Raw genomic sequence first — 55,505 nt, forward strand, 5'->3', positions numbered from 1 at the left:
TCCAGTTTGATCCTGTAAACCTAACGTGTATCTGCCCCACCGGTGAAAAGCTGTCCTATCGTGGGCAACGAGAAACAGACAATGGCAAGATCCGTGTACACTTTGAAGGGCGTTTACTGCAATGTCGGCACTGCCCAAAGAAATACCGATGCATGCAGAACCCGAGCTCTGCCGACCATCGCAACGGCGCAGGGCGACAAGTGTCTTTTATTATCGAGAACAACCGCTTACCCAATTACACGGACTGGATGAAGCACCGAGTTGATAGCCCGAAGGGCAAAGAAATTTACAGCCATCGCATGTCAGTCGTAGAGCCGGTGTTCGGCAATATTGGCACAACGAAAAGACTGAACCGCTTCAGCCTTCGGGGTAAGAAAAAGGTGCAAGGTCAGTGGCAGCTTTACTGCTTGGTGCACAATATTGAGAAGTTAGCGAATTATGGTCATTTGGCCGCGTCATGAAGGGCTATGAGCGAGATAAGTCGCTACATAAGAGCCAAGTAGTTCTCTTAACTGGCGTTAGGCGCGCACTTTAGTGTCTGAATGCCGATATTAATATTATCCAGCCAGATGACTGGCTGGGTAACTAAATTAGGATCACAGGCGGTAGAGATGGCTAAAAATCGGGTTTTTCTACAGCCTCGTTGGGCGTCAAGTGTGCCTAGTGGTATACCCTAAGCATGCTTAAAGTAACTATAGCCTAGCGCTGACGTGCCTATTTATATATTTGTTGTAAGACAGAGGGAAGTTATGAAATTTATTACAATTATAATGGTGTTTTTGGCCTTGGCGGGTATCAACGAGACGGCTGCCGACGCTTCAGTCAAGATTCGGCAATTGGAACAAGGGTGGATTGGCCTAGCAAGGCAGACTGATCCGTTTGATAGCTCAAAATCAGAAGTTTTTCAGATCACCAAGAGTGGATTCACCTTCCGCTGTGGTGAACTAAATATGGAGGTTAACTCATATGGGTTCGAGAGTCTGAGCTTCGGGGCCGATTTAAAGTACATGGTTGACGATCAGGCGCCGGTGGAAAAGAGAGGAAAGTTCTCAACGTACCTAGGTGGCTCGGATATGGTTACAGACAGCAGATACTTTTCATTTAACCTAAGTGGAACGGATGTTGATGCAATGAAAGCTGGGGATGCGATTAAAGTTGCGGGGAAGTATTCGAGCACTGGGTGGCAAACAAAAACTCTAAGCCTCATGGGTTTTACTTCCGCATACAATCTGATGTGCAATTAATCAGTGCTGGCTCTAAATTGTTATTGAATCTCGGGTGAGATTCCGAAACGTGAATTTACCCTCGGTGCGTTGCCGCCCAACAAATGCATCCAGGTGACGCCAAAAGCGGCGCACCTGATACGAAGCGTTGGGCCTCATTGAGTCACACCATCATCCCATCACACTCGCTGCGCTAGGGGGAACATTGAGTCAATATCGACTTCACTACTTTCCAGAGTCAGGCAACAGCTACAAGTTGGCACTGATGCTCACACTATGCGATCAGACATTCGAGCCGATATGGACAGACTTTGCATCAAGGGTCACCTGGACAGCCGAGTGGCGCGCCAACGTCAACCCCATGGGTGAGATACCTGTTCTTGAGGAAGACGGCGTTAAGCTCACGCAGACAGGATCATTGCTTATCAGGCTATCGAAACAATTCGGCCGTTTTGGCTCCCTGAATGAAAGCGAGGAGTATGAAATCCTGCGTTGGCTGTTCTGGGACAACCAGAAACTCTCAGGCTTTATGGCGACATATCGCTTTCTCCGGACATTTACCGAGCGGCCCAACAAGGACGTGCTTGCTTTTCTACGCAGGCGTATCGATGACTTCCTCGGTGTCCTGGAGAAGCAAGTGTCATCTCAGCCGTTTGTAACCGGAGAACGCGCGACCATCGTGGACATTTCGATGTGCGCTTACTTGTCGTACCCAAGCGATGAAACTGGCTATGACCTTGCCGCGAGCCATCCCAAAGTTCACGAGTGGCTAGGACGAATCTCGAAACTTCCCAATTGGAAGTCGCAATATGATCTTTTGCCTGGCAAACGCTTGCATCGCTTCGTCTAGTATACGGCGTGTGGCGGACAAACTATTGCTTGCGATCGCAATTATGACGAGGTTGCAAATGGATAGCCCAACAATGCCATGCAGGGCGACGTGCTAGGGCGCACGCGCCTGATGGCAGACATTAAACGCTCAGGAGGAGTTGTGGAAGACATAGAAAAAATCCTCGGCTTTATTGTTGAGATTGAAAAGCTGAAAGACGTGCATCGAAAAACAAAGCCGGTGGGCCTTGATCGATTCGAAAACTCAGCAGAACACAGTTGGCATGTATGCCTTACTGCCTTGATGTTGAAAGACTTCGCTAATGAAAAGATAGATATCAATCGTGTTATTAAGATGCTTCTTATTCATGATCTCGGTGAGATTGATGTTGGCGATACCATTATTTACGCAAACGAGACGAGCGAAAATAAAGCCAAAGAAGCGGCAGGTATTGTTCGGCTTTTAAACATCTTGCCTGATGAAATGGCCGACGAATTCTTGGCGCTATGGCATGAGTTTGAGGCCGGGGAAACGGCGGACTCTTGCTTTGCTAAAGCCATAGATAGGGTGCCACCTTTGCTTCATAACATTCATGGTGGCGGTCATAGTTGGGAAGCACATGGGATCACAAAAGAAAAGGTGTTCTCAGTGAATCAGCGAATAGAGGCGGGCAGCAAAGAGCTTTGGTCTGTTATGCATAATAAGCTAGAGGACGCCGTTCATGCTGGCATACTTAAATAAAGCGTTTAACCAAGCATTGCAGCCGACAAACCGCTGAATGTGGCGTTATGTTTCCGAGTGCCCCATGAACAGTAGACAGCCATCAATTTATAAGGAAGGAAATCCATGTCACTAACGAAGCTACTCATTCCGACCTATACACAAATGCTTCGAGCGCTTTCAGGCTGGCTGAAGAAGGCACAGGCGCAAATACCGAAAGCAGATGCGGAAGCGCTGTTATCCGCGCGTCTAGCACCGGACATGTTTCCTCTGTCGACTCAGGTTCGGTTTGCTTGCGTGCAGGCTCAAGAGACAGTAGCCCTGCTTCAAGGAAAGCCGTTCCCAGAATCTATCGATGAACTGCTTGAAGAAGGGCGAAATGCAGGCGAACGGCCCGGCTCGCTCACCGATGCTCAAGCTCGGATTGATCAAACTATCGCATTACTAGACGGCCTCACCCCCGACGCGCTAGATGCAAAGGCAGATAAGCCACTTGTACACGAACTTCCGAACGGTATTATTCTCGATCTGACCGCCGAGCAATATGCACGCGATTGGACATTAGCCCAATTCTATTTCCACCTCATGACTGCCTATTCAATATTGCGCAGCGAGAAGATAGAACTTGGAAAAGCTGACTACGTAGCGCACATGTTTCCATATATACGTCCTGATACGATACCTAAGAGTTAACAGCTTGTTTACGGCACATATCAGTCCTTACCCCAGTGCAAGTTCCAAATGGGATCAGCATATAACAAGCGCAGGTTGTCGGACTGTTTTTCCGCTGTGCTGTAAACCAGCCGCAAATACGAGTGTCCGGCAGATCGGCCGTTTAACCATTCGAATGGAGCTTTCGGATGAGCCAAGCGTCTACCACCCCAGTGATTGAGAACATCCGTGCTCGCTACCGGATGTTTGCGGAACGTGAGGCTCACGGTGTTTCTCCTCTGTATGAGGAACTCGCCTTTCGTGTAGCCGAATCCGACGCACTGCTGCAATTCCTTTCAACTCTGCCACCCATAAAGCAACAGCCGAACCTGCTGTTCGGCGCGGTCAAGCTTCTAATGGGCACAGCGACAGACGCTAACGAGTTCGAACACTGGGTCAGAAGCCGTGCTGAATCCATTCGTGGCGAGATACTGGCTCGAAGTACGCAAACTAATGAGCCCGGCCGATGTGCCACGATTCTCCCCGTTCTTGCCGGCTTTTCCGGGCCTCTCGCGCTGCTTGAAGTGGGCGCAGCCGCTGGACTGTGTTTGTTGCCAGATCGATACGGTTACGACTATGGCCGAGTTCGCCTCCTCCCCAGGAGCGAGTGTTCCACCAAACCACCGGTTTTCCCATGTCGTGCGAACGAAGCGACTCCAGTTCCAACTGGCCTCCCGACAGTAGTGTGGCGCGCCGGGATTGATCTCAATCCGCTTAACCTCTCGGATCCGGGTGAGGTAGAGTGGCTGGAGTCGTTAGTGTGGCCCGGACAGAAGGGCAGGCTTGAGCGGTTAGCGGCGGCGATTCGTGTTGGCCAAAAGTCTCCACCGCTAGTGCGCGCGGGGGACTTACTCTATGACCTCCCGGCGCTCATCGAAACGGCACCAAGCGATGCTACCTTGGTGATTTTCCATTCGGCAGTGTTAGCCTATTTGCGTCCTGAAGACCGCGAGAAGTTCGCGCAGCTCGTCCAGGAATTGGACGCCGTGTGGATCAGTAACGAAGCCCCCGGCGTTTTTCCAAACATCGATGCACTGGCGGCTGCCAACAACCCTAAAGATCGCTTCATTCTCTCAGTCGACGGGGGACCGGTGGCGTTCACAGGCCCACATGGCCAGTCCATTGATTGGATTACACAATAAAACATCGGATCAAAGCCAAGACCTTGTGCCTTGAGCTCGAATCTCGCGGGCCGAACAATAGCTTGCAGGGGACCAGCGGAGCACCCCCCCCGTGCTACCGCAGCGTCGCGATCCCGTCCGCCGGGCCCTGAAGCCTGACGTTGAGGCTGTAGAAAAACCTCACTGACGGCTAAGCTTTAGTAGGATCGAGAAAACAGACGAGGGGTGGTCAGCATGCCCCGCTTCAAGACTTATAACTATGATCAGCACGCCATGTTGGTGATCCACTACCAAGATCACCTCCAACCGTGAGAAGCGCTGTTCGAACAAGTGCCACTGGTGTGTCATGAACAAGGCTTACTGGGCTACCAACACCGAGTCGATAGCCCCAAGGATAAAGAAATTTACAGTCATCGTATGTCTGTCGTGGAACCCCTCTTTGGCAACATTGGTACGATGAAAAGACTGAACCGCTCCACTCTTGGGGGCAAGAAGAAAGTACAGGGCCATTGCCAGCTATACTGTCTGGTGCATAATATGAGAAGTTAGCGAATTATGGTCATTTGGCCGCGTCATAAAGGGCTAGGAGCGGGATATGTCGCTTCATAAGAGCAAAATAGACCTCTTAACTAACGTTAGACGCGTACTTTAGTGGCTGAATGCCAATATTACTATTATCTAGCCAGATGACTGGCTGGGTTAGATAAATTAGGATGACAGGCGGTGGAGGTGGCTCGAAATTGGGTTTTTCTACAACCTCGTTATGCATACGGGAGGACGTTATGAAGGAAACGGGGAAAATAAACTATGTCGAGATTCCTTCAAGGGATCTTGAAGCAACTAAAGCGTTCTTTACCTCGGTCCTTGAGTGGTCATTCATCGACTATGGCCCAGAGTATGTGGCTATAGAGAATGCCGGATTAGATGGCGGCTTTTACAAGTCTGACAAAGTATCCTCACCTGAGAGCGGTAGCGTACTGGTGGTACTTTACAGTTCAGAACTTGAGGCAACGATAAAGAATGTCATATCGTCAGGTGGTAAAGTGGTTCAGGATATATTCGATTTCCTCGGTGGTCGGAGGTTTCACTTCACTGATCCGAATGGAAATGAATATGCTGTTTGGTCAGAGCCCGATGCATAACCAGGCCATTAAATACGCTCCCTTCGGTTGCCGAACCTCGCTTCACTCGGCCTTTTATGGCAGGTGTTTGCATTCGATTGTGCGTGAGGAGGGCCTGTGACAACAGGGCTGGTTATTTATTCACCGTCAATCAGTAGATTAGCCGAATTCTATTGTCAGGTCTATGGCTTCGAAGTCTCAGAAAATGAGGAATCGTACGCTTTACTAATGGCTGGTAGCTTTGAGCTTGTGTTGCTTGAAACAGATATTTCTAAAAAAAGCGTTTAGTGCAGATAAAGCCAGAGAAGATACGCCAATAAAGCCAACATTCTTTATTGATATTCCTCTTGAGCTAATTGGTGAGAAAATAAAAGAAAAAAATGGGGCTATATACCAACCCAAAAGTTGGAGACTTGAGGGTCGCCAAGTATGTGATGGCTGTGATTGTGAAGGCAATATTTTTCAGTTGAGAATTGGAGCAGATGCATAACAAACGGTTGTTGTCACCCTTGTGGGGCTGGAACGGCCTTTCCACCGCTGCGCCGTTCCAAGACCGCCCCAAAGCCGGGCGTTGAGACTTTAGAAAAAACCACTGACGGCTAAGTTTGGTAGGATCGAGAAAACATTCTCGGAGTGATCACTATGCCGCGCTTCAAGCTAAATAACCACGATCAAAACGTCATGGTGGTGATCAACTACAAGGGGTAGCTCCAACCAAGCACTTTTGAACATTCCGTGCACTATCTGATCAAGCACGAACTCGACTTGTCTTTTTTATCCTGGGCGATGTGCTTATAGCGGAATAATGTCACGGCAGACTTCGCATAATCATGCGCCATCTCCGGAACGGCTCACATAAATGTCCAGGCCAATATCCGCGTGATCTTATTTCCCTGATTCATCTCTATTTCCCGTACGTCAACGGCACCGAGCTTACGGATCAGCTTCTTGGCAGGCTTAACATTGTCGTTTTTTGAAACCAGGCTGCTAAACCAGCGGCATTGAGTTGCATACACTTGGCTTTCTCTGATTAGCTTTTTAAGAAACAGCTGTTCGCCTCCCTTGCACCAGAGTTCCGCGCCCATCCCGCCAAAATTCAGCGTGGGGGTTTTTGTTTTTTGTTCACCGCGACTACGCGCAAGGTTATTGAGTTTACGCTGGTTACCTTTAAGTGCTTCATCGAGCGAGGCATGGAAGGGGGGATTGCATACACTGACGTCAAAGAACTCCCCTGGTTGAATGATCCCTTCAAAAACATGGTTTTTATCGTGTTGCGTGCGCAGCGTGAAGCGATCTTCGAGTGTGGGGTTGTGGGAGATAATCGTGGCGACGTTTTCAAGCGACAGAGGGTTAATGTCACTACCGACACACTGCCAGCCGTAAATTTGGCAGGCCAGTAGTGGGTAGATGCCATTGGCCCCCGTCCCTATATCGAGCAGCTTGATGCTGGGCTGTTCATTTCCAAGCCTAAACTCCAATAAATCTGCCATGTGATGAATATAGTCGGCTCTGCCTGGGATGGGAGGGCAAAGCGCGCCCTCTGGAATATCCCAATCGACGATGTTGTAGTATCGGTTTAATAACGCGGCGTTGAGCGTTTTTACTGCCAGTGGGTTTGCGAAATCGATGGAAAGGTCGCCATGAGCGTTCGGCTTCACATAGAGAGCTAGCGCTGGGTGGCTCTTTACGAGCGCTGGAAAGTCATAGTCTTGGTTGTGTAGATTCTTCGGGTGCAGGCCTTTGCGAACAGGCTTGGTTCGGCTTTTTTCACTTTGAGGGTGCTTGTTCACAGTATTAGGCCTGAGGCTTGGCATTCAATTGTCGAGTGGGTTTGGCTTAGTCCGTGATTATAACCTTAATGGTTGTGTTGAGCTTGCTCAGCAGTTCGAGGGTGGCGAGAGGAACTCCCTGAAATATGGTAAACCCAGAGATACCAGATGAAGCAACGCAGGCACAGTCAATCATTGAAGATGTGCTTGGCGATTCAATCGTCGGCATTTATCTTTTCGGCTCTGCCGTTGTTGGTGGTTTAAAGCCTAGCAGCGACGTAGATATCTTGGTTGCAACCTCTAATCCGCCTACTTTTATGCAAAGGAAGACCTTGGTTGCTCAATTGATGGGCGTATCTGGCGCGATTGGGAATTCATAAGTCTAATAGTATGCCGACGATGTCAGCCAGACATCTTTTGTATGAGGCTTCGCCTCCATTACAAGGGCGCTAAACTCTTAGCATTATACGTATCAATTGGAACGGAGGCATACATGAAGTCCATTACGACCTCGCTAATGTTTGTCGGCGAGCAAGCCGGGAAGGCCGAAGAGGCAATCAGGTTCTATACCTCACTCTTTCCTGGTTCAGAGATCCTCGAAATTCAGCGCTACCAAGCGGGTGAGAACGAACCAGAGGGTTCCACCAAGATGGCTCGCTTTACGATAAACGGTACTGAGTTTCTGGCGCTAGATAGCCACCTTGATCACCAATTTACTTTCACGCCATCGATGTCGTTGTATGTTGAGTGTGAATCAACGAGCGAAATTGAAAAGGCTTTTCATGCCCTAGTTGAGGGTGGCGCTGAACTAATGCCTTTGGATAACTACGGTTTCAGTGAACAGTTTGGGTGGTTAAAGGATAGGTATGGCGTTTCCTGGCAGCTCAATCTTTCGAACTAGGGCCGCGATGCATCAATACTTCACCAAGCGCATCGTCATTAATTGCGGCGGTGTTGTCGATTTTGATCAGTGGCGAACGACTACTCTATGCAAAACGCATTATTCCGGTGCTGCAAGCCGGAGCAACGCTGAATTTACGCGAGGTAGTCCGTCATGAGTCAGATTGAATCACCGAGAGTTGTATCCAAAGAGGAGTGGCTTCAGGCACGCAAAGCCCACCTAAAGAACGAGAAGGCGCTCACGCGTATGCGCGACCTGGTCGCCCGTGAGCGGCGCGATCTGCCATGGGTCAAGATAGAGAAGGAATACGTCTTCGACACGCTGGAAGGGAAGAAGACGCTTGCCGAGCTATTTGGCACAAACAGTCAGTTGGTCATTCACCATTTCATGTTCGGGCCTGATTGGAATGCGGGCTGCCCGAGCTGCTCGCTGGAGGCGGATCATGCTGAGGGGGCCATCGTTCACCTCGCCAATCATGATGTCAGTTACGTTCGTGTATCCCGCGCGCCGCTGGAAAAGCTGGAAGCCTACCGGAGGCGCATGGGCTGGACAGCCACTTGGGTATCCTCCCAGGGCAGCGATTTCAATTTTGACTTTCAGGTCTCTTTCGCTAGGGAGGATCTTGAGGCTGGTCGGCTCTACTACAACTACCAAGCTATCGAGGATCCAAAATACTTCAGCGAAGAACTGCCCGGCCTTAGCGTTTTCTACAGGGATGAGAGCGGGTCTGTGTTCCACACCTACTCCAGCTACGCTCGTGGCAATGAAGAGGTTATTGGCGCCTTCGTTTATCTCGACATCACGCCGAAAGGCCGCAACGAGAAGGAAATCATGGACTGGGTTCGGCGCCACGATGAGTATGACGCGAGCCCCGCAAACGTGAGTTGTCGCTCTTATTGATGATGCAGCCAATTCTGACGACAAGCAGATTAGTCATGACGCCAAGGTCGGCTGAGGATCTGGAAGCATGCTTGGCGATGGATCGCGACCCACAAGTAACCCGATACGTATCCGGTCCATGGCACGATCCGGATCAACACAGGGCTTTTGTTCTGGATAGGATGCGGCAGCGATATCCAGCGGGCCTTGGCTACTGGTCTGTGCGCAAACATGATGCCAACGACTTTTTAGGTTGGATACTCTTGATTCCCTATGAGGCAGTACGCAACGAAGTCGAAATTGGATGGCGCTTTACTCGTGCAAGTTGGGGGCCGGGATTCGCTACCGAAGCGGCAGCCGCCGTTCTGGAACACGCCTTTGACAGTGTTTACTTAACGGAGGTCGTCGCAGACATAAATCCCATGAATTTTCCCTCAATTCGAGTAGCAGAGAAAGTTGGCATGCGATGCGCAGGCAATAGAGTCTTGCATGGCACTTCGTTTCGATCGTACCGGCTTAAAAGTTGCGAACGAAGTTCGACTTAACCATTCTTTATACTGAAAATAGTGGCGCATGCCGTCGTCTGGGTCTTCGCTTCATTATGCACCAGCCGTCGTTCTGAACCACTGTTCCGATCACTCACACGTTAGAGGCCAAGGGAGATCGAACACTTGATCACTGGAAGCTGTCACTGCAAATCGATTTGTTTCACCATTGATCGGCCCCGGCTTTCTGTGAGGCGATGCTATTGCGAGACCTGCCGTAAGCTCTCGGGCTCAGACTATTCGTCCGTAGCCCGAGTTGCGCGTGACAAGTTCACCATTACATCAGGAGCAAAGCAATTGTTGTCCTATGAGTCACGCCCTGGAAAGCAGCGCTTCTACTGTTCCAATTGCTTCAGTCCGATTTACGTCACTACCAATAATGAAACAGAGTTTCTCCGCGTTAGAACCGGGCTGCTGGATGGAGATCCTCAAGTTGAGGTAACGGGTCATATGTGGGTCTGTGAGAAGCCTTCATGGGTAGTAATTGAGGATGATAAACCAATTTACATAGAAAACTATATTGGTCCGTCCGACCCGCTCTAACAGTCGCCAGCACGGCGACCATCATCAAGTGTTGCTACGTTGCGGTGTGTGTGATGGGCATTCGCTTCATACTAGGGGGTGATAGGAGGAAGGTGGATGGGCATTGAGCTTATTGGCTTCGTCGCAGTCGTATTGCTGGCATACCTTATTCCCGGCCCGGATTTTCTGCTAGTCAGCCGATATGCGGTACAGCATCGTCGACTCGGTTTAGCTGCTGCGCTGGGTGCTCAGAGCGGACTCTGTATACATATGCTGATGGCCGCTCTGGGCCTTTCGACCATTGCGGCCCGCTCCGCTGAGCTGTTTATGCTGATTCGGTGGGCAGGTGCGGCTTATTTAATCTGGATGGGACTAGCAGTTCTGTATAGCAGTCGTAGCCAGCACCGTAGTGCACAGACACACGTGCCAGAAAACATTGATGCCACTAGCCGTAGCCGTGCTTTTGCCAATGGTTTTTTGTGCAATTTGCTCAACCCCAAGGCGATCATCTTCTTCCTTAGTGTCTTACCCCAGTTTATCGATCCCACGGTTAGTGCAGCTCGGCAAATTTTGATACTCGGTGTGCTTGATGTACTGATTGGTGTCGCTTGGTGGTGGGGCGTTGTCATACTTATGGAGCGCGTAGCACAGGCATTACGCAGGCCGTGCATTCGGCAGTGGTGGGATTGGGTTACTGGCAGTTTGATGATCGGTGCTGGTGTTCTCTTGGTGCGCAATAGTCCGAATTAGTATTGCTATATCAGATCATTGGTGTGCTAGAAGGCACATATTACTCTACCTAGAATGTAAGCTTTATACGGAGCTAGATGATGGTCGTTGCTTTGTTCTCACGCCTGGTTCGAGCTATCAAGTTGCCGACAATGCCGAACTTCATCGTTCTTCGACGGAGCAGGGAGCTAAGTTGTTCGTCGTCGACTAGCATCACATAATCACTGTTATACATAGGGAGTAAACGCATGGTCTTCGACTTACCTGCTCCAGAACAGCAAGGCTCCAAGTCATTGGTTGGTAGTATTGCGGCTCGGCGCAGCGTGAGGGAGTACACGAATGCACTGCTCCCTATAGGTGTTTTGTCTCAATTGCTTTGGTCGGCCCAGGGCGTAACAGGGCCGGATACAAAAAGAGCAACGCCATCGGCAGGTGGATTATACCCGCTACACCTAAAAATCTTGGTGCAGCGGGTATCGGAACTTGAGCCCGGTATCTATGAGTATCAGGCTGATAATCATTCGTTAAAGTTAATTGGGAACCGTGTTCCGGAAGGGGCAGTGCAAGCGCTAGGGATTGGCGATCAACCATGGTTGAAAGAAGCGGCTCTCGTCATTGGAGTTGCCGCGAAACTTGGAGAGGCAGTTCGGCACTTTGAAGCTCAGCCACCCCAGGGAGAGCGCGGCGCTCGCTATGTCTATATGGAAACGGGGGCTCTAGCACAAAATGTTCATCTTCAGAGTACAGCGCTCGGAGTTGGTTGTGTTTTAGTGGCAGGTTTCGATGATCCAGGGGTGAAGGAAGTATTGAGACTGCCTTCAGACTTGGAGCCTACTGCGTTGCTGTGCATTGGGCAGCGTCGTGCCCCATAGAGGAGTCGTCATTTATGTTCTCTACTGAGTTCTTGCTTACCTCGTTGGTTGTCGTAATGATCCCAGGCACAGGTGTTATCTTCACCGTTTCCATTGGCTTAATGCATGGGCGTCTGGCAAGTCTCTATGCTGCTATCGGTTGCACACTTGGTATTGTGCCGCACCTGGTGGCCACTGTTCTGGGCCTGGCGGCTATCATGCATACGAGCGCGATAGCATTTCAGGTGCTCAAGTATGCGGGGGTTGTATACCTTCTGTACTTGGCCGTCGTTACTTGGCGTGATCGAAGCGCTTTCTCTGTTCACGAGGTGAGGCGAAAGGGCGATGCCGTTTCGCTGATGGGTAAGGCGTTTCTGCTGAATATCCTCAACCCCAAGCTGACCATTTTCTTCTTAGCCTTCTTGCCGCATTTCATTGCAACAGACGTCCAGTCATCTTTAGGGAATTTGCTCGGACTGAGCGCTATTTTCATGGCGATGACCTTTGTTGTCTTCGTCATCTACGGGCAGCTTGCCCATGCATTTAGAGCAGCCGTTATTGATTCACCTAAGATTCAGGGTTGGTTGCGAAGGAGCTTCGCGGCAGCGTTCGCGGGTCTAGGCGTACAGCTCGCGCTGACTGAGCGGTAAGGCCTAAGCAATCATTTAAACCCATACCGCAAAGCGGGTTAACTCAGCGCTAGGTATAAAGAGAGAAGGGATGAGCGCGACACGAATAATGATCATCGGAGGTCCTGGCTCAGGTTGTAGTGGTCAACTAATCCCGGACAGTAATTTAAGATTTTCCTCAGCCACAACGGGAGGCATGCCACCGTTAAACGAATGAGGGCGCTGCTGGTTGTAGTAACCCATCAGATATCCACTAACGTCTTTCTTGGCCTCAGGTAGATTTCGATATCCCAAAGCCGGTATCCACTCCGATTTCAGGCTCCGGAACAGCCTTTCCATCGGCGAGTTGTCCCAGCAGTTGCCACGTCGGCTCATGCTTTGTTTAATTCGATAGCGCCAAAGTCTTTGGCGGAACTTGCGGCTTGCATACTGACTACCCTGATCGGAATGGAACATGACGCTCTTTGGCTGACCACGTTGCTCCCAAGCGTGATCCAGCGCTTTCACAACAAGATCTGCATCTGGGCTGGACGAAATGGCCCAGCCAACAACACGACGAGCATAAAGATCCAACACAACGGCAAGATAGCTCCAACGCTGGCCACTCCAGATATAAGTGATGTCACCACACCAGACCTGATTGGGCTGGTCTGGTATAAATTTGCGGTCAAGATGGTTCGCAATATCAGGTCGCTCAACGGTCGCCTGCTTGTAAGCATGAGGGCCCGGCTGCTTACAGATCAACCCCATTTCGCTCATCAAACGCCGAACCTTGAAACGACCAATGGTGACGCCTTCTTCGTTGAGCAAACCCTTGATCGAGCGGCTACCAGCTGAGCTGCGACTCTTTTTGAAAAGGCGGTTTACCTGAGCTTTTAAGGCCAGACGCTCAACATACACGCGGTGCCGCCGCTGGCGGTACTCGTAGTAACTGGAGCGGCTAATATCAAACGCGTTACAGACCATTTCAACAGGCATTTGCTCACTCAACTGGTCTATCAGCGCGTACGATTCATGTCGTCCGACATCAAGAGAGCAGTAGCCTTTTTTAGGATGGTTTTTTCCATCTCAAGGCGTTTGCAGCGAGCCTCAAGCTCCTGAATACGCTGCTGTTCTGGGGTTAACGCTTTGCCCTTAGGGGTTACTCCCTGACGCTCGTCCGCAAGCTGGTGAACCCAGCGTCGGAGGGCGCTTTCACCGACACCCAACGAGGTACAAGCTTGGGGATAGCTGTACCCTTGATCTAGTACTAGGCTGGCAGCTTCCTGCTTAAATTCAGGCGAAAAAGTACGTCGTTTCTTGGTCATCAGACACCTCGCTTATGGTGGCAATATTACCACCTACGTTGGTGTCCGGTTTTATTGAACCACTACAGGTAAATCTAGGTTGGCGCTTAGGCTTTCGAGGTTACTTGACATAGCTGTTTATTGTGTTGATGAGGCCGTTCATGATGAGGAGGGGGAGCTTCGGACAAACTCCGAAATTGATAGCACGGTAAGATCCTGGGAATCAAAACATCAATGGATCATTGAAGGAGGGAACTCTAGAACCTATTCGGATAGAGCGTCTAGAGCTACCGTTCTTGTCTTTATGAAGCCGCCACGTTGGTTAAGAGTCTATCGAGTGGCTATTCGAGATAAATTCAATTTCTCATTGCTTTACTGGTCTTTTAAGAATGATGAGATATATGGGGGGAGAGATGGCTTGGTTTTGGGCCTGAATTCATAGAATAACTGCATCACCTTTGCTGGCGCGTCAGTACTAGGAAGCTGCGTTACCTCAGAATACAAAGTAAACTATGTTCGGCCTGCAACCGGAGATCGGCTGGTTGCTAGATCTGCACTTTTATACACTGGTAAGCGTCAGTCTACTTGTGAGTGTAAAGTATACTCGCAAGGAAATGGCGAGGAGAAGTTGGTTGCGGTTTCTCTTGGAACCATAAGCAAGACCGGTGCGTTGTAATCTAACCACTCATTCTGGAGGCTAGCTTACAACAGGCACATTTTGTGTGCGGCCACTGCGCTCCTGGTTTTGCACAAAAATCTGTACATTGCAGGCTGCCCTTGCACTTAGCTTTAGCCCTTGGAAGGAGAAAATGAGATGTGCGAGTCTCTAGAGGAAAGCGTTTCGTTTCGTGTGGCCACCCACCAAGATCTGCAAGCTATCGTACAGATGCTAGCCGACGATAACCTTGGTCTAAAGCGTGAAGATCCTTCAACTCCTCTGTCTCATTCCTATCATACGGCCTTCGAAGCTATCGATGCTGATCCTAACAATGAGTTGGTAGTTGCAATTATAGGCCATCATATTGTGGGCGTGCTTCAAATTACCTTCATTCCATATCTAACCTACCAGGGGAAATGGCGAGCTCTGATAGAGGGTGTTCGCGTATCCAAGGAAATCCGATCATCTGGAATTGGTCGCGCTATGTTTGAGTGGGCCATAAATCGCGCTAAAGAAAGAGGGTGTGTTCTGGTTCAACTCACAACTGATAAGTTGAGGCCGGATGCATTACGCTTTTATGAGGACTTCGGCTTCGTAGCGTCTCATGAAGGAATGAAACTCAAACTGTAATCCTGCAAGCAGGCGAGGATTCTTTAAGGCCTCCCAATGTTTGGCCTCTTTGGCTAATAAAAACGTCAATGCGACCTGGCTGCTTTAAATCCAGCTGTTTACGCTCATCGTTAAGCTTCTCCCTTGACCGCCTACAGAAGATATTTGAGTACACATATGGCCTTTATCGAACCCGTCACCCTCTCTGCGCGCGGCGTAAAAATCGTGCCGCTTACACTCAACCACGAAGCCGGTCTGCGCGCTGCCGCAGCGGACGGGGAGCTATGGAACCTGCGCATTACATCGGTACCAGCGCCTGACGAGACGCACCGCTATATTGATACCGCTTTGAAAGCCCGAGAGGAAGGCCACCGCTTTGCCTTTACCGTCATTGAAGAGGCCAGTGGTACGGTGCTTGGCTCTACTAGTTACCATGATATTTTGCCTGACGTAAAAAGAGTGGAAATTGGCTACACGTGGTACGCCAAGCGAGCGCAGCACACGCATGTCAACACCACTTGCAAGCTGCTGCTATTGACACACGCTTTCGAGACGCTGGGATGTAATGTAATCGGCTGGCGTACTGACAACTTCAATTTTGCCAGCCAGCGTGCAATTGAGCGCCTAGGCGCGAAAAAGGACGGCGTGATCCGTGGCAATGTGCTGCGCCGAGACGGCACGATTCGCGATACGGTGATGTATAGCCTGCACAAGGGCGAATGGCCAGAGGTGCGTGCGCATCTCAACTATCTGTTGAGCCGACCCCGCACGTAGTGAGGAAAGCGTCGTGGCTTAGTCATGCTTAAACGCCATACAAGCATGATTGGATTCGTTTATTCTGGTGTTATGGCACGTGTTGAGGAGGTGGTATGTCGTTCGAAGAGTTACGGTCTGAAGTGCATAAAACTTACATGGAATACTATGTTGCTGGATTTAAGAGCAACGACGTAACGCTGATCGATAAAATGGTCAAGTATCCAATCGCATATATTAAAAATGGCTCGGTGACAATGTGTGATTCCTATCCGATAGATCCCAAAAGCCTTAAAAAGGAAAAGGGTTGGGATCATTCTGTCGACTGGAAGTTTGAGGTGACAGCTGTCAATGATAGTGAGGCTCATGCAGTTGCCTCTGCTGTCAGATGCAGAATAGATGGTTCAAAAATTGAGAGTGTTCATGGGTTCTATGCTTTTACCAAAACGGCCGATGGATGGAAAATGTACGCCGTTGCAGATACTACCTTTTGATTATTACAAAACGAAGCAGCACGTGGCTTGCAGCCTCCGAACGCTTCTAAACTCGCGCCGCAGTGCTTGGCATTATAAGTATCCATATGGGTAAAAGGAGTCGTAAGTGTTTGAGGTAAAAGCAACCCAACATGTGCTGGCGGTTAACGATCTTGAGAAGACCGAGAGTTACTTTCTCGACAAACTCGGATTTTCTGTCCGTTTCCGTGTAGATGGCTGGTCGTTCCTTAGCCTTGGTAGCTTTCACGTTATGTTGGGGTACTGCCCGGACGAACTTCCTGCCCGTGATACGCATGAGCACTCGTACTTCGCATATGTAAACTGTGAGGGTATAGACGAGATATATCGTGATTATCAGCAGAGTGGCGCTGAGATTTTCCAGACAATAGCTGATAAGCCTTGGGGGCTGCGTGAGTTTGGTGTGGCTACGCCAGAGGGGCACCGAATCATGTTCGGTCAAGATCGTCCGTTGGGTGGCTGATATCTGCAGCGCTATTATGGCAGTTAAGGGTGTTGAAACGCCGACAAGCTAAAAGGAGGTGAATTATGCGTAGTGCGGAAAAACTTTGCTCACAGAATGCGACGATACACCGTGTATGTGTAGAACGACTTCTGCGCCGGTAGGGCACTGGGCATCGAAGTGGACGATGCGGTGTTGTCATCGGCCATAACCTGCCCCCAGCCTGAAGAGAGTTTGTTTAATCCGCACGAAGCGGGCCGCTATCCCCTCCACCAAGCCCTGGCTCAACATTTAACCATCGATCCAACAAACTATCTGCCGCGCCCATACCTTAAATGGAGAGTCTAATTTTGAGCTATCTTGGTGGATGTTGTTAAGAAACCTCGTAGCTATTTTGGCTTTTGACGGTTAAACACGATCAGAACTGAAGGAGAGAAACATGGTAACCAACACAGAGCTTCATGGGGCTTGTCTTTGCGGGATTGTCAGCGTCACCGTTACCACCAAAAGCAACCATGTCGGCGTTTGTCACTGCTCGATGTGCAGAAAGTGGGGTGGGGGGCCGCTGTTTGCGGTGGAGTTTGCCGGTGATGTGGATTTTAACGGCTCGGAGCATATAACTACCTTCAGTTCCTCAGAATGGGCTGAGCGTGGTTTCTGCCAACAGTGTGGCACCCACCTCTTCTATCGCTTAAAGCAGGGTGGGCATTACGCGCTTCCCGTTGGCCTTCTTGATAGCGCGGATGATTGGAAAATAACCGAACAGATATTTATCGACCAAAAGCCCACTTACTATTCACTCGCAGAAAAAACCAAGCAGCTGACCGGGGAAGAAGTGTTTGCCCAATTTGGGGAGCAGTAGAAGCTCAGTTCATGGTGCGCCAATTCCGCTCTCTTACTAATGCTGACTTGAACTGGAGCTTGGGTTTGCCAAAATGAGGGTTATAACTGGCAGCACTTGGCAAGGAGAGCCTTCATCAGCGGCCGCTACGTAATGCCTGGTAATAGTCGGAGGAGCTTATGAGCGACAAGAGCAGAATCAGCGTGCAGTGCGTAGTGGGCGATATCGCTCAACAACCCGATGTAGATGCCGTGGTCAATGCCGCCAATGCACAATTGAGAACCGGTGGGGGCGTTGCCGGGGCGCTTCATCGCGCTGCTGGGCCCGGCCTGGCCGAAGAGGGACAGTCAATGGCGCCCATCAAGCCGGGCCAAGCGGTACTTACCGGCGGTCATAATCTGCCCAACCGCTGGGTGATTCACTGCCTGGGCCCGGTATACGGCGTCGACAAACCGGAGGATCAACTGCTGGCGGACTGTTACCGCAATGCGCTGAAACTGGCCGACGAGCACGGTATTGAACGGCTTGCTTTCCCGGCACTGTCTACCGGTGCTTTCGGCTACCCGGCGGAAGAAGCCGCTCAGGTGTGTGCGGCTACCCTCGAAGCCATACTGCCCAGCTTGCATAAAGTGCGCCTGATCCGCTTTGTGCTGTTCGACGAAGCAGCCCGGCATACCCTCCACCAAGCTCTGGCTCAACGCTTAACCATTGATCCAGTAGACTAGCTGTAGCGCCAATTGTTTAGCTGACGCATGCATGAGAGCTGAGTGGAGGTGCAGCTTCTGCTTAGGGGGCAGCTTTAGCACTGCTGCGCTGCCGCGGGTGCACTTGAGCCTATTTTATAGCACTTTCACGCCGCGTATTCTCCAGCTCCTCAATCATTCGGCGCGCTGCATTAGAAAGCGTTCGATTGGTATGCACCAAATAGCCCAGCGGTCGGTAAATAGGCGGGGTGTCTACCTTTAGCTCTACCAGTTCGCTGTCGATCATCTTTTCCGGCAGCAGGCTCCAGCCTAATCCTACGCTGCACATCATTTTTAGCGTTTCTAAATAGTTGGTCGCCATGCTTACAGGCAATTGAAGACCAGCTTCGTTAAAACGTTTCGCAATAAGTGACCCTGTAAAGGTCTTCGCCCCCGGCATTACGCAGTTGAATTCACACAGGTCGGCCAATGACCGGAGGCTTTGAGGTGCCGGGTCTTGGTTGGCAAGTGGGTGGTCAATCGCACAGGTAAAACAGAGCCGATCACGCCAAAGCTCTACGACCTGCAGTTGTTCATGAGGGTGGGGGGCGAGAGTCACCACCGCCATTTCCAGAGTGCCATCCAGCACCCCCTGGTAAGCCTGCTCAGAATCCAGAAAGTGCAGGTCGAGTTCGACTTCCGGATGGCGCTGAGTGTACTGCTTTAATAGTGGTGGTAAGCGGTGCAGGCCAATATGGTGGCTGGTGGCCAGGGTAAGCTTGCCGCCCACTTGGCCAGACAGGTTGGCTAGTGCCCGGCGGCTGTCCTCAACGGTAAACAGGATGCGCCTCGCTTGGGGCAGTAAGACATTACCGGCTTCGGTTAGCGCAATACGTCGACCAATGCGGTCAAACAGCCGTGCACCTACCTGAGACTCCAAGGTAGCGATGCGTTTGCTAACGGCGGGCTGGGTAAGATAAAGCTGCTCCGCCGCGCGAGAGAAACTTTGCGTATCGGCGACAGCCAGAAAGGCTTGTAGGCTTTGGGTATCCACTGACGTATCCCTGAATAAGTATTCCTGTTTGGAATCTAATCTATGAATAACATGAATTGCTTTTATGCGCGAGTCGCGTAACACTTGTGCTACCGACATATAAGCAGCACGAAGAGGCTGCGTTACCGAACTAGCAGGGCACCGCCCAGGAGAGCCACATGTCAGGTCAAACCCTTTACGACAAACTCTGGAATCAGCACTTGGTTAAACAGCGTGATGACGGCACCGCGTTGATCTATATCGACCGCCAGCTGCTTCACGAAGTGACCTCGCCTCAAGCGTTTGAAGGCCTGCGTTTAGCTAATCGTAAGCCGTGGCGTTTGGATGCCAACTTGGCTACGCCCGACCATAACGTGCCGACGACCATTAAAGAGCGCGCCGAGGGCAACAGCGGTATTAAAGACCCGGTGTCGCTGATTCAGGTGCAAACCCTGGACGATAACTGCCTTGAGTACGGCATCGAAGAGTTCAAAATCAACGATCCGCGTCAGGGCATCGTGCACGTGGTCGGCCCAGAGCAGGGCGCAACGCTGCCGGGTATGACCGTGGTATGCGGCGACTCCCATACCGCTACCCACGGTGCCTTTGGCGCCTTGGCCCACGGTATCGGTACCTCGGAAGTTGAGCACGTAATGGCGACCCAGTGTTTGCTGGCGCAAAAAATGAAGAATATGCAGGTGCGCGTGGAAGGTGAGCTGGGCCTGGGCGTGACTGCTAAAGACGTGGTGCTGGCGATTATCGGCAAGATCGGCACCGCTGGCGGCACCGGCTATGCCATTGAATTTGCCGGTAGCGCGATTGCTTCGCTCTCTATGGAAGGGCGCATGACCGTGTGCAACATGGCTATTGAAGCGGGTGCACGAGTAGGTTTGATTGCCGTTGACGATACCACCATTGATTACCTTGCCAAGCGTCCTTTCGCGCCCACGGCAGAGCAGTGGGAAGCCGCCGTGGCGGACTGGCGCAATCTGGTGTCTGACGACGATGCGCAGTTCGATAAAGTGGTTACTTTGCAGGCTGAAGAGATCGAGCCACAGGTGAGCTGGGGCACCAGCCCGGAAATGGTCACCGGTATTTCCGGCCAAGTGCCCGATCCCAGCGCTGCGCTGGATGAAACCGTGCAGCGTAGCCACACTCGTGCCTTAGAGTACATGGGCCTTCACGCCAATCAGAAAATTACTGATATCAAGTTGGATAAAATCTTTATCGGCTCCTGCACCAACTCGCGTATTGAAGATTTACGTGAAGCCGCCAAAGTCGCCAAGGGCAAAAAGGTAGCTGATTCCATCAAGCTGGCCATGGTGGTGCCGGGTTCTGGCTTGGTGAAGCGCCAAGCTGAAGCGGAAGGTTTGGATAAGATCTTTATTGAAGCAGGCTTTGAGTGGCGCGAGCCGGGCTGCTCCATGTGTTTGGCGATGAACGCGGATAAGCTGGGTGCCGGTGAACACTGCGCCTCTACTTCTAACCGCAACTTTGAAGGGCGTCAGGGCTACGGTGGCCGTACGCACTTGGTCAGCCCGGCCATGGCAGCGGCAGCGGCGATTGCCGGTCACTTTGTTGATGTTCGCAGCTTGCCCGCTAACGACGCCACTCACGCTCAGGAGGCCTAAACCATGAAAAAATTTGAACGTTTTGAAGGCGTGGTAGCGCCCCTGGATCGCGCCAACGTCGACACTGATTTGATTATCCCGAAGCAGTTTTTGAAGTCGATCAAGCGTACCGGCTTCGGCGTTAACCTGTTTGACGAACTGCGCTACTTGGATGAAGGCCAGCCGGGGCAAGACTGCTCACAGCGCCCGCTGAACCCTGATTTCGTCTTGAACCAGTCGCGTTTCAAAGGCGCGGAAGTGCTACTTGCTCGGCGCAACTTTGGTTGCGGCAGCTCTCGTGAGCACGCGCCTTGGGCGCTGGAAGATTTCGGTTTTAAGGTAGTGATTGCGCCTAGCTTTGCCGATATCTTCTACAACAACTCGTTCAAGAACGGCATCTTGCTGATCACCTTCCCAGAAGACGTGATCGATAGACTGTTTGCCGAGGTGGAAGCCAACGAAGGTTACCAGTTGGATGTGGATCTGGAGAACCAGCGCGTAGTAACGCCCAGCGGCGAGATTTTAGAGTTTGAAGTGGATGAGTTCCGCAAGCACTGCCTGCTGGAAGGGCTGGACGATATTGGCCTGACGCTAAAAGACGAAGACGCCATTCGTGCTTTTGAGCAGAAGCATAAAGCTGCGCGTCCCTGGTTATTCCGGCAGTCTGCGTAAGTATTTTTGAGATCTCCCAATGCGTGGGCAAGGGCAGGTCGACGTCACACAGGCCTGCCGTTGACCCTAAGTTATTTAGTTGTAAGTGCTAAGGATTCAGCATGACTCATAAGGTATTACTGCTGCCGGGTGACGGTATTGGCCCCGAGATTGCCGCCCAGGCGGCACGTTTGTTGAAGGCGTGCCAAGAAGCGGGCTTGGATATTGAAGTAGAAGAGGGCTTGGTGGGCGGCTCTGCCTATGATGTCCACGGCGAGCCTCTGCCCGCAGAAACCCTGGAAAAAGCTAAAGCAGCCAGTGCGATTTTGTTGGGCGCAGTGGGTGGCCCCAAGTGGGACAAAATTGAAGACCTCTCCAAGCGTCCTGAAAAAGGCCTGCTGGGGCTGCGTAAAAACCTTGGATTGTTCGGTAATCTGCGCCCGGCAATGCTCTACCCGCAGTTGGCCAGCGCCTCTAGCCTGAAGCCGGAACTGGTGGCCGGGCTGGATATTATGATCGTTCGCGAACTCACCGGCGGCATTTACTTCGGCCAGCCCCGTGGCATTGAAGTACGAAATGGCGAGCGGGTTGGTTTTAACACCTATATCTATTCTGAAAGCGAAATTGAGCGTATTGGCCGCGTCGCCTTTGAAATGGCCCAGAAGCGTGGCAAGAAACTTTGCTCAGTAGATAAAGCTAACGTGCTGGAAGTGACCATCTTGTGGCGTGAAGTGATGGAGCGTTTGGCGCCGGAATACCCGGACGTTGAGCTTTCCCATATGTACGTGGATAACGCCGCCATGCAGCTGGTGCGCGCGCCCAAGCAGTTTGACGTGGTGGTGACTGGCAATATGTTTGGCGACATTCTCTCTGACGCTGCCGCTATGCTTACCGGCTCCATCGGTATGCTGCCTTCTGCTTCGCTAAACGAAAGCGGGCAGGGCATGTACGAGCCATGCCACGGTAGCGCGCCGGATATCGCCGGTCAAAATGTAGCTAACCCACTGGCCATGATGCTTTCGGTAGCCATGATGCTGCGTTATTCGTTGGGTGAAAATACCATGGCGGAGCGTATTGAAGCCGCCGTCGGCAGCGTGCTGGATGACGGTCTGCGCACTGCGGATATCGCCTCTGAAGGTATGCAGACCATCGGCACTGATGCCATGGGCGATGCGGTGTTAGCGGCGTTTGCTAAGCAGTGAGTAAAGTCGTCGGGCTACCCCGGTGCCCTTATTTACTCAGCCATTATCATTGAGCCGTTGTTCAGTGCGGCTTCAAAATCACCGTAAAGAAGTGTGTATAATGTGAGTACTCATTCTTTGCAGGAGGACTTCATATGTTGAAAGTCGGTTTCGTGGGATGGCGTGGCATGGTGGGCTCAGTGCTGATGCAGCGCATGCAGGAAGATGGTGATTTCAACGGCATCGAGCCGGTGTTCTTCACCACCTCCCAGGTAGGCCAGCCCGGCCCCGACATCGGTGTCGACGTACCTCCGCTGAAAGATGCCTTTGATATTGAAGCGCTCAAAGCGTTGGATGTTGTTGTCACCTGCCAGGGCGGTGACTACACCAAGCCGGTCTATAAAGATCTTCGCAGCGCAGGTTGGAAGGGCTACTGGATTGACGCCGCCAGTACCCTGCGCATGGAAGATGAAGCGACGATCGTGCTGGATCCAGTCAACCGCAAGGTTATCGACGACCAGCTAGCCAAGGGCGCTAAAACCTTTGTGGGCGGCAACTGTACCGTGAGCCTAATGCTGATGGGCTTGGGCGGTCTGTTTGAAGCCGATATGGTCGAGTGGATGACCTCCATGACCTACCAGGCGGCTTCTGGTTCGGGCGCTAAGCACATGCGTGAGCTGCTCAACCAAATGGGCCAACTGCGCGACAGCGTCGGCGAAGAGCTAAAAGATCCGTCAAGCGCGATTCTGGATATCGACCGCAAAGTAACGGCTGCCATGCGCAGCGGTGACTTCCCGACCGATAACTTTGCCGCGCCGCTGGCAGGTAGCTTGCTGCCATGGATCGATACCAAGCTAGACAACGGCCAGAGCCGCGAAGAGTGGAAGGGCAGCGTTGAGACCAATAAGATTCTCGGGCTCGACAACAACCCGATCCCCATCGATGGCCTGTGTGTGCGTATCGGCGCGATGCGCTCGCACAGCCAGGCGTTCACTATCAAGCTGAAGCATGATGTGCCGTTGGATGAGATCGAAGATCGCATCGCCAAGCACAACGAGTGGGTCAAGCTGATTCCTAACGATAAAGACGCCACCATTGCTGGCCTAACGCCTGCGGCTGCCACTGGCACGCTGCAAGTGCCGGTTGGGCGCCTGCGTAAACTGCAAATGGGCGGCGAATACCTCTCGGCATTTAGCGTGGGTGACCAGTTGCTGTGGGGCGCCGCAGAGCCGCTGAAGCGTATGTTGAAGATTCTTCGCGAACAGTAATTGTTTATTGTTGTACGCCAGTCGAAAACGGGAAGCTGTTCGCAGCTTCCCGTTTTTTTTCGGCTAGTCATCTTGATAGTGGGAATAACGCCGTTATTTCGTTAAGTTATGACAAAAAAGACTTAGTAAAATTATCTGGCATCAGTCGTTAAAAGTAAGTAGGTGATCAGGGAACATTCATGAAAAAATCACTGGCATGGATTACATGGCTCTCGTTGAGTGCAGTAAGTCCGATTGCGCTGGCCGTTGGTTTTGGGCAGGCGAGTGTCAGCTCATATCTGGATGCGCCTTTAGATGCTTCGATCCCTCTGCTCGAAAGCAGTGATTACGCCCTCGACGAGATTCATATCAGCGTTGCCGAGCCACCAGCCTTTGCCTCAGCAGGCCTTGAATGGACGCCATTAGCGGCCAGTGTGCGCGTCCAGATTCAAGAGCAGCAGGGGCGCCGGCAGGTACGCTTAAGCTCTGATAAAACGATGCAGGAGCCCTGGCTTGATTTGCTGTTAACGGTGGAGTTGCCAGACGGGCAGCAGTTTCGTGACATAACACTACTGTTTGATCCCCAAGGCTATGCACAGAATCAAGCGCTTGCTCAGCCCAGTTCGACGTCGCCATCGAGTGCCTATGTGGGTAGCGGCGATACCCTATGGAGCGTTGCCGAGCGTATTAAACCTGACGAGGTGAGCGTACAGCAGATGATGGTGGCGCTGCTGGAGGCCAACTCTGAGGTCTTTCCATCGGGCAATATAAATGACATGCGTGCAGAGCAAACGCTTCGGGTGCCTAATACTGAACGCATTCGGGCGCGCTCTCACGGTGATGCCGATGCTGCTATCAAAGCGATGAATGAAGCCTGGCAGCAACGCCGCAATGGCTCATTGCAAACAGTGGCGCTACCGAAGGTTGAAGCCGCCACGTCTGTTTCTGCTACCTCCATAGCCGCCGACCAAGCTGGGGTTGAAGAGGAAGTCGACGAGCCTGAAGCATTATCTCGTTCGGAACTGACCGAGCAACTGCACCTAAGCCAAACGACATTACAGCAGGTTCTCGAAGAACGTGAGCTGATGCGCGCTGAGCTTGATGAGCTGCGTGGTGAGGTTGCCTCCCTAACGCAGGCGCTAAGCGATACGTTGGCTGCTCAAGAGCCACCTCCAGCGCCACTCATTGCTAGCATGGATGAGACGAAGAGCCCGGGTGTGGCTGGCTTAATTGAGCGCTACCAGTGGACGTTGGCTTTGGCCGCCATCACACTGTTGTTAGCGCTGTTGGTATGGTTACGTAATCGCCGAGAGGAGACCTGGGAAGACATTCCGCTGGCTGAATCCGTGGTTAAGCCAGCGGCTTCGCCTCGCGTAGAACCCAAGGCTGAGAACGATGCTCTTGCCACTAACCCCGCACCGACATTAGATACCGATCAGTGGCTGGTCGACGATCAAGGGCAGACGCCATCGCAAGACGACCCCCTTCGCTATGAAAAAAGTCAGGCATCGGGACTCGCTGAGCAGGGGCGTCAGCGGAGGCTGAAGCTATACGCTGTTTCCGCTGACCGTTCTCAAAACGTCTCTTTAGCACCGCCGCCGAGTTCTATGCCCATGAGCCAACTGCTGGCTTCTATCCGTGCCGGTATGCCTGCCTCTGGGCCTGCGGCTGCTAATGCTCATGTGCAGCAAACCGACAAGCCTTCTGAAACCGCTGAGGATCCAGGCCATCGCTTTATCGATTACCATCCGCCGATCTTAAACAGTACTTCTAGCAGCGCTTCAAATAGCACTTTAAACAGTCAGGGCGGCCTGCGTACCGAAACCCCCATGCAGCCCACGGTGGAGTTCTCCAGTGAGTCGCATGCCGAATCGGTGCCTCCCGCGAAACAGCCACGTAGGCCAGTTGAAGAGGAATGGGAAATTGAAGAGGTAGCATTCAAGCCTCGAGGCCTGGATAATAGCGATCCTTCAAAATCTTCAAAATGATGTGGCTTGATGACGCTGTTCTATCACTTCGATGAGAAAATTCCGCTTACCGGCCGCTTGGCAATGGGGATCGAGTACGACGGTACCCGCTACTGCGGTTTTCAGCGCTTAAACCACTCTGCATCGGTTCAGGCATCGTTAGAGGATGCGCTGTCCAAGGTGGCCAATGAGCCTATCCGGGTGAATGCCAGTGGGCGCACCGATTCGGGGGTGCATGCGACCCGTCAGATCATCCATTTTGACCCGCCGGTAGGGCGCTCCGAAAAAGCCTGGATCTTTGGTGCTAATACCCATTTGCCCCGCGACGTTGCTGTACGCTGGGTGAAGCCAGTGGGCGATGACTTTCATTCACGTCTATGCGCTCTGGGTCGCCGCTACCGCTACGTGCTGCTGAACCAGATCAGTCGCCCGGTATTGGAACGGGCCAATGTGACCTGGTGCCGTGACCCGTTAGACGCCGATGCCATGCACCGGGCCGCCCAGGCGCTGGTAGGCGAGCACGATTTTTCCAGCTTCCGTGCCGCTGGCTGTCAGTCCAAAACCCCCTGGCGACATATGCACTTTGTGGACGTAAAGCGCTACGGCCAGTTGGTGATGATCGATATTCAAGGCAACGCGTTCTTACACCACATGATTCGCAACATTGCCGGGGCCCTGGTGAGCGTCGGACGCGGTGCCCAAGATGAAGCTTATATTGGTGAACTTTTAGCGCTTAAAAACCGTCGCAAAGGGGATGTGACGGCACCCGCCTGCGGGCTGCATTTTGTCGATTCGGTCTACGATGAGCGCTTTGATCTGCCTAAAGAGCCGTTGGGGCCGCATCTGCTCTCATTTACTGGAGAGTGGACGGGAGAGCGCGAGCTTCCTGATACGCCACGGGTGGCCTATCGACGCAATCGCTCGTTGTGTAACCCGGCAGCTACCCCTAAACAGGAGGCGTCGTCATGAGTGCTGCTCCGCAAACCCGCACCCGAATCAAGTTCTGTGGTTTTACGCGTGGTGAGGATATTGACCTCGCCGTGGCGCTGGGCGTGGATGCCTTGGGTTTCGTTATGTGGCCAAAAAGTGCGCGCAGCGTGAATATCGAACAACTGGCGGCGCTCTCTGCCCGCGTGCCTGCCTTTGTGACCCGCGTGGGGCTGTTTGTCGACCAGCCTGCTGAGCTCATTGAGCAGTGCTTGCCCTATCTCGATATGCTTCAGTTTCATGGCAATGAAACGCCCGATGAGTGCCAGCGCTTTTCGCTACCCTGGATGAAAGCGCTGCGCATGCGCGATGAGATAGATCTTACCCATGAGGCCGAGCGCTATCATCACGCTCAGGCGCTGCTGCTAGACGCGTATCGGCCGGGGACACCGGGGGGCACGGGGGAGACCTTTGATTGGTCGAGAATCCCCGCAAATCTTGCAAAACCTGTTATCCTCGCCGGTGGGTTGAGTACTGATAACATTGCTGACGCTGTGCGTCAGGTAGCGCCTTATGCAGTGGATGTGTCCGGCGGTATTGAAGCCTCCCACGGCTGTAAGGATGCTGACAAGATGGCGTCTTTCGTGCGTCATGTGGCGTTAGCCGACACCTGCTAGCGTTCGCCGCATAAGTTTATGTAAGCCTAGTTTTTGTGTAATTTATGCGTATTGCTTATGGGTATTTTATCGAGCTACGTGTTTACGTCGATTCATTTATTGTTTGCCTGCTCTGGCGATCTTGTGAGGTATCCCTGTGACTGTTTCTGCGACGCCTACACCAAAAACCAAGTTCAGCGATCTGACCCGAATGCCGGATGCCCGTGGTCATTTTGGCCCTTACGGTGGTCGGTTTGTGTCAGAAACCCTGAGCTTTGCGTTGGAAGAGTTGGAGAAAACGTACTTAAGCCTGCGTGATGACCCCTATTTTCAGGCCGAATTTGACTACGATCTTGCCCACTATGTGGGGCGTCCATCGCCGCTCTACCACGCTAAGCGCTGGTCGGCGAGCCTTGGGGGCGCACAGATTTGGTTGAAGCGGGAAGATCTGAATCATACCGGCGCTCACAAGGTAAACAACACCATTGGTCAGGCTCTGCTGGCCAAAAAAGCGGGCAAACCACGCATTATCGCTGAAACCGGGGCGGGCCAGCATGGCGTCGCCTCGGCAACCGTTGCTGCTCGCCTAGGGCTTGAGTGCGACGTGTATATGGGGGCTGAAGACGTCCAGCGCCAAAAGCTGAACGTTTACCGTATGCGCCTACTGGGCGCTCGGGTCATTCCGGTAGAGTCCGGCACCCGCACTCTCAAAGACGCCATGAACGAAGCGCTGCGTGACTGGGTCACTAACGTTGACAACACTTTCTATATCATCGGTACCGTGGCGGGCCCGCACCCTTATCCGCTGCTGGTGCGCGATTTCAACGCGGTGGTGGGGCGTGAAGCGCGCCGCCAGTCGCTGGAGCAGATCGGCCGTCTTCCCGATGCGCTGATTGCCTGCGTGGGCGGTGGCTCTAACGCTTTGGGTCTGTTCTACCCCTTTGTGGAAGATGACGACGTGGCTATGTATGGCGTGGAGGCCGGTGGCGATGGCGTTGAAACCGGCCGCCACGCGGCGCCGCTGTCATCCAATGCGCCGCGCGGCGTGCTCCACGGTAATCGCACCTACTTAATGTCAGATGAAGCCGGGCAGGTGTCGGATACGCACTCCATTTCAGCTGGCCTGGATTATCCTGGCGTAGGCCCCGAGCACGCGCTGTGGAAAGACGTGGGTCGGGTCTCCTATGTGGCCGCTAACGATAAAGAAGTGCTCGAAGCGTTTCGCGAACTGACCCATATGGAAGGTATTATGCCCGCCCTTGAGTCGGCCCATGCGCTGGCCCATGCCAAGGTATTGGCGCCTACCATGCGTCCTGACCAGCATATCGTGGTTAACCTCTCCGGGCGTGGCGACAAAGACATCATGACCGTTGCTAAGATTGATGGCATCGAATTTTAAGGTCAGCTTTTTAAGGGCGAGCATGAACCGTATTGATCAGCGTTTCAGTGAACTTAAGCAGCAGGGCCGCAAGGCCCTGATTCCTTACATCACCGCAGGTGATCCAGCACCTCAATACACCGTTGGTTTTATGCATGCTTTGGTGGAAGCAGGCGCCGATGTGATTGAGCTAGGCGTGCCTTTTTCCGACCCCATGGCGGATGGCCCGGTCATTCAAAAAGCCTGTGAGCGTGCGTTAAAGCAGGGCACACGGCTGGTCGACCTTATGCAGATGGTCAAAGAGTTCCGCCAAACCGATACCACCACACCGGTTGTGTTAATGGGTTACTTGAATCCGATTGAACGAATTGGCTACGAAAACTTTGCCGATCAAGCTGCCAGCGTGGGCGTTGATGGTGTGCTGATTGTAGATATGCCGCCTGAAGAGGCCGAAGAGATTGGGCCACTGCTAAAATCGCGGGATTTAGCGGCGATTTTTTTGGTTGCGCCTACCACTTCTAACCAGCGTGCCGCTACAATATGCGCCCATGGCGAGGGCTACCTCTACTACGTTTCGCTGAAAGGCGTGACCGGTGCCGCCACCCTGAACGCAGACGATGTGGCCGAGCACTTGGCGCCGCTGCGGGGGATGACCGATTTACCGCTATGTGTTGGTTTCGGTATCCGCGATGGCGTGACGGCCGCTGAAGTAGCTAAAGTCGCCGATGGTGTGATTGTAGGTAGCGCTTTGGTTAACCGCATCGCTGAAAGTGTCGATGCGCCGGAAACCATTGCGGGCCAGTTGAAAAGTGTATTAGCAGAGATGCGTACGGCGATGGATGCCTAAAGCGAATTGCTTTATCGCCTATACTGAATAGATTCATGACACTCATCGAGCCTGGTTCTGCCAGGCGTTGACGTATAACGGAAGCCTTTTTGATATGAGCTGGTTAGACAAGATCGTACCCTCCATGGGTCGCATCCAGCGTAAAGACCGTCGTGCTAGCGTGCCCGACGGCCTCTGGCGTAAATGTCCCAAGTGCGAAGCGGTTCTCTACCTCCCTGAACTAGAGAAACATAACAGCGTCTGTCCCAAGTGCGATCACCATTTGCGCTTGACGGCACGCAAACGCTTGGACTGGTTCTTGGATAAAGCAGAACGCCAAGAGATCGCGGCGGAAATCGAACCCAATGATCGGTTGAAGTTTCGCGACTCTAAAAAATACAAAGACCGCCTGACCGCGGCGCAAAAAGATACTGGCGAGAAAGATGCGCTGGTCGCAATGCGCGGTGAGTTGGATGGTCTTCCGGTCGTTGCCGTTGCCTTTGAGTTCACCTTTATGGGCGGCTCAATGGGGGCAGTGGTTGGCGAGAAATTTGTTCGCGCCGCTACCGTGGCGCTGGAAGAGAACATCCCGCTGGTGTGCTTTGCCGCCTCCGGTGGGGCTCGTATGCAGGAAGCACTGTTCTCGTTGATGCAGATGGCTAAAACATCCGCCGCGCTTGAAAAGCTCAAACAAGCGGGTGTGCCGTATATTTCTGTGCTTACGGATCCCGTCTTTGGCGGTGTTTCAGCCTCACTAGCCATGTTGGGTGACTTGAATATTGCCGAACCCAATGCCTTGATTGGTTTCGCCGGTCCGCGGGTCATCGAGCAAACGGTACGTGAAACCTTGCCAGAAGGGTTCCAGCGCAGCGAGTTTCTGCTTGAGCACGGTACCGTCGACATGATCGTTCATCGTCATGAAATGCGTGCCCGCGTGGGGAGTGTGCTGCGTAAGTTAACCCACCACGACGCAACGCCGGTGAGTTCGACCAATCCTGATGATGCTGAGGTCGTTGAGCCTATCGTTGAGGAAGATAGCTTGGCGGAAACCGCTGACGTAACGTTCGAGAAAGTTGAGGCGCCTAAGAAGGACACCACTTTCGTTAAGAGTGATGACCATTCGCGCAATGCCTGACTCTCTACAGACACCTTCTTTGCCGCTCTACTCTTTGCAACAGTGGCTCCAGCATTTGGAAACGCTGCATCCGGTAGGGATTGATATGGGCCTGGAGCGGGTCTCGCAGGTGGCTAAACGGATGGGGCTGCTTTCAAGCCCCATCGCCCCCCGCGTTATTACGGTAGCAGGCACCAACGGCAAGGGCTCAACCCTTGCCATGATTGATAGCGTTGCCCGTGCCCATGGTTGGCGAGTGGGTACCTACACTTCTCCCCATTTATTGCGCTACAACGAACGCGTTAAAATCGATGGTCAGGAAGCCGATGACCAACTGCTGGTGCAAGGCTTTGAGCAGGTTGAGCAGGCACGATTGCAGGGCAGTGAAATCAGTCTTACCTATTTTGAAGCGGGGACACTGTGCGGGCTGTGGTGCTTGGCCAATGCAAAGCTTGATCTTGCGGTGCTAGAAGTGGGGCTGGGTGGGCGCCTTGATGCAGTCAATATTATTGATGCGGATGTGGCCATTGTTACCACTATTGCTCAGGATCACGCTAACTTTTTAGGCACCGATTTAGCTCAGATTGGGCGTGAAAAAGCCGGTATTTTTCGTGCCAATCGTCCCGCCGTGCTCGGTAGCCAAACGTTACCTTCCAGTGTCGCTGAATGTGCTCAGGTGCTGGCGGCGCCTATGTTTTGTTTGGGCCAGCAATTTGCCCATCAGACGATGGCTTCTGAGCCTTCTCGATGGCGCTGGCAGGGTCAGCATCCGGATGGTCAACGCATTGTTATTGATGAGCTTCCTGAGCCGGGGCTGCCTATCGATAACGCCGCCACTGCTTTGCAGGCGCTTGTGCTTGCCGGGCTTGGGGTAGAAGCGGCGCGCGTGCAAGCTGCGTTGAGTTCTGTGCAGTTGCCGGGGCGGCTGCAATGGATTGGGCCTTGGTGCCTGGATGTAGGTCATAATCCTCATGCTGCCGAGTATGTCGTTCGCCATTTGCCGCAACCTCCGGAAGGTGGTCGGCAGTGGGGCCTGATTGGCATGTTGAATGATAAGGATATTGACGGTGTCATACAGGCATTAGCGTCTCGCATTAGTGATTGGGTGTGCGTGTCGCTGAGCGGAGAGCGAGGTTGCCGGGCAAGCGAGTTGTCGCAACGTATTATAGCTCAGGGAGGGCGGGTGCATTTTAGCGCTGATTCGCCGCAAGCAGGCGTCGATTGGCTGGCTCAGGTGTTAACGCCCAATGATCGTGTCTTGGCCACCGGGTCGTTCTTTACAGTAGCGGCACTGTTAGCTCGGCCACTGCCAACAGGCGCAGCGTCGCTTGATGGAGACGGAAATGAAATACGGTAAAACGGAACGCATTAGCGGTATTGTGATTCTGCTCGCGCTACTGGCGATCTTTGTGCCGTGGCTAATGAGCGATCCCGCACCAAGGGAAGAACGTCCCCAGCCGAACTTTGTGATCGAGCAACCCGTTGAAGTGGAGCGCCGTGACGTTCCTGCACCGGAAAGACCTTCAACCATCGGCGAACCGTCGCTATCGTCAGCGCCCCGTAATGAAGAGGGCGATATGCCTATTGACGTCGATCCGAGGTTGCCGGAAACCGATCAAATTGCTGCTGCTAATCAGTCGCCCTCGAGTCCCGAGGCAGCGGGATCCAGTGAACCGGATGAAGGGCCGTCGACCTCCGATAGCGACCCTATTGCTGCCCTGATTGCCAGCAATAGTGGCAGCGGTCAAAGCAGCAGTGAAGGCTCTTCACAGGGCTCTTCACAACGTTCATCGCAAAGCTCCTCATCTAGCTCATCCACCCCCTCAGCAAGTGCTCAGGGAGAGTGGGCGGTGCAAGTCGGCAGCTTTGGAGAGCCCGGTAATGCGCAGCGCCTTAGCGAGCAGCTTTCGGGGGAAGGGTTTACTGTTTATCAGCGTGAGCGCGATAACAATATGACCACCGTCTTTGTGGGCCCTTATGCCACTTCTGAGGAGGGGGAGTCTGCCATGTCCTCGATTAAAGAGCGGGCCAATGTGCAGGGCCTGCTTGTTCGGGTAAGAGACTAAACGATGGCATTAACCTGGATTGATGCGGTGTTCTTGGCCGTGCTGGCGCTATCAATGCTAGCCGGATTCGTCCGGGGATTTGTTCGCGAGGCATTGGGTTTGGCCGCCTGGGTCGTTGCCTTAATGGTTGCCCGAGTCCTCGCCGAACCGGTGGCCGAACTGATGAGCGGGTTTATCGATAGCTTTGATGCCCGCTTAGTGCTCGCTTTTATACTGGTGATCTTTGCCGTTATTTTGCTCTGCGGCATAGTGATTCGTTTGGTGCATGCGGCGATTGAATGGGTGGGCATGGGGCTTTTGAACCGCGTGGCGGGGGCCGCTTTTGGCGTTGCCCGGGGAGCGGTTATTCTGCTTATTGCTACCGTGCTGATTACGCTCACCCCGCTGGCGGAGCTGCAGGCGTGGCAACAAGCGGAACTGCGCCCAACCTTTATTCAGCTGCGCGACTGGGCGGTGAGCCAGTTAGATCAGTGGGACCGCGAGCTACCAGAGGCGCCATCGTCGCTGCGCGACATCTCTCTACCTGAACTGCGTCTGCCCGGTGCGGCGGAGCGTGAGGTTATCCCGACAGGTGATTGACCTGTTACTGAAGTTGATTCTACGAACGTTCGGGCATGCCTAAGTATGTGACTTAGGCATGCCATGGCATTAAGCGAGGTAACGTGAATGTGCGGTATAGTGGGCCTTCTGGGCAAGCAGGCGGTAAATCAGGGAATCTATGATGCCCTGACCGTACTTCAGCATCGTGGCCAGGACGCTGCAGGCATGATGACATGGAGCGAGGGACGCTTCCTACTGCGCAAGAGTAACGGCTTGGTACGTGATGTATTTCACACCCGTCATATGGCCCGCCTAAAAGGTAACCTAGGCATTGGTCACGTGCGTTACCCGACGGCAGGCTCTTCAAGTGAAGCTGAGTCACAGCCGTTCTATGTTAACTCCCCTTACGGCATTGCGCTGGCGCATAACGGTAACCTGACCAACTCTGAGCAGTTGAAGCAGGAGCTGTTCTCTACCGATCTGCGTCACATTAACACCAGCTCCGATTCTGAAGTACTGCTCAACGTCTTCGCTCACGAGCTGGGCAAGCAGGGTTTGCACCTGGAAGCGGAAGATATCTTCGACGCCGTGCGTCGCGTTCACCGTCGCTGCAAGGGTGGTTATGCCGCTGTCGCGATTATTAATGGCTTTGGCATGGTGGCATTCCGTGACCCCTTCGGTATTCGCCCCGTGGTGTTTGGTACCCGCGAAGAGGAGAACGGGCAGGCGGTGATGATCGCCTCCGAATCCGTCGCCTTGGATGTGGGCGGTTTTGAACTGGAGCGTGACCTATCGCCTGGCGAAGCCATCTTTGTCGATATCGAAGGCAATATTCACACCCAGGTATGTGCTGACCGCCCCGAGCTACGTTCGTGTATCTTTGAGCACGTTTATCTAGCGCGTCCCGATTCACTGTTGGACGGCGCCTATGTTTACGGCACCCGTATGCAGATGGGGCGTAAGCTGGGGGATCGCATCCTCAACGAGTGGCCGGATCACGATATCGACGTGGTCATCCCGATCCCTGATACGTCGCGTACCTCCGCCCTTGAAATGGCGCAGCACCTCGGGGTGACCTACCGCGAAGGGTTCATGAAGAACCGCTATATTGGCCGTACCTTTATTATGCCGGGGCAAACTCAGCGTAAAAAATCGGTACGCCAAAAACTCAATGCTATTGACGTTGAGTTTAAAGGCAAAAACGTTTTGCTGGTGGACGACTCCATTGTGCGCGGCACGACCTGTAAGCAGATCATTCAAATGGCCCGCGATGCCGGGGCACGCAAGGTCTATTTTGCCTCAGCGGCGCCCCCGGTACGTTTCCCCAACGTGTATGGCATCGATATGCCTGCAGCGTCTGAGCTGATTGCTCATGGCCGCAGCGAAGAGGAAGTAGGGGATTTGATTGGCGCTGACCGTATCTTCTATCAGAATCTGGAGGATCTAAAAGCGGCCTGCCGCGAAGTGAACCCTGAAATGGAAGAGTTTGATTGCTCGGTATTTGACGGCAACTACGTGACTGGTGATATCGACGACGCCTACCTGGCCGCATTGGAAGCTAGCCGTAATGACTCCGCCAAGGATCAAAGCGCTGGCGATCATGCCCTGGTCGATATGCACAATCAGGACGATGACCTGGACGATTAGGAGAGAAGTCTTATGCATGATGATAATCATCAGGAAGACGGTCACCAGGATGAGTGGTCATTAGAGACGCTGGCTATCCGTGCGGGCCATCAGCGTACCTTCGAGCAGGAACACTCGGAGCCTATTTTTCCGACCTCAAGCTTTGTCTACGAAAGCGCTGCAGAAGCGGCGCGTAAATTTGGTGGGCAGGAGCCGGGCAACGTCTACTCGCGCTTTACCAACCCGACAGTGCATACTTTTGAGCGCCGCCTGGCGGCCCTTGAAGGTGGCGAGCGTTGTGTGGCCACCAGCTCGGGTATGTCCGCTATTCTCTCCACTGCGCTGGCACTGCTTTCCGCAGGGGACGAGATTGTGGCCTCCCGGTCGCTATTTGGCTCGACGGTTAGTCTGTTCGATAAGTATCTAGGTAAGTTGGGTATTACCACGCGCTATGTGGAACTTTCCAGCGTTGCTGCCTGGGAAGCGGCGATTACTCCCAAAACGCGGCTACTGTTTGCCGAAACGCCGTCAAATCCACTGTCAGAAATTGCTGATATTCCGGCCCTGTCAGCGTTGGCAAAACGTCACGATGCGCTACTGGCGATAGATAACTGCTTCCTAACTCCGGCACTTCAGCAGCCCTTGGCGTTAGGTGCTGACTTGGTTATTCACTCAGCGACCAAGTATTTGGACGGCCAAGGCCGTGCAGTTGGTGGTGCCGTGGTAGGCAGCCATGCGCTGCTTGAAGAAGTATTCGGCGTGGTGCGTACCTGCGGGCCTTGCCTGAGCCCCTTCAACGCGTGGATTTTTACCAAGGGCCTGGAAACCCTGTCGCTGCGTATGAAAGCTCACTGTGAAAACGCCTTGACCCTGGCGCGTTGGCTGGATGCCCACCCGGCGGTTAAGCATGTGTTTTATAGCGGCCTGGAGAATCATCCCCAGCATGCCTTGGCCAAACAGCAGCAGAAGGGGTTTGGCGCGGTGCTGGGTTTTGAAGTGAAAGGAGGACAAGAGGGGGCGTGGCAGGTGATCGATGCAACCCGAATGCTTTCGATAACAGGGAATTTGGGTGACGTTAAATCCACCATTACACATCCGGCCACCACTACCCATGGGCGTTTGTCTGATGCTCAGAAAGAAGCGGCGAGTATTGCGCCAGGGCTGATCCGCGTGGCGGTAGGGCTTGAGAGTCAGCAGGATATCCAGCGCGATCTTGCTCGTGGACTGGATGTTCTGGCTGGCTAGTTGATGTTAAGCAATCCTACACAGTCACGAAAACCCACCTTTGAAGGTGGGTTTTTCGTACTTTTGAAACCTAATGGGTCATATGCTGTGCAAACAAAGCCCCCTTATTTGTTTCAAGAAGCGTTGCGGTGAGGCAGGTCTGACGTCGCAATCTGGCCTTCATTGCTGGAAGAGTGGTTGATGTGAGAGCTCGGAGCAACAACGGTGTTGTTCTTTGCATCGCCGTTGACCAAAGGCAAATCAGCTGGTGTCAGGTGCACGTTGTCAGTGCTGTAATTCGCTGAAGAGCTAGGCTGAATAATCTGGTTAAGTTCGCCAGATCCCTGTTCAGCTAGAACGGCAGTAGAAGTCAATGTCATGGCAATAGCGGTGATAAGGGTCATTTTTTTCATGATTGGCGCTCTCTAATAGAAAGTTTATGTACCTTTTTTCGGTCATTACTGGATGTCTTTTAGGACATGCGTTAATAGTAAGCGTGCAAACAAAATTATAAAATTGGTTATATTTGCTTTTTTTGTTCGATTTTATAGAATGGATTGGCTTTGACTTTTTAGAAAGGCGAACGGCGTAAAAATTGTTACCTGGTTATTCAATGGTTTTTACGAATGAAATATCCTGCTTTTTTCAGCGGTTTTTAGTAGCTTCTAGCGGTAAGGTTCTGGGCGTGGACGAATAACGTAATCCAAGATCTGATAAGCGCGTTGGCTAAGTTGAAGCAGCCATAGATAAAATGAGGAATAGCACAATGTGGCGTAACAGTCGCAACGGTTGGGGATTGATTAGTATTCTGTTTCATTGGCTAAGCGCGCTGGCCATTATTGGCCTGTTTGCACTGGGCTGGTGGATGACTGACCTGGGCTATTATGACCCTTGGTATAATCAGGGGCCGTGGGTACACCGCTCGATTGGCATCTTGCTATTGTTTGCTACCTTTGCGCGTTTGGTATGGCGCTTCGTACAGCCGACGCCCCACGCCGAGGGGAGTCGATTAGAAACTATTGCTGCCCATCTCGGTCATATTGCGCTCTATGTGCTTCTAATAGTCGTTATGGTGAGCGGTTATTTAATTTCTACTGCTGATGGACGTGGTATTAGTGTGTTTGGTTGGTTTGAGGTGCCGGCGTTGCTATATGACTTGCCCAATCAGGCAAGCCAGGCGGGCACCGTGCACTGGTACAGCGCCCTGGCGTTGATGATCCTGGCAGCGGGCCACGCCCTTGCTGCTGTTAAGCACCATTGGTTAGGTCGGCATAAAACCTTGGTACGCATGTTAAACCCAGCGCATAGCCAAGCTGGCAATTAAAACGCACCAAGTTAATGACGTTGTCTGTATACACATTTTTCTAAACACTGCGGGTAAGATAATTGACTGCCCGCGGTGCCTATTAAGTAAAGCAAGGAGCAATTCAATATGTTCAAGAAGACAGCATTTGCATCCGTGATCGCCGCTGTAGCGCTGGTACCTTTGAGCCAAGCGCAGGCAGCTGATTATCAGATTGATACCGAAGGCCAGCACGCTTTTGTCCAGTTTAAAATTTCACATCTGGGCTTCTCCTACATTCTCGGCAGCTTTGAAGAGTTCGATGGTCAGTTTGCCTATGATCCTGAAAATCTCGACGCGTCTTCTGCTGAAATCGAAGTGCAGGTTGATAGCCTGACCAGCAATCACGCCGAGCGTGATCGCCATATCTTGAGCGAAGATTTCCTTAATGCCGGTGAGTTCCCTACCGCCACATTTAGCTCCACAGGCTTTGAATCAACGGGTGAAAATGAAGGCGTCTTGACCGGTGATCTGACCCTGCATGGCGAAACCCAAGAGATTGAAATGCCGGTTACGCTGATGGGGGAAGGTGACGACCCTTGGGGTAATTACCGTGCTGGGTTCGAAGGCAGCACTACGCTGACGTTGAGTGATTACGGAATCGACATGAGCGATTTCCCAGAATCCATGCATGAGCTTGAGCTATACGTCACGTTTGAAGGTATTCGTCAGTAAAGAGTACTTTTAGTTAAGCGCCATCATCCCGCTAGGGGTGGTGGCGTTTTTGCGTTTAAGGCGAATAAAAGGAGAGTTGGCTTGGCAATTGTGATGCAGCAACGCGAGTTGGCGATAACCCTATGGCGGCAAACCTGGCCAATGGCCATCGGGGTGTTGGCGCTATTGGGTTTTCAACTTGTTGATAGCGCCTTCATTGCCCGTTTGGGTACCGCACAGCTAGCGGCTCAGTCGTTCACCTTTCCGCTGTCATTTCTGATGATCGGCATTCAAGTGGGCATGGGTATCGCCATTGCGGCACTTATTTCCCGGGCACTCGGCGCAGGGGAAGGGGAGCGAGCGAGGCGCTTGAGCAGCCTGGTCTTAATGGCAGGTGGCGGGGTGATTGGTCTGTTGGCGTTTGCCTTGTGGGTGTTCCATGTGCCCGTTTTTCAGCTCCTTGGCGCCGATGAAACGACGCTTTCCTTTATCCATATTTACTGGGGGCCGCAACTGTTGTCCGCCTGGCTGGGAGCACTGCTCTATTTCAGCTACAGCATTTTCCGTGCCCATGGCGATACCCGTTTACCAGGTAAAATGATGGTTCTCAGTAGTGTTGTGAACCTGGTGCTCGATCCACTGCTGATTTTTGGTGTCGGCGATTGGGAGGGCTGGGGATTGCCCGGTGCTGCCTGGGCAACTGCAATTGCCTTCTCAGTGGGGCTGTTGGTCACTACGCGTAAACTGCTCAAACGCCAGTGGGCATCGCAACAAGGCCTGTGGCTAGAGGCGAGACAGTCGTGGCGGCCGTTTACTGGCATTGCCGCCCCCGCGATGGTCAGCCAACTGATGCCGCCCTTGGCTGCGATGCTGGCAATCTCAGTGGTGGCGGGTCTGGGTGAAAGTGAAGTAGCAGCCTGGGGGTTGGCGAGCCGTTTGGAAACGCTTTCCCTGATGGCCATTCTGGCTATGACCATGTCGCTACCGCCGTGGTTAGGACGCTGCTATGGTGCCGGAGATTGGGGGCAAATTCAGCAGCTTATGCGTTTGGCGGTAAAGGTCGCGCTGGTTTGGCAGCTTAGTCTGGGCGTGCTACTGGCTCTGGGGGCTCCCTGGCTAGCCATGGCCTTAGCAGGCAATCCAGAGGTACAAAACGAGCTGACCCTGCTGATTCGCTTTCTGCTGCCAAGCTACGCAGCGCTGGGCGTTTGTATGTTAGTGGTTTCGGCGGGCAATGCTCTAGGTTGGCCGCTGCGAGCGATGCTGCTATCCAGCGCACGGCTGTTTATCTGCTATTTACCCTGCCTGTGGTTAGGTTCACAGCTCTTCGGTTGGTGGGGGCTGGCGGCGGGCGCCGCCGTAGGCAACCTGCTGGCAGGCTTGATGGCGTGGCAAGTCATGCGGCGCATTCTTTCCCGCCCGCATCGGCAGGCGGGATTCGTTAATTAACGCAGGCGCCCAGCTTCCTGAAAGGAGAAGTAGATAAACAGCAGCGCCATCCCTAAGTAGCCCATCACGAACTCTGGGGCAGCATTGAATGACAGTTCGGGGGCGTGCATCAGCCCAACGAAGGAAAAGCCCGCGGCAATGGCAGCGAAGGCGGCCGCGCGTCGGAACTGGTGATCAATCACCGATACCGTCATAGCGCCCAACAGAATGGCCATAAACATAGCCCCTTGGCCCATCACCACAATGGCACTGGATATATCGGTGACGACCTCACCAGCCCCGCGGTTAAAGCGCGTCATCACGTAGTTGGCGAAGTAGGGTAGCATGGCCAACGCTACGGCAGGATAGTAGCGTGTGTCGTTGGACTGAAACGCGGTGGCAATCATCGACATACCGACAAAGACCAAAATCGGTGCGACCACTGAAACGGGAATGATTGCGGCTAGGGCAGCGATTAAGCCGAACATGGTAGCCAGCGCATATACCGCGCCGTTGAGAAGGCTGTAGCCCCGGCCTGCGCCCATCCACTTGGCCCCTACGGTGGCAATATAGACCGTGGTAGGAAAGACGCCGCCAAACAGCGCGCCAATCATGGTGCCTGCGCCATCAACCGCCTGACACTCCCGCACATCGTACTTATCGCCTGCGGCCTCCATCGCCTCGACGTTGTTCATCGTCTCAATGGCGTTATAGAGCGTAATCGGCAGCACCACGGTGAGTACCGCCAGCATACTGGTCAGCAGTAATCCCAGCCCTTCAAACCAGGCTAGGTTGGGAAGTAATGGATAAAAGCCCAAGTGCGTGAACGCATCGCTAAAGCGCTCGGTGCCGGCGTCGCCAATCAAATAGGCCATGGTGGTGCCGACGATAATGGCGAATAGTGAGGTGGGGAGTTTAAACGGCATACTCACTCGTGCGACCAGCCCAACAATAATGATCGCTAGCACCAGTAGACCAATAATCGGCATTTCCAGCGTTTTGAACAGCATTTCACCGGCGATAAACGTCAGTGCGACACCCGCAACGGCGCCCAGCATGGCAGCGCGCGGTAGGTGGTACTGCACCCAGCGGCCAATTATGCTGATTGCGGCTTCGATGGCGCCGCTGATAAAGCAGGCGGCGACGGCTACTTTCCAGGCCATTTCTGCATCACCGGTGAGCTGTTTGGCGGGTAGCAGTACGCCGAATAGAAACACAAACATAACCGGCGTTGAGATACCGTAAGAGAGCGCCGTTACATCGGCACGGTTCTCCTTGCGGGCCAGTCTTGCCGCGCTCCAGGCATAGTAGAAATTACCGACCATTACCGCTACTGCCGCGCCTGGCAGCACCTGCCCATAGACAATGGAAGAGGGGAATCCCATGCCCAGCATGGTGATGGCAATAATGACAAAGTTGGCAATATTGTTTTGGAACAGGGCGAAGAACGCGTCGGTGTCTTCTTTTTTGTACCAGGGGTAGTGGGTGCTGGCAGCCGCCATGTTAGGCCTCTTGATTATGGTGTGTTGTATACAAGGCAACGCTGAGTGTGCCGAAGTGTTGACTAATCGGTCAAGTGTTCAGCACACAAAAACGCCCAGGTAGGCCTGGGCGTTTGTAGTGCGGCAATGCTTGCTAGCTAGTCGTTGACAGCGGCAATCGCTTTGGCCAGGTAGGGCAGGTTCTCATGGGAGAAGCCCGCTACGTTAGCGCGACCCGAGCGTACCATGTAGATGCCAAACTCATCGCGCAACCGATCTACCTGTTCCGGCGTTAAGCCTGTGTAGGAGAACATACCGCGCTGTTCAGCTACGCAGGCGTACTTCTCGTCCAGGCCATAGGGTTTCAGTGCTTCAACGAAATCGCGACGCAGAGTATTGATACGGTCACGCATTTCGGTGAGCTCTTCACGCCATAGCGCAGTCAGCTCTGGATCGTGGAGGATCTCACTGACGATAGCGCCGCCGTGTGCAGGCGGGTTTGAGTAGTTTTCCCGTGCCACGATCGCGACCTGTGAGCGAATGTTGCCCATCTGCTCGCTGTCTTTTGCCACCATGATCAAGCAGCCGGTACGCTCACAATAAATACCGAAGTTCTTGGAGCAGGAGCTGGTGATGATCGCTTCGTCGAGGTTTTCCGCCAGTAAGCGAACGCCGTAAGCATCCTCGTCCAGCCCTTCGCCAAAGCCCTGATAGGCAAAGTCGATCAGCGGCAGCAGCTTGCGCTCACGGACGATCTCTAATACTTCCTGCCACTGGTCGTGGGAAAGGTCAAACCCGGTCGGGTTATGGCAGCAGGCGTGGAGTACGACTACATCGCCTTCTGGAATGCTTTTTAGCGCTGCACGCATACCGTCGAAGTCGAGACGGTTGTCGGGGTCAACGTAGGGGTACTTGTGCAGCTCAATACCCGCGGCGGTAAAAATACCGTGGTGGTTGGGCCATGTTGGGTCGCTTACCCAGATACCTTTGCCCGGCAACTGAGTGGAAATGAAGTCGGCTGCCAGGCGCAGGGCGCCGGTGCCGCCAGGCGACTGGGTAGCGCTGGCACGGTTGGCTTTGAGTACCGGTGACTCAGCACCGAAAACCATGGGAAGTACTACTTCACCATAGCTGGGCGCGCCGTGAGAACCGATATAGGTTTTCGTCGTTTCATTCTTGAGCAGGCGAGCTTCTGCTTCCTTAACGGCGCGCATTACCGGCGTATTGCCTTGGGTATCGCGGTAAACACCAACACCTAAATCCACCTTTTGCGGATTGGTATCTTTCTTGAAAGCTTCGATCAGCCCGAGAATGGCATCTCCTGGGACTCGCTCAATATGCTCAAACATTTATTCGGCTACCTCGTCGGTTCTGGCGGCAAGAATGAAGTCATTAAGATGCAGGCCTTTAATAGCGTGAGACCACCACGTGACGGTGGCTTTGCCCCACTCGGTCACGATAACGGGGTGATGGCCAGCCTGCTCTGCAATATCGCCAACGCCTTGGGTAAATGCCAATGCGCTGGCAAAGTCACGGAATTTAAAACTTCGCGACAGCTTCATGATGCCATCGTGCTCGACAATCTGCCACTGGCTGAGGCTTTTTAGCCGCTCTTGGGCTTCATCTTTACTTAAAGGTTGAGCATCTTTGCTGCACGGTTCACAAATGGCGTCGGCTAGCCTTGTCATTGTTTGGCTCCTGCAATTGAGTATGCCTTATCAGCGTAGATGGCAAACGCAGTCACGACCAACGTCTTTGGCGCTATACAGCGCCTGGTCGGCCCGCTCGATCAGACTCGTGAGGGGTTCGCCACAGCGATATTCGGCAACCCCAATACTCAGCGTCACTTGGCCTGGCCCCATACCGAAGTCGCGTACACTGATAGCCTGGCGTAAGCGGTCGGCAAGTGCATGGCATTGCTGCAGCGGAGTAAGCGGCAGCACGACCATAAACTCTTCTCCTCCCAACCGAGCCACCATGTCTTCGCAACGCAGCAGCGACTGGGCGTAGGTTGCCAACTGTTTAAGCACATCATCCCCGTGCAGATGTCCCCAACGATCATTAAGCCGCTTAAAGTGATCAATATCGATCATCATGATGGAGAGCGGTGTGCCGTGGCGGGCGCTAAGCGATGCAACATGGGTTAAGTGCATCATGAGCTTGCGCCGATTGGGGAGTTGAGTCAGGGGGTCTGTATCGCATAGTTTGCGCAGCCGCTGCTCTTCGCTGACTTGATCGCTAATATCCATCATTATGCCGTTCCACTGCACGCCATCGACGACGGGCTTTGGTTTGGCGCTAACCGCAATCCAGTGTGGTTTGTCTTGTGGAAACGGTAGCCTAAAGCGTGTGGTTAGAGGCAACATCCAGCGGGCTGAGCGTTCGATAGCGGACATTATCTTGGGGTGGTCGTTGCCGGTCAGTTGCTCAACTAGCTGCCCTGCATTTTCGGCGAGCAGTTCCCGGTCAATATGTTTGAGAGCCACGCCGCCGCCCTCCAAGTAGGGGAACCGCATATGGCCATTGCGCGCGCGATGAAACTGAAAGATAACGCCGGGTATGTGGGGTACGAGGTGGTCTGCACTGACTCGCTCTGGTGCGTCTATATCATTCACGGGCATGCGTGAATCTCCAAACATATGCCAATTTAAATTCGATCGTGAAGATTAGCCCTAAATACGTAATCAGGATGTAAGCCATTGCAGACAAAATGGCTATTATCTATATTTTTTTAGAATATATATGTTCTATTTATATATATTCGATTGCATTATAAGCAATAGACAAGGTGTTATTGGCATTTAGTGGTAAAATTAATTACTTTTTTGCATATTAAAAAATTTTTTTATTCCTGGGGTGGATTCTTGGAAGCAGGACGAGAGCAAACGGCTCAGCCATACGGCCTGGTAAGTCTAGTGGGCGCGGGCCCTGGCGACCCGGAGTTATTGACGCTAAAAGCGTATAAGCGACTGCAGTCCGCTGAAGTGGTGCTGTACGACCGCTTGGTTAGCGGTGAAATAGTCGCCTTTATACCGCCACAGGCGCAGCGATTTTATGTGGGTAAAGCACGCTCTCTGCACAGCGTCCCTCAAGAGGGGATTAATCAAGCGCTTGTAAAGTGGGCTCAGCAGGGTAAGCGTGTCGTGCGCCTTAAAGGTGGTGATCCGTTTATTTTTGGCCGGGGCGGAGAGGAGCTTGAGGCGCTGGTGGCAGCACAAGTGAGCGTGGAAGTCATCCCAGGGGTGACGGCGGCATCAGGCTGCGCGGCGTATGCGGGCATTCCTTTGACCCATCGCGACCATGCCCAGTCGGTGCGTTTCATCACCGGGCATTTACAGCAGGGGGAGTGTGAGCTTGATTGGGATGCGTTAGCGCGGCCTGGGCAAACCTTGGTGTTTTATATGGGGCTGGGCACCGTAAAGGTGATCAGCCAGGCGCTGGTTAAGCATGGTTTAGCGCCAGACACACCGCTGGCGCTGATTGAACAGGGCACGACCCGCCGACAGCGTACCCACGTGGGTACGTTATCTGGATTACCAGATACTTTCTTGGCGGGCCACATTAAACCGCCTACGCTGCTAATAGTGGGCAGCGTAGTGTCACTGCATACCACACTGGATTGGTTTGATGCGCTGAGCGGAGAGGCCTCTGGTTTTCATGAGGGAAAGCATCCTCCTTCTGGCTAAAATAATAATCGTTCCTGCTTGTCTTGTAACGCATTAGCAACATTTGTACACGATTTTGCAAACAGACTGGCTAGATACAGTGAGCTGTGTATGCTGAAGGGGGAGAGCATTCACGGTTAGCGCATTACCTATGTACTTGATCATCGCGCAACTGATTGTTGTTAGCTTGGACAAACGTTAGCTAAGACCATAGAGGAACGCATAATGTCGGAAGCAAACCACTCGGATCACCAGTCGCCTGCCAACAAGCCAGAACCGGCTAAAAAGTCGGACATGAAAACCCTCTTTCAAGATAACCGGGTAAAAGCGATTGCTGGTATCGCCGCCATTGCCGTTATCTGGGCCATTATGGCGCAGTCTAATGCAGGTTCTCGCCAGGATCGTGTCAATAGCTTAGAAGAGCAGCTCGCCAGCGCTGAGCAGGAAAATAGCCAAATGAGCCAGCGCATTAGCGAAATTGAGGAAGCTGAAACCAATTTAGCCGCGCTGCAAGAGGAGATGGCGTCCCTTGAGGCTCAACAGCAAGAGGCCAGCTCGTCGCTTGAGAGTGCCCAAGGCAATGTCAGCGATGTGCAGTCGCGTTTAGAAGAGCTTGAGTCCGAGCGCGATGCGCTGGAAGAAGAAATTGCCTCTCTTAATGAGCAGGTAGAGAGCGCTGAAAGCGAGATGACTGCGTTGCGCGAAGAGCGTGATCAAATCACCAGCACTCGGGATGAGGCGGAAAGTGCCCTCCAGCAAGTAGAAGAAGCGCGTTCTAGTGCTGAAGAAGCCCGCCAGGAGGCTGAGGCTGCCCGTCAGGAAGCGGAGCAGCAGCGTCAGCAAGCGATTGAAGAGCTGGGCAATACCGAAGATGAGTTGTCCTCGCTGGAAGATCAGATTAGCCAGTCAAATGAACAGCTAAGTGGCTTAGAAGAGGAAATTTCGAGTGTCCAGAGCGAGCTTGGTGAGCTAAAAAATGAGCGTGACTCACTCACCAGCGAACGCGATGAGCTGCAAAGTGATGTTGATTCGCTAACGGCGCTGCGCGAAGAAGAAGAGCAGAGCTTGAGTCAGGTGCGCAGTGAGCTGGATGACGTCATGGTTGCCCTGGATATTGGGCGTGAAGAAGTGGCCAGCGTTGAGAGTGATATCGAAAAGCGTGAAAGCCAGCTAGAGCGTTTAGAGAGCCAGTTAAGTGAATGGCGCGATGAGCTGTCGACGTTAGACAGCCGTTTGGCCGATGCAGAAGAGTCAGCGGGTGAGGCTGCATCATCTTCCCCGAGCAGCTCTTCTGATAGCTCGTCGAATGGGGGCTCGTCAGATGGGAACTCTTCAAGTGAGAGTGCCAATGACAGTGATGGTGGCAGTGAAGAGTCGCAGCAAAACGCTGGCTAATAAGTGGCGGGATAGTAATGCTGTAACGCACCTTTCGCGTTAGAAAAGTAAGGGCGGATGTCGGGGAACCGGCATCCGCCCACTTGTTGTTGGTTTATGATTTTGGCTGTGAGGCGTATCATTCACTCAACGTTAATTCAGTTATTAAGAGCTTAAAACGAGGAGTGCCATTGAATGGATGGGGTTAAACATATTATTGCAGTGGCATCGGGCAAGGGAGGCGTGGGAAAATCCACCGTCACCGTGAATTTGGCATTAGCGCTGGCAGCACAGGGCTATCGCGTGGGTGTCCTGGATGCGGATATCTATGGACCCAGCCAGGCACAAATGCTCGGTGTTAAAGAGGGTACGCGCCCCCAGGCGGCAAGTAATGACAAATTCCTTCCGCTCCAGGCCCATGGCATTCAGGCCATGTCGATGGCATTTATGGTCAATACCCGTGAGCCAATGGTGTGGCGCGGGCCGATGGTAGTGGGCGCGTTTCAGCAGATGCTGACGCAAACCCAATGGGATAATCTCGATTTTCTATTGATCGACATGCCCCCAGGTACTGGCGATATCCAACTGACCCTGGCCCAGAAAGTGCCGGTGGCAGGGGCGGTGATTGTGACCACCCCACAGGATATTGCGCTGTTAGATGCCCGTAAAGGGATCGAAATGTTCCGCAAGGTCAACGTGCCGGTGCTTGGCGTGGTGGAAAATATGAGCCTCTACCACTGCGAAAAGTGCGGCCATGAAGCGGCTATTTTCGGCACAGGTGGTGGCGATAATATCGCCCAGGAGTACGATACCCAAGTACTTGGACGCCTGCCGCTGACGCTCTCCATCCGAGAGCTGACAGATTCGGGACGCCCGAGTGTGGTATCCGAACCTGACGGGGCGGTGAGTCAAACCTTTGCGACTATTGCCCAAAAAGTCGCTGAAGCGGTTAGCGCGAATCAAGGCGACGGCCCAACTATTTCCTTTAGTGAGTGATAACGACATAAATGAGTATCAAATCTGATAATTGGATTCGTCGCATGGCCAAAAGCGACGCGATGATTGAGCCGTTTGAAGCCGAGCAAGTGCGCTACGTGAACGAACAGCGCGTGATTTCCTACGGCACCTCAAGCTACGGTTACGATGTGCGCTGCTCAGACGAATTCAAAGTCTTCACCAATATTCACTCAGCGATTGTTGATCCCAAAGCGTTTGACGCGAACAGCTTCGTCGATATTAAAGGCGATGTCTGTATTATTCCGCCGAACTCTTTTGCGCTGGCGCGCACGGTGGAGTATTTCCGTATTCCCCGTAACGTGCTGACTATTTGCCTGGGGAAATCCACCTACGCGCGCTGCGGCATTATTGTCAACGTGACGCCGCTGGAGCCCGAGTGGGAGGGCCACGTTACGCTGGAATTCTCTAACACCACCAACCTGCCGGCAAAAATCTACGCTCATGAGGGCGTCGCCCAGATGTTGTTCTTAGAGTCCGACGAAGTATGCGAAACCTCGTATAAAGACCGGGGCGGAAAGTATATGGGGCAGCGTGGGGTAACCTTGCCGCGTACCTAGTTATACGAAGTACATTGCTACAAAAAAGCGCCTTACGGCAAAAACGTAAGGCGCTTTTCAATGCTTATGATGACGTTTTCATGCTAATCCTGCGACTCTTCGTCGAGCTCCTCATCAAGCTCTTCTGCAGCATCAGCGTGGGAAAGCCGCATACCGTGTTCCGGTAGCAGATGACCGTCCATTTTGGCGCCTTCGGCACTGAACTGCAGCCTGCCTTCCAAAAACCACTGCACTGCAATCGGGTAGATTAGGTGTTCTCGGGAGCGAACCTTCTCTTGCAGTGTTTCAGCCGTGTCGTCCGCGTTGACCAGCAGCTCCGCTTGCAGTACCACTGGGCCACCGTCTAGCTCTTCGGTGACGAAGTGAACGCTACAGCCGTGGCTGGCAACACCGTCTGCCAGGGCGCGGGCGTGAGTGTTGAGCCCTTGGTAGTCTGGCAGCAATGAAGGATGGATATTCAGCATACGGCCCAGGAAGCGCTGCACAAAGCGAGGCGTCAAAATGCGCATAAAGCCCGCCAGTACAATCAGATCCGGCTCGTGACGCTCAATGACTTTGATCAAGGCGCCGTCGTAGGCTTCGCGACTATCATACTCCCTGTGGGGGAGGGCAACCGCTTCAATGCCCGCTTCGTGTGCGCGTTTCAAACCATAGGCGTCAGCAATATTGGAAATCACTGCGACAATCTCACCGCCGCCTAAGCGGTCGTGGGACTGAGCATCAATCAGCGCCTGAAGATTGCTACCGCTGCCAGAGATAAGCACGACAATGCGGCGTGCACCGAGAGGCTCTGGTGTTACGTCTTTAATGGTATCGCTCTGGTAGTCCGTATTGGTCATGCCGAGAGGTTCTCCAAAATAACGGCGTCCCCTTGGCGTTCAACGATCTGCCCTAGACGATAAACGGATTCGCCTTCGGCTTCCAGGTGAGCCATTGCCTGTTTTGCTTGATGCTGCGGCACCACAACGACCATCCCAATACCGCAATTGAGCACGCGGTGCATTTCAGTTTCATTCACGTTTCCATTGGCCTGTAGCCAATCAAACACGGCTGGTCGCTGCCAACTGGCAATATCAATATGCGCAGCGAGGTTGTCCGGCAGTACGCGAGGAATGTTTTCAAGCAAACCGCCACCGGTGATGTGTGATAACGCATGCACGGCAATCTCGCTACCGCGCATCAAGGAGAGCAGTGATTTGACATAGATACGGGTGGGGGCCATCAGCGCATCGCCAAGGGTTTTACCGTCGATGTCGGTCTCTAGCGAAGCGTCGCTAACCTCAAGGATTTTACGAATCAATGAGTAGCCGTTGGAGTGTGGCCCGGATGAGGCAAGTCCCAATATGACATCGCCTTCGGCCACTTTGCTGCCATCTAAAATATTTGCTTTTTCAACCACGCCCACGCAAAAGCCCGCTAAATCGTAGTCGCTGCCTTCGTACATGCCCGGCATTTCGGCGGTTTCGCCGCCTACCAGGGCGCAGCCAGCCAATTCGCAACCAGCGCCAATGCCGGTGACAACGTCAGCAGCAATATCCACATCGAGCTTACCCGTGGCATAGTAGTCAAGAAATAGCAGCGGTTCGGCGCCAGCCACGATAAGGTCGTTGACACACATGGCGACCAAATCAATACCAATGGTGTCGTGCTTGCCAAGATCCATTGCCAGGCGCAGCTTGGTGCCGACGCCATCGGTACCTGAGACGAGCACGGGCTGCCGATAGCCCGCGGGGATCTCGCATAGCGCGCCAAAGCCGCCAAGCCCGCCCATGACTTCGGGGCGAGTCGTGCGTTTGGCAACGTGTTTAATGCGGTCAACAAGGGCGTTACCGGCATCGATATCGACGCCTGCATCCTTATAGCTGAGGGAAGGAGTAGCCGAAGAAGAAGAGGTCTCGGTCATGACAGATCCTGTGAAGCAAATAGCGGTGCTGGTAGTGCTGGCGAATTGGCCAGTGCTGGGCTTAACTTTGGCGGATTGTAACACTCAGCGACGCTGGCCGCACCGCTGTCGCGCAGGATGAAAAGCAGACGCGCGACTTTCGTTCATTTGCGGCATAGTAGTGGCGAGTGAAAGTTAGTAGTGATAAGTAAAGTGTGTCGTGATCAGTGCCATAGTAACGATAAGTGATATTTAGCGGATTAAATCCACGTTTGAGAGGGAACTATGCGGAATTCTTGGTGGGGCGTCCTATTTTTGGTGGTAATAGGCGGTTTAATTTATTTGTTAGACGCGGCGCTGATGCCTTTTATTGCTGGGATGATTCTCGCTTACTTAGCTGACCCGCTGGCTAACCGTTTCCAGCGCTGGGGCATGAATCGGCCGTTCGCGGTGAGTAGTGTGTTTTTAGTACTGTTGGTCGTCCTCGTGGCGAGCCTGTTGATATTGATCCCGCTGCTTGTTCAGCAGCTTAAACAGCTGGGCGAAGCTATTCCGGGTATCTTCAATTGGGTAGAAAATACGCTTGCTCCTCAGGTACAAGAGTGGACAGGTTATGACTTGACCGCGGAGTTAACCAACGCGCGCGAGACGCTGGTCGAAAACTGGCGCGATGCTGGTGGCTACCTAGCCCAGGCGCTAGGCCAAATTGGCCGCTCCGGTATGGCGTTTGCCTCTTGGATCACCTATGTGGCACTTATTCCTGTGGTGACCTTCTATTTGCTTTTGGACTGGAACCGCCTGCTGACCAATATTGCCAATCTCGTGCCACGCCAGTGGGCGGATGATACCTTCCGGTTGGCGCGTCGCTGTGATGAAGTGTTGTCATCGTTTCTACGCGGCCAGCTGCTGGTAATGCTCTGTTTAGGGATTATTTATGCGGTGGGCTTAACGTTGATGGGGCTCAACTTTGGCCTATTGATCGGCTTTGTGTCCGGACTGGTGAGCATTGTCCCGTTCCTGGGTTTTATTGTCGGCTTGGTGATTGCCCTTGTTGTGGCGCTGTTCCAGTACGCCACCTGGTGGGCGGTGTTAGGCGTTATCCTGGTGTTTAGTATTGGCCAAATGGCCGAGAGTGTGATTCTCCAGCCTAAATTGTTGGGCGATAAGATTGGCCTGCATCCGGTCGCGGTTATCTTCGCCGTGCTGGCGGGGGGGAATCTGTTTGGCCTAACAGGGGTGTTGTTGGCTCTACCTGTTGCCGCGGTGATTCTAGTGCTGCTAAAAGAAGTAAAAGTTCGCTATCAGCATAGCGAGTTATACGACGAACAAAATACTGATAAACATACGCCAATCATTGAGGTCAGCTCTTCACATAACGATGAGCTGGGCCATCATGATGGACGGGAGTCACCATGAGCCGAGCACCGGCACAGCTTCCCTTGGGAATTGGTCTGCGTGATGACGCGACCTTTGATAATTATTATGTGGCGCGTGCAAATACGCCGCTGGTAGAACACCTTACCCAGCAGCTTACCCCGGAGGGGGAGCAGTTCCTCTATCTGTGGGGCGCGCCAGGGGTAGGGCGTAGCCATCTTTTACAGGCGGCGTGTCATGCGGCGTCCGATGCAGATAAACGAGCACTGTATCTCCCCCTGGATGACTTGGGCCACTTTCCGCCATTAATGCTGGAAGACATCGAGCGCCTGGATCTGGTCGCCATTGATGACCTGGAGTGTGTGATTGGTCGCAAGCGCTGGGAGGAAGCGCTGTTCCATGCTTTTAACCGGCTAAGAGATGCTGGCAAGAAATTAGTGATTGCCGCCAGTGCTTCACCGCGTCAATTAAACGTGGTGCTACCGGATTTGGCTTCGCGCCTGACCTGGGGGGTAACGTTTCATGTTCACCCTTTGGAGGATGACGAAGAGCGTTTGGCAGCGCTAAAGCTGCGCGCCAGTGTGAGAGGGATGCAGCTCCCCGATGATGTTGGGCGCTATATCTTGCATCGTGGCCCCCGCGAGTTAGGTGAGCTGTGTCGCGCGGTGGAGACTCTGGATAAAGCATCGCTCTCAGCCAAGCGCAAGCTTACTATTCCCTTTGTGAAATCCGCCCTCGGTTGGTGAAACGGCTGGTACAGAAATGCTAAAGGCAACGACTAAAACGCCCCTGTCAGCAAGAGCCGACAGGGGCGTTTTATAAAACATGCTTGCTAGCTTACTGTTTCAATAAGCGATTAAGCGGTTTTGTTCAACTTGCTAGCAGCGGTTTGCGCCTGCTTAACGTTGTCTTCGGTAATTTTCTGGCTTTTCTGGATAAAGTCCTGCTGCAGAGATACGACTTTATCGGTATCGCCTTTAACACGCTCAGCCAACTCTTTAGCTACCTTTTGCTGGCCTTCCATGTAACTACGCAGGCCCTCTGCGTCTTTTACTTCCATCATTTGGCGCATTTGCGCAATGCCGGTGTCGGCATAAGCTTTGCTGGCGTCCATCTGAGCGTTAATCATTTTTTCGCTGTAATCGATGCTCAGCGCCATGTAAGCGCGTACTGGCGCCATGAACATGTTGTCAAACTGCTGAGTCATTTCGTTAGTATTTAATGTACGCATCGTCATACCCTCCTGGGGTTAGTCTTACCAAAAGCAGCTATCCAGAGGTTGGCGCTGCTTATTTAATTGGGTAGCTTTATTTATAAGCTATCTTGCAGTGCAGCATAGCAACTGTTTTTGTGCAGTGCAACATTTGGTTTTTGGCATTTTAAAGTGCACGGGGCAAGAGCCTGTTTACCCCTATGGTCTAACCAGCTAGCTTGAAGGCAGTGGATGTGGCTTTAGCGAGTGAACGATAGGTCGGCTATGCGCTCAGATAAGCATCACCATTAATCTTACTGATGGGAGAAAGAGCAATGGCAACACGGATGGAACGCGATAGCATGGGCGAGTTGGAAGTGCCTTCTGAGGCTCTTTATGGGGCACAAACCCAGCGGGCAATCAATAACTTCCCTGTCTCTCATTCGCCCATGCCCCCGGCCTTTATTCACGCTGTCACGCGTATCAAGCTAGCGGCAGCCCGGGCTAATCAATCGCTAGGAGGGCTTGATAGTGCGCGAGGGGAAGCGATTCAAAAAGCGGCGCGGGAAGTGTTAACGGGCAAGCATGACCAGCACTTTCCTATCGATGTGTTTCAAACTGGCTCAGGTACCTCCACCAATATGAATGTCAACGAGGTGTTGGCTACATTGGCAAGCCGTGAAGGCGTTGAGGTAACCCCGAACGATCACGTCAATATGGGGCAGTCCAGCAATGATGTGATTCCCACGGCCATTCACCTGTCGGCTGCCATCGCGGTGCACGAATCGTTGCGCCCAGCCCTTGTCCACCTGCGTGACACTATCGACAAGCGGGCCAGTGAGCTGAGCCATGTGGTAAAAACCGGTCGTACTCACCTCATGGACGCCATGCCGCTGCGTATGGATCAAGAGCTGGGTGCTTGGTCTAGCCAACTAGGTCAGGCCATTGAGCGCTTTGATAGTGCCATGAAACGGCTGTGCCGATTAGCTCAAGGTGGCACGGCCGTGGGGACCGGCATTAACGCTCCTATCGGTTTTGCTGAGCAGGTCGCCCAAGAGCTGAGCGAACAGACCGGGTTGATGTTTACCCCTAATGACAGCTTCTTTGCCAGCCTCTCGTCTCAGGATGCGGCGGTAGAGCTCTCGGGGCAGTTGAAAGGCTTAGCCTGCGTGATTATGAAAATAGCCAACGACCTGCGCTGGATGAATTCGGGGCCGCTGGCGGGGCTGGGCGAGATTGAGCTCGAGGCGTTACAGCCCGGTAGCTCAATTATGCCTGGGAAGGTTAATCCTGTTATTCCTGAGTCAGCCGCCCAGGCCGCTGCACAGGTTATTGGCCTGGATACCGCGATTACCGTGGCCGGGCAGAGTGGTAACTTTCAACTGAACGTGATGTTGCCGTTGGTGGCTTCCAACTTATTAACGTCTATAAGCTTGATGAGTAATACCGCTCGATTGCTGGCTGATCGTGCGATTGCCACCTTTAAGGTTCGTGAAGATAACCTGGAAGGCCCGCTGGCCAGAAATCCCATTTTGGTAACGGCGCTAAATGGCGTGATTGGCTATAACGCCGCCGCCGCTGTCGCCAAAGAGGCTTACCAGGCGGGGAGGCCAATTATTGATGTGGCGGAGGAGAAAACTGACCTTGACCGGGAGACGCTAGAGCGGCTGCTGGATCCGGTCGCGTTAACGCACGGAGGCATTCCTGAGTAACACGTTTAAGGTCAGCTATCTTTAGGCCAACCGCGTTCAGGTTTCCTGCTTTTCGGTTTTACCTTCCTGAATCGTTTCGCTGGCCTCACTGCGCTCCTCAGCATCGGCTTCGGGCGTTTCATGCTCGTCTTGACGCGAAGGGCGGTAGCAAAAGGTGGCCAGTATCGGGAAGTGGTCGGAGCCGAAGTAACTCAGGCGCTGCATGCCGACTAAGGTGAAGTGTTCGGTCACAAAAATGTGGTCAAGGGGCCAGCGCAACACGGGATATTTGGCGTGGAAGGTGCTGAATAAACCACGTCCCCGGCGTGGGTCGAGCATGCCGCCAACGCGGCAGAAAAGTCGCGTAGTGCGCGACCACGCTACATCGTTCAGATCCCCGGCGACCAACGTTGCTTGGGGATCTTCATGAATTTTCTTGCCGACCAATAGCAGTTCAGCATCCCGCCAAAGGGATTTTTCACTCTCACTGGGGGCCGGTGGACGGGGATGTAACGCGTAAAAGCGAATGCTATCGCCGTTAGCAAGCGTCACTCGGGTGTGAATAGACGGGATGTCGTCCTGAATTAGCCACTCCACCGAGGTGTTAGAGAGCTCCAGGTGCGAGTAAAGGTGCATGCCGTAAAGGTTGTCGAGCGGGATTTTAACGCTGTGCGGCCACTGCTCTGCGAGAGCCGGATCTAACTGATCTTGCCACCACTGGTCTGACTCCAGGGTCAGTACTATGTCGGGCTGATGCTGTTTAATCATATCGATCAGCGCTTGGGCCTGCCGGTTAGGGGTCAGTACGTTAGCGATCAGTAGCGTGATCGTTTTATCTGAATCGTTACTCTTCGCCGCCTTGACCTGCACCGGCCACAGCGGTGTCCAGGGCAGAATATAGTAGACTTGAAACAGTAAAGTGATGCCTGAGGCGAGCAGGGCTACCCATAGCCAAGGGCCAGGCTCAACGAAGATAGCGGCTAATAGCCAAGTGATTAAAGCTAGGCAAGCGATCTGCAGGCGTGGAAATTCAAAACTGCGGATCCACCACCAGTGTAAATGTATTCTTGCAATCAGCGTCGCCAATAACAGTACGATCGCTATGCTTCCTAGCAAAATACCCAGCATGGTTTATCTCCCTATAGAACACCCAGCACCTTGAAGCGCTAAGCCTAGCGCTAGAAGGTCACAGGTGTCGAATTGAGCCTCTATTCGTAATGGGTTTAAGGCTGGCGGGAGAGGGCGCGCAATGGAAAAGAACTTGCAATTCAGTGATAAGAGCGTAAGATATGCATCCGTTGCAAGGCGCGCGGCTATCCAATAGCCCATCTCAGAAAGTGCAATAGAACAGATAGCGCAATAGAACCATAGCTCAGTTGGTTAGAGCGCCACGTTGACATCGTGGAGGTCGGCGGTTCAAATCCGCCTGGTTCTACCAGCCTTATGCCACACCTCTTTTCAGGACCAT

The 55,505-nt window shown here is 53.0% G+C and carries 62 protein-coding genes and 2 tRNA genes (2 of these 64 cut by a window edge); 52 read left to right on the forward strand and 12 right to left on the reverse strand.

The window, feature by feature from the left end:
- The 9 genes from AC4EYZ_RS23160 to AC4EYZ_RS23200 all read left to right on the forward strand — a co-directional run.
- Window positions 1–461, forward strand: the end of a protein-coding gene (locus tag AC4EYZ_RS23160; RefSeq protein WP_490204047.1) for a transposase. Its footprint begins 1,114 nt before the window's first position; the window shows 461 of its 1,575 coding nt (coding positions 1,115–1,575); the start codon falls outside the window, past its left edge; it ends in the stop codon at window positions 459–461.
- 288 nt (window positions 462–749) lie between these two features.
- The gene (locus AC4EYZ_RS23165) at window positions 750–1,244 is read left to right on the forward strand and encodes a hypothetical protein (RefSeq protein ID WP_490204048.1); all 495 of its coding nucleotides are present in this window, start codon (window positions 750–752) and stop codon (window positions 1,242–1,244) included.
- A 184-nt stretch (window positions 1,245–1,428) separates the two neighbouring features.
- Window positions 1,429–2,073 (forward strand): glutathione S-transferase family protein, encoded by a 645-nt coding sequence (locus AC4EYZ_RS23170; protein ID WP_490204049.1) that lies wholly within the window; start codon window positions 1,429–1,431, stop codon window positions 2,071–2,073.
- 141 nt (window positions 2,074–2,214) lie between these two features.
- A complete protein-coding gene (locus tag AC4EYZ_RS23175; protein WP_474192158.1) occupies window positions 2,215–2,793 on the forward strand; it encodes an HD domain-containing protein in 579 nt (192 codons plus the stop codon).
- A 105-nt stretch (window positions 2,794–2,898) separates the two neighbouring features.
- A complete protein-coding gene (locus tag AC4EYZ_RS23180) occupies window positions 2,899–3,465 on the forward strand; it encodes a DUF1993 domain-containing protein (RefSeq protein ID WP_474192159.1) in 567 nt (188 codons plus the stop codon).
- Between the two features lie 167 nt (window positions 3,466–3,632).
- Window positions 3,633–4,625, forward strand: a complete 993-nt coding sequence (locus AC4EYZ_RS23185) for a DUF2332 domain-containing protein (protein WP_490204050.1) — start codon at window positions 3,633–3,635, stop codon at window positions 4,623–4,625.
- 396 nt (window positions 4,626–5,021) lie between these two features.
- Complete coding sequence (locus AC4EYZ_RS23190) at window positions 5,022–5,153, forward strand: transposase (RefSeq protein WP_474192172.1); 132 nt, start codon at window positions 5,022–5,024, stop codon at window positions 5,151–5,153.
- A gap of 233 nt (window positions 5,154–5,386) precedes the next feature.
- Complete coding sequence (locus AC4EYZ_RS23195; protein ID WP_474192161.1) at window positions 5,387–5,746, forward strand: VOC family protein; 360 nt, start codon at window positions 5,387–5,389, stop codon at window positions 5,744–5,746.
- A gap of 235 nt (window positions 5,747–5,981) precedes the next feature.
- On the forward strand, window positions 5,982–6,215 hold the full coding sequence (locus AC4EYZ_RS23200) for a ubiquitin family protein (protein WP_474192162.1): 234 nt from the start codon (window positions 5,982–5,984) through the stop codon (window positions 6,213–6,215).
- A gap of 361 nt (window positions 6,216–6,576) precedes the next feature.
- Here the strand turns inward: AC4EYZ_RS23200 and rlmF are convergent, their stop codons facing one another.
- Window positions 6,577–7,515: a 23S rRNA (adenine(1618)-N(6))-methyltransferase RlmF gene (gene rlmF, locus AC4EYZ_RS23205; RefSeq protein ID WP_474192163.1), complete on the reverse strand. Its 939-nt coding sequence runs from the start codon at window positions 7,513–7,515 to the stop codon at window positions 6,577–6,579.
- A 125-nt stretch (window positions 7,516–7,640) separates the two neighbouring features.
- Between rlmF and AC4EYZ_RS23210 the strand changes: the two genes are divergently transcribed.
- The 9 genes from AC4EYZ_RS23210 (at window position 7,641) to AC4EYZ_RS23250 (ending at window position 12,571) form a co-directional block, all read left to right on the forward strand.
- Complete coding sequence (locus tag AC4EYZ_RS23210; protein ID WP_474192164.1) at window positions 7,641–7,874, forward strand: nucleotidyltransferase domain-containing protein; 234 nt, start codon at window positions 7,641–7,643, stop codon at window positions 7,872–7,874.
- Between the two features lie 113 nt (window positions 7,875–7,987).
- Window positions 7,988–8,395: a VOC family protein gene (locus tag AC4EYZ_RS23215; protein WP_474192165.1), complete on the forward strand. Its 408-nt coding sequence runs from the start codon at window positions 7,988–7,990 to the stop codon at window positions 8,393–8,395.
- 153 nt (window positions 8,396–8,548) lie between these two features.
- Complete coding sequence (locus AC4EYZ_RS23220) at window positions 8,549–9,295, forward strand: DUF899 domain-containing protein (RefSeq protein ID WP_474192166.1); 747 nt, start codon at window positions 8,549–8,551, stop codon at window positions 9,293–9,295.
- Window positions 9,296–9,330: 35 nt separating this feature from the next.
- Entirely contained in the window at window positions 9,331–9,819 is a 489-nt protein-coding gene (locus tag AC4EYZ_RS23225) for a GNAT family N-acetyltransferase (protein ID WP_474192167.1), read from the forward strand.
- Window positions 9,820–9,945: 126 nt separating this feature from the next.
- Entirely contained in the window at window positions 9,946–10,362 is a 417-nt protein-coding gene (locus tag AC4EYZ_RS23230) for a GFA family protein (protein WP_474192168.1), read from the forward strand.
- A 96-nt stretch (window positions 10,363–10,458) separates the two neighbouring features.
- Complete coding sequence (locus AC4EYZ_RS23235) at window positions 10,459–11,091, forward strand: LysE family translocator (protein ID WP_474192169.1); 633 nt, start codon at window positions 10,459–10,461, stop codon at window positions 11,089–11,091.
- Window positions 11,060–11,281 (forward strand): DHCW motif cupin fold protein, encoded by a 222-nt coding sequence (locus AC4EYZ_RS23240; RefSeq protein WP_474192173.1) that lies wholly within the window; start codon window positions 11,060–11,062, stop codon window positions 11,279–11,281. Before AC4EYZ_RS23235 ends, AC4EYZ_RS23240 begins: the two co-directional genes overlap by 32 nt.
- 37 nt (window positions 11,282–11,318) lie before the next feature.
- Window positions 11,319–11,942 (forward strand): SagB/ThcOx family dehydrogenase, encoded by a 624-nt coding sequence (locus tag AC4EYZ_RS23245; RefSeq protein ID WP_474192170.1) that lies wholly within the window; start codon window positions 11,319–11,321, stop codon window positions 11,940–11,942.
- 14 nt (window positions 11,943–11,956) lie between these two features.
- Complete coding sequence (locus AC4EYZ_RS23250) at window positions 11,957–12,571, forward strand: LysE family translocator (RefSeq protein WP_474192171.1); 615 nt, start codon at window positions 11,957–11,959, stop codon at window positions 12,569–12,571.
- Between the two features lie 123 nt (window positions 12,572–12,694).
- On the opposite strand, the gene AC4EYZ_RS23255 is transcribed toward AC4EYZ_RS23250, so the two are convergent.
- A protein-coding gene (locus tag AC4EYZ_RS23255) for an IS3 family transposase (protein ID WP_490203814.1) occupies window positions 12,695–13,857 on the reverse strand; the annotation gives its coding sequence in 2 pieces (ribosomal slippage) (window positions 12,695–13,602 and window positions 13,602–13,857; 1,164 coding nt in all).
- A gap of 430 nt (window positions 13,858–14,287) precedes the next feature.
- Here AC4EYZ_RS23255 and AC4EYZ_RS23260 point away from each other — a divergent pair.
- The 7 genes from AC4EYZ_RS23260 (at window position 14,288) to AC4EYZ_RS23290 (ending at window position 18,376) form a co-directional block, all read left to right on the forward strand.
- Complete coding sequence (locus AC4EYZ_RS23260) at window positions 14,288–14,512, forward strand: PaaI family thioesterase (RefSeq protein WP_490204297.1); 225 nt, start codon at window positions 14,288–14,290, stop codon at window positions 14,510–14,512.
- Between the two features lie 138 nt (window positions 14,513–14,650).
- Window positions 14,651–15,124: a GNAT family N-acetyltransferase gene (locus AC4EYZ_RS23265; protein ID WP_490204051.1), complete on the forward strand. Its 474-nt coding sequence runs from the start codon at window positions 14,651–14,653 to the stop codon at window positions 15,122–15,124.
- A gap of 156 nt (window positions 15,125–15,280) precedes the next feature.
- A complete protein-coding gene (locus AC4EYZ_RS23270) occupies window positions 15,281–15,877 on the forward strand; it encodes a GNAT family N-acetyltransferase (RefSeq protein ID WP_474192499.1) in 597 nt (198 codons plus the stop codon).
- A 95-nt stretch (window positions 15,878–15,972) separates the two neighbouring features.
- Window positions 15,973–16,350: a DUF6841 family protein gene (locus AC4EYZ_RS23275; RefSeq protein ID WP_474192500.1), complete on the forward strand. Its 378-nt coding sequence runs from the start codon at window positions 15,973–15,975 to the stop codon at window positions 16,348–16,350.
- A 106-nt stretch (window positions 16,351–16,456) separates the two neighbouring features.
- Window positions 16,457–16,831, forward strand: a complete 375-nt coding sequence (locus tag AC4EYZ_RS23280) for a VOC family protein (protein WP_474192501.1) — start codon at window positions 16,457–16,459, stop codon at window positions 16,829–16,831.
- 418 nt (window positions 16,832–17,249) lie between these two features.
- Window positions 17,250–17,672: a GFA family protein gene (locus AC4EYZ_RS23285; RefSeq protein ID WP_233975081.1), complete on the forward strand. Its 423-nt coding sequence runs from the start codon at window positions 17,250–17,252 to the stop codon at window positions 17,670–17,672.
- A 158-nt stretch (window positions 17,673–17,830) separates the two neighbouring features.
- Window positions 17,831–18,376 carry a macro domain-containing protein gene (locus AC4EYZ_RS23290; RefSeq protein ID WP_474192502.1) on the forward strand — a complete coding sequence of 182 codons (546 nt, stop codon included), beginning with the start codon at window positions 17,831–17,833 and terminating at the stop codon, window positions 18,374–18,376.
- Window positions 18,377–18,485: 109 nt separating this feature from the next.
- On the opposite strand, the gene AC4EYZ_RS23295 is transcribed toward AC4EYZ_RS23290, so the two are convergent.
- A complete protein-coding gene (locus AC4EYZ_RS23295; RefSeq protein ID WP_474192503.1) occupies window positions 18,486–19,388 on the reverse strand; it encodes a LysR family transcriptional regulator in 903 nt (300 codons plus the stop codon).
- 158 nt (window positions 19,389–19,546) lie between these two features.
- Here AC4EYZ_RS23295 and leuC point away from each other — a divergent pair, with 158 nt between their 5' ends.
- The 15 genes from leuC to AC4EYZ_RS23370 all read left to right on the forward strand — a co-directional run bounded on the left by leuC (window position 19,547) and on the right by AC4EYZ_RS23370 (window position 36,401).
- Window positions 19,547–20,998, forward strand: a complete 1,452-nt coding sequence (leuC, locus tag AC4EYZ_RS23300; RefSeq protein WP_009286959.1) for a 3-isopropylmalate dehydratase large subunit — start codon at window positions 19,547–19,549, stop codon at window positions 20,996–20,998.
- A gap of 3 nt (window positions 20,999–21,001) precedes the next feature.
- Window positions 21,002–21,649: a 3-isopropylmalate dehydratase small subunit gene (gene leuD, locus AC4EYZ_RS23305; protein WP_474192504.1), complete on the forward strand. Its 648-nt coding sequence runs from the start codon at window positions 21,002–21,004 to the stop codon at window positions 21,647–21,649.
- Between the two features lie 101 nt (window positions 21,650–21,750).
- Window positions 21,751–22,830, forward strand: coding sequence for a 3-isopropylmalate dehydrogenase (leuB, locus tag AC4EYZ_RS23310; protein WP_490204052.1), 1,080 nt, complete (start codon window positions 21,751–21,753; stop codon window positions 22,828–22,830).
- A 134-nt stretch (window positions 22,831–22,964) separates the two neighbouring features.
- Entirely contained in the window at window positions 22,965–24,077 is a 1,113-nt protein-coding gene (gene asd / locus AC4EYZ_RS23315) for an aspartate-semialdehyde dehydrogenase (protein ID WP_022523215.1), read from the forward strand.
- A gap of 179 nt (window positions 24,078–24,256) precedes the next feature.
- On the forward strand, window positions 24,257–26,044 hold the full coding sequence (locus tag AC4EYZ_RS23320) for a type IV pilus assembly protein FimV (RefSeq protein ID WP_490204053.1): 1,788 nt from the start codon (window positions 24,257–24,259) through the stop codon (window positions 26,042–26,044).
- 9 nt (window positions 26,045–26,053) lie between these two features.
- Window positions 26,054–26,992, forward strand: coding sequence for a tRNA pseudouridine(38-40) synthase TruA (truA, locus tag AC4EYZ_RS23325; RefSeq protein ID WP_474192535.1), 939 nt, complete (start codon window positions 26,054–26,056; stop codon window positions 26,990–26,992).
- A complete protein-coding gene (locus tag AC4EYZ_RS23330; RefSeq protein WP_474192536.1) occupies window positions 26,989–27,627 on the forward strand; it encodes a phosphoribosylanthranilate isomerase in 639 nt (212 codons plus the stop codon). The genes truA and AC4EYZ_RS23330 overlap by 4 nt, the downstream gene beginning before the upstream one ends.
- Window positions 27,628–27,817: 190 nt before the next feature.
- The gene (trpB, locus tag AC4EYZ_RS23335; RefSeq protein WP_474192539.1) at window positions 27,818–29,005 is read left to right on the forward strand and encodes a tryptophan synthase subunit beta; all 1,188 of its coding nucleotides are present in this window, start codon (window positions 27,818–27,820) and stop codon (window positions 29,003–29,005) included.
- 22 nt (window positions 29,006–29,027) lie between these two features.
- Entirely contained in the window at window positions 29,028–29,831 is an 804-nt protein-coding gene (gene trpA / locus AC4EYZ_RS23340; RefSeq protein WP_009286954.1) for a tryptophan synthase subunit alpha, read from the forward strand.
- Window positions 29,832–29,925: 94 nt separating this feature from the next.
- Window positions 29,926–30,945 (forward strand): acetyl-CoA carboxylase, carboxyltransferase subunit beta, encoded by a 1,020-nt coding sequence (gene accD / locus AC4EYZ_RS23345; protein ID WP_474192537.1) that lies wholly within the window; start codon window positions 29,926–29,928, stop codon window positions 30,943–30,945.
- The gene (gene folC, locus AC4EYZ_RS23350; protein ID WP_490204054.1) at window positions 30,923–32,281 is read left to right on the forward strand and encodes a bifunctional tetrahydrofolate synthase/dihydrofolate synthase; all 1,359 of its coding nucleotides are present in this window, start codon (window positions 30,923–30,925) and stop codon (window positions 32,279–32,281) included. The genes accD and folC overlap by 23 nt, the downstream gene beginning before the upstream one ends.
- On the forward strand, window positions 32,268–32,990 hold the full coding sequence (locus AC4EYZ_RS23355; protein WP_474192584.1) for an SPOR domain-containing protein: 723 nt from the start codon (window positions 32,268–32,270) through the stop codon (window positions 32,988–32,990). Before folC ends, AC4EYZ_RS23355 begins: the two co-directional genes overlap by 14 nt.
- Window positions 32,991–32,993: 3 nt before the next feature.
- Window positions 32,994–33,569: a CvpA family protein gene (locus AC4EYZ_RS23360; protein ID WP_071693433.1), complete on the forward strand. Its 576-nt coding sequence runs from the start codon at window positions 32,994–32,996 to the stop codon at window positions 33,567–33,569.
- Window positions 33,570–33,656: 87 nt separating this feature from the next.
- Complete coding sequence (gene purF / locus AC4EYZ_RS23365) at window positions 33,657–35,177, forward strand: amidophosphoribosyltransferase (protein ID WP_009286952.1); 1,521 nt, start codon at window positions 33,657–33,659, stop codon at window positions 35,175–35,177.
- Between the two features lie 12 nt (window positions 35,178–35,189).
- The gene (locus AC4EYZ_RS23370; protein WP_474192583.1) at window positions 35,190–36,401 is read left to right on the forward strand and encodes an O-succinylhomoserine sulfhydrylase; all 1,212 of its coding nucleotides are present in this window, start codon (window positions 35,190–35,192) and stop codon (window positions 36,399–36,401) included.
- A 113-nt stretch (window positions 36,402–36,514) separates the two neighbouring features.
- On the opposite strand, the gene AC4EYZ_RS23375 is transcribed toward AC4EYZ_RS23370, so the two are convergent.
- A complete protein-coding gene (locus AC4EYZ_RS23375) occupies window positions 36,515–36,793 on the reverse strand; it encodes a hypothetical protein (protein WP_474192582.1) in 279 nt (92 codons plus the stop codon).
- A gap of 353 nt (window positions 36,794–37,146) precedes the next feature.
- Here AC4EYZ_RS23375 and AC4EYZ_RS23380 point away from each other — a divergent pair, with 353 nt between their 5' ends.
- From AC4EYZ_RS23380 to AC4EYZ_RS23390, 3 genes are all read left to right on the forward strand, one after another.
- Window positions 37,147–37,704, forward strand: a complete 558-nt coding sequence (locus tag AC4EYZ_RS23380; protein ID WP_400671613.1) for a cytochrome b — start codon at window positions 37,147–37,149, stop codon at window positions 37,702–37,704.
- A gap of 108 nt (window positions 37,705–37,812) precedes the next feature.
- Window positions 37,813–38,397 carry a YceI family protein gene (locus AC4EYZ_RS23385; RefSeq protein WP_474192581.1) on the forward strand — a complete coding sequence of 195 codons (585 nt, stop codon included), beginning with the start codon at window positions 37,813–37,815 and terminating at the stop codon, window positions 38,395–38,397.
- A 93-nt stretch (window positions 38,398–38,490) separates the two neighbouring features.
- Window positions 38,491–39,825 carry an MATE family efflux transporter gene (locus AC4EYZ_RS23390; protein ID WP_490204298.1) on the forward strand — a complete coding sequence of 445 codons (1,335 nt, stop codon included), beginning with the start codon at window positions 38,491–38,493 and terminating at the stop codon, window positions 39,823–39,825.
- On the opposite strand, the gene AC4EYZ_RS23395 is transcribed toward AC4EYZ_RS23390, so the two are convergent.
- From AC4EYZ_RS23395 to AC4EYZ_RS23410, 4 genes are all read right to left on the reverse strand, one after another.
- Window positions 39,822–41,306 (reverse strand): uracil permease, encoded by a 1,485-nt coding sequence (locus AC4EYZ_RS23395; RefSeq protein WP_027957474.1) that lies wholly within the window; start codon window positions 41,304–41,306, stop codon window positions 39,822–39,824. The two genes, AC4EYZ_RS23390 and AC4EYZ_RS23395, sit on opposite strands and share 4 nt — an antisense overlap.
- A 137-nt stretch (window positions 41,307–41,443) precedes the next feature.
- Entirely contained in the window at window positions 41,444–42,634 is a 1,191-nt protein-coding gene (locus AC4EYZ_RS23400; protein WP_155705907.1) for an amino acid aminotransferase, read from the reverse strand.
- Entirely contained in the window at window positions 42,635–42,973 is a 339-nt protein-coding gene (locus AC4EYZ_RS23405; protein WP_022523230.1) for a 4a-hydroxytetrahydrobiopterin dehydratase, read from the reverse strand. It abuts the gene before it with no gap.
- A 30-nt stretch (window positions 42,974–43,003) separates the two neighbouring features.
- Window positions 43,004–43,906 carry a GGDEF domain-containing protein gene (locus tag AC4EYZ_RS23410; RefSeq protein ID WP_022523231.1) on the reverse strand — a complete coding sequence of 301 codons (903 nt, stop codon included), beginning with the start codon at window positions 43,904–43,906 and terminating at the stop codon, window positions 43,004–43,006.
- Between the two features lie 243 nt (window positions 43,907–44,149).
- On the opposite strand from AC4EYZ_RS23410, the gene cobA reads away from it, so the two are divergent.
- From cobA to dcd, 4 genes are all read left to right on the forward strand, one after another.
- On the forward strand, window positions 44,150–44,971 hold the full coding sequence (gene cobA / locus AC4EYZ_RS23415; RefSeq protein ID WP_051430467.1) for a uroporphyrinogen-III C-methyltransferase: 822 nt from the start codon (window positions 44,150–44,152) through the stop codon (window positions 44,969–44,971).
- Between the two features lie 204 nt (window positions 44,972–45,175).
- Window positions 45,176–46,345 carry a coiled-coil domain-containing protein gene (locus AC4EYZ_RS23420; RefSeq protein WP_027957472.1) on the forward strand — a complete coding sequence of 390 codons (1,170 nt, stop codon included), beginning with the start codon at window positions 45,176–45,178 and terminating at the stop codon, window positions 46,343–46,345.
- Window positions 46,346–46,519: 174 nt separating this feature from the next.
- Entirely contained in the window at window positions 46,520–47,320 is an 801-nt protein-coding gene (apbC, locus tag AC4EYZ_RS23425) for an iron-sulfur cluster carrier protein ApbC (RefSeq protein ID WP_009286945.1), read from the forward strand.
- Between the two features lie 11 nt (window positions 47,321–47,331).
- Entirely contained in the window at window positions 47,332–47,898 is a 567-nt protein-coding gene (gene dcd, locus AC4EYZ_RS23430; protein ID WP_009286944.1) for a dCTP deaminase, read from the forward strand.
- Between the two features lie 83 nt (window positions 47,899–47,981).
- Here dcd and purN read toward each other — a convergent pair whose 3' ends face one another.
- The gene (gene purN, locus AC4EYZ_RS23435) at window positions 47,982–48,737 is read right to left on the reverse strand and encodes a phosphoribosylglycinamide formyltransferase (RefSeq protein ID WP_009286943.1); all 756 of its coding nucleotides are present in this window, start codon (window positions 48,735–48,737) and stop codon (window positions 47,982–47,984) included.
- A complete protein-coding gene (gene purM / locus AC4EYZ_RS23440; protein WP_022523235.1) occupies window positions 48,734–49,801 on the reverse strand; it encodes a phosphoribosylformylglycinamidine cyclo-ligase in 1,068 nt (355 codons plus the stop codon). The genes purN and purM overlap by 4 nt, the downstream gene beginning before the upstream one ends.
- Before the next feature lie 264 nt (window positions 49,802–50,065).
- Between purM and AC4EYZ_RS23445 the strand changes: the two genes are divergently transcribed.
- Both AC4EYZ_RS23445 and hda read left to right on the forward strand, forming a co-directional pair.
- Window positions 50,066–51,196 carry an AI-2E family transporter gene (locus AC4EYZ_RS23445; protein WP_009286941.1) on the forward strand — a complete coding sequence of 377 codons (1,131 nt, stop codon included), beginning with the start codon at window positions 50,066–50,068 and terminating at the stop codon, window positions 51,194–51,196.
- Window positions 51,193–51,900 (forward strand): DnaA regulatory inactivator Hda, encoded by a 708-nt coding sequence (gene hda, locus AC4EYZ_RS23450; RefSeq protein WP_009286940.1) that lies wholly within the window; start codon window positions 51,193–51,195, stop codon window positions 51,898–51,900. Before AC4EYZ_RS23445 ends, hda begins: the two co-directional genes overlap by 4 nt.
- Before the next feature lie 110 nt (window positions 51,901–52,010).
- Here hda and AC4EYZ_RS23455 read toward each other — a convergent pair whose 3' ends face one another.
- Window positions 52,011–52,385, reverse strand: a complete 375-nt coding sequence (locus tag AC4EYZ_RS23455) for a phasin family protein (protein ID WP_039859040.1) — start codon at window positions 52,383–52,385, stop codon at window positions 52,011–52,013.
- Window positions 52,386–52,681: 296 nt separating this feature from the next.
- Here AC4EYZ_RS23455 and AC4EYZ_RS23460 point away from each other — a divergent pair, with 296 nt between their 5' ends.
- Window positions 52,682–54,058 (forward strand): class II fumarate hydratase, encoded by a 1,377-nt coding sequence (locus AC4EYZ_RS23460; protein ID WP_027957468.1) that lies wholly within the window; start codon window positions 52,682–52,684, stop codon window positions 54,056–54,058.
- 36 nt (window positions 54,059–54,094) lie between these two features.
- Here the strand turns inward: AC4EYZ_RS23460 and AC4EYZ_RS23465 are convergent, their stop codons facing one another.
- Complete coding sequence (locus AC4EYZ_RS23465) at window positions 54,095–55,165, reverse strand: endonuclease/exonuclease/phosphatase family protein (RefSeq protein WP_009286938.1); 1,071 nt, start codon at window positions 55,163–55,165, stop codon at window positions 54,095–54,097.
- 233 nt (window positions 55,166–55,398) lie between these two features.
- Between AC4EYZ_RS23465 and AC4EYZ_RS23470 the strand changes: the two genes are divergently transcribed.
- Together AC4EYZ_RS23470 and AC4EYZ_RS23475 are read left to right on the forward strand one after the other, a co-directional pair.
- A tRNA-Val gene (locus AC4EYZ_RS23470) sits at window positions 55,399–55,475 on the forward strand.
- A 22-nt stretch (window positions 55,476–55,497) separates the two neighbouring features.
- A tRNA-Val gene (locus AC4EYZ_RS23475) sits at window positions 55,498–55,505 on the forward strand (it continues 69 nt past the right edge of the window).

The organism is Vreelandella sp. 162(4c), from assembly GCF_058152265.1.

Bases quoted from the DNA above. Each gene is read 5' to 3' on its own strand.
- AC4EYZ_RS23165 (WP_490204048.1), top strand. From the start codon at position 750: ATGAAATTTATTACAATTATAATGGTGTTTTTGGCCTTGGCGGGTATC.
- AC4EYZ_RS23180 (WP_474192159.1), top strand. From the start codon at position 2,899: ATGTCACTAACGAAGCTACTCATTCCGACCTATACACAAATGCTTCGA.
- AC4EYZ_RS23185 (WP_490204050.1), top strand. From the start codon at position 3,633: ATGAGCCAAGCGTCTACCACCCCAGTGATTGAGAACATCCGTGCTCGC.
- AC4EYZ_RS23190 (WP_474192172.1), top strand. From the start codon at position 5,022: ATGTCTGTCGTGGAACCCCTCTTTGGCAACATTGGTACGATGAAAAGA.
- AC4EYZ_RS23195 (WP_474192161.1), top strand. From the start codon at position 5,387: ATGAAGGAAACGGGGAAAATAAACTATGTCGAGATTCCTTCAAGGGAT.
- AC4EYZ_RS23210 (WP_474192164.1), top strand. From the start codon at position 7,641: ATGGTAAACCCAGAGATACCAGATGAAGCAACGCAGGCACAGTCAATC.
- AC4EYZ_RS23215 (WP_474192165.1), top strand. From the start codon at position 7,988: ATGAAGTCCATTACGACCTCGCTAATGTTTGTCGGCGAGCAAGCCGGG.
- AC4EYZ_RS23220 (WP_474192166.1), top strand. From the start codon at position 8,549: ATGAGTCAGATTGAATCACCGAGAGTTGTATCCAAAGAGGAGTGGCTT.
- AC4EYZ_RS23225 (WP_474192167.1), top strand. From the start codon at position 9,331: ATGACGCCAAGGTCGGCTGAGGATCTGGAAGCATGCTTGGCGATGGAT.
- AC4EYZ_RS23235 (WP_474192169.1), top strand. From the start codon at position 10,459: ATGGGCATTGAGCTTATTGGCTTCGTCGCAGTCGTATTGCTGGCATAC.
- AC4EYZ_RS23245 (WP_474192170.1), top strand. From the start codon at position 11,319: ATGGTCTTCGACTTACCTGCTCCAGAACAGCAAGGCTCCAAGTCATTG.
- AC4EYZ_RS23250 (WP_474192171.1), top strand. From the start codon at position 11,957: ATGTTCTCTACTGAGTTCTTGCTTACCTCGTTGGTTGTCGTAATGATC.
- AC4EYZ_RS23265 (WP_490204051.1), top strand. From the start codon at position 14,651: ATGTGCGAGTCTCTAGAGGAAAGCGTTTCGTTTCGTGTGGCCACCCAC.
- AC4EYZ_RS23270 (WP_474192499.1), top strand. From the start codon at position 15,281: ATGGCCTTTATCGAACCCGTCACCCTCTCTGCGCGCGGCGTAAAAATC.
- AC4EYZ_RS23275 (WP_474192500.1), top strand. From the start codon at position 15,973: ATGTCGTTCGAAGAGTTACGGTCTGAAGTGCATAAAACTTACATGGAA.
- AC4EYZ_RS23285 (WP_233975081.1), top strand. From the start codon at position 17,250: ATGGTAACCAACACAGAGCTTCATGGGGCTTGTCTTTGCGGGATTGTC.
- AC4EYZ_RS23290 (WP_474192502.1), top strand. From the start codon at position 17,831: ATGAGCGACAAGAGCAGAATCAGCGTGCAGTGCGTAGTGGGCGATATC.
- leuC (WP_009286959.1), top strand. From the start codon at position 19,547: ATGTCAGGTCAAACCCTTTACGACAAACTCTGGAATCAGCACTTGGTT.
- leuD (WP_474192504.1), top strand. From the start codon at position 21,002: ATGAAAAAATTTGAACGTTTTGAAGGCGTGGTAGCGCCCCTGGATCGC.
- leuB (WP_490204052.1), top strand. From the start codon at position 21,751: ATGACTCATAAGGTATTACTGCTGCCGGGTGACGGTATTGGCCCCGAG.
- asd (WP_022523215.1), top strand. From the start codon at position 22,965: ATGTTGAAAGTCGGTTTCGTGGGATGGCGTGGCATGGTGGGCTCAGTG.
- AC4EYZ_RS23320 (WP_490204053.1), top strand. From the start codon at position 24,257: ATGAAAAAATCACTGGCATGGATTACATGGCTCTCGTTGAGTGCAGTA.
- truA (WP_474192535.1), top strand. From the start codon at position 26,054: ATGACGCTGTTCTATCACTTCGATGAGAAAATTCCGCTTACCGGCCGC.
- AC4EYZ_RS23330 (WP_474192536.1), top strand. From the start codon at position 26,989: ATGAGTGCTGCTCCGCAAACCCGCACCCGAATCAAGTTCTGTGGTTTT.
- trpB (WP_474192539.1), top strand. From the start codon at position 27,818: ATGCCGGATGCCCGTGGTCATTTTGGCCCTTACGGTGGTCGGTTTGTG.
- trpA (WP_009286954.1), top strand. From the start codon at position 29,028: ATGAACCGTATTGATCAGCGTTTCAGTGAACTTAAGCAGCAGGGCCGC.
- accD (WP_474192537.1), top strand. From the start codon at position 29,926: ATGAGCTGGTTAGACAAGATCGTACCCTCCATGGGTCGCATCCAGCGT.
- folC (WP_490204054.1), top strand. From the start codon at position 30,923: ATGACCATTCGCGCAATGCCTGACTCTCTACAGACACCTTCTTTGCCG.
- AC4EYZ_RS23355 (WP_474192584.1), top strand. From the start codon at position 32,268: ATGAAATACGGTAAAACGGAACGCATTAGCGGTATTGTGATTCTGCTC.
- AC4EYZ_RS23360 (WP_071693433.1), top strand. From the start codon at position 32,994: ATGGCATTAACCTGGATTGATGCGGTGTTCTTGGCCGTGCTGGCGCTA.
- purF (WP_009286952.1), top strand. From the start codon at position 33,657: ATGTGCGGTATAGTGGGCCTTCTGGGCAAGCAGGCGGTAAATCAGGGA.
- AC4EYZ_RS23370 (WP_474192583.1), top strand. From the start codon at position 35,190: ATGCATGATGATAATCATCAGGAAGACGGTCACCAGGATGAGTGGTCA.
- AC4EYZ_RS23375 (WP_474192582.1), bottom strand. From the start codon at position 36,793: ATGAAAAAAATGACCCTTATCACCGCTATTGCCATGACATTGACTTCT.
- AC4EYZ_RS23380 (WP_400671613.1), top strand. From the start codon at position 37,147: ATGTGGCGTAACAGTCGCAACGGTTGGGGATTGATTAGTATTCTGTTT.
- AC4EYZ_RS23385 (WP_474192581.1), top strand. From the start codon at position 37,813: ATGTTCAAGAAGACAGCATTTGCATCCGTGATCGCCGCTGTAGCGCTG.
- AC4EYZ_RS23390 (WP_490204298.1), top strand. From the start codon at position 38,491: ATGCAGCAACGCGAGTTGGCGATAACCCTATGGCGGCAAACCTGGCCA.
- AC4EYZ_RS23395 (WP_027957474.1), bottom strand. From the start codon at position 41,306: ATGGCGGCTGCCAGCACCCACTACCCCTGGTACAAAAAAGAAGACACC.
- AC4EYZ_RS23400 (WP_155705907.1), bottom strand. From the start codon at position 42,634: ATGTTTGAGCATATTGAGCGAGTCCCAGGAGATGCCATTCTCGGGCTG.
- AC4EYZ_RS23405 (WP_022523230.1), bottom strand. From the start codon at position 42,973: ATGACAAGGCTAGCCGACGCCATTTGTGAACCGTGCAGCAAAGATGCT.
- AC4EYZ_RS23410 (WP_022523231.1), bottom strand. From the start codon at position 43,906: ATGCCCGTGAATGATATAGACGCACCAGAGCGAGTCAGTGCAGACCAC.
- AC4EYZ_RS23420 (WP_027957472.1), top strand. From the start codon at position 45,176: ATGTCGGAAGCAAACCACTCGGATCACCAGTCGCCTGCCAACAAGCCA.
- apbC (WP_009286945.1), top strand. From the start codon at position 46,520: ATGGATGGGGTTAAACATATTATTGCAGTGGCATCGGGCAAGGGAGGC.
- dcd (WP_009286944.1), top strand. From the start codon at position 47,332: ATGAGTATCAAATCTGATAATTGGATTCGTCGCATGGCCAAAAGCGAC.
- purN (WP_009286943.1), bottom strand. From the start codon at position 48,737: ATGACCAATACGGACTACCAGAGCGATACCATTAAAGACGTAACACCA.
- purM (WP_022523235.1), bottom strand. From the start codon at position 49,801: ATGACCGAGACCTCTTCTTCTTCGGCTACTCCTTCCCTCAGCTATAAG.
- AC4EYZ_RS23445 (WP_009286941.1), top strand. From the start codon at position 50,066: ATGCGGAATTCTTGGTGGGGCGTCCTATTTTTGGTGGTAATAGGCGGT.
- hda (WP_009286940.1), top strand. From the start codon at position 51,193: ATGAGCCGAGCACCGGCACAGCTTCCCTTGGGAATTGGTCTGCGTGAT.
- AC4EYZ_RS23455 (WP_039859040.1), bottom strand. From the start codon at position 52,385: ATGCGTACATTAAATACTAACGAAATGACTCAGCAGTTTGACAACATG.
- AC4EYZ_RS23460 (WP_027957468.1), top strand. From the start codon at position 52,682: ATGGCAACACGGATGGAACGCGATAGCATGGGCGAGTTGGAAGTGCCT.
- AC4EYZ_RS23465 (WP_009286938.1), bottom strand. From the start codon at position 55,165: ATGCTGGGTATTTTGCTAGGAAGCATAGCGATCGTACTGTTATTGGCG.